The sequence below is a fragment of the Streptomyces sp. NPDC030799 genome, from assembly GCF_055572255.1.
In genome coordinates this window covers 154,230-210,353 of the sequence record NZ_JBVIDS010000017.1, presented here as the reverse complement: position 1 = coordinate 210,353, position 56,124 = coordinate 154,230, and the positions used below count along the sequence as shown (strand labels likewise).

At 68.9% G+C, this 56,124-nt stretch carries 53 protein-coding genes and 7 pseudogenes (2 of these 60 running past the window's edge); 37 read left to right on the top strand and 23 right to left on the bottom strand.

Annotation, left to right across the window (positions count from 1 at the left end; all coding sequences use genetic code 11):
* From ACZ41I_RS35970 to ACZ41I_RS35960, 3 genes are all read left to right on the top strand, one after another.
* A protein-coding gene (locus ACZ41I_RS35970) for a carbohydrate ABC transporter permease (protein ID WP_468327136.1) crosses the window boundary here: on the top strand, nt 1-16 show its 3' end. The gene continues 830 nt to the left of window position 1, outside the view; the window shows 16 of its 846 coding nt (coding positions 831-846); the start codon falls outside the window, past its left edge; it ends in the stop codon at nt 14-16.
* 52 nt (nt 17-68) lie between these two features.
* On the top strand, nt 69-2,291 hold the full coding sequence (locus tag ACZ41I_RS35965; protein WP_468516080.1) for a beta-glucosidase: 2,223 nt from the start codon (nt 69-71) through the stop codon (nt 2,289-2,291).
* Between the two features lie 64 nt (nt 2,292-2,355).
* On the top strand, nt 2,356-3,441 hold the full coding sequence (locus ACZ41I_RS35960; RefSeq protein ID WP_468516079.1) for an endo-1,4-beta-xylanase: 1,086 nt from the start codon (nt 2,356-2,358) through the stop codon (nt 3,439-3,441).
* A gap of 1,353 nt (nt 3,442-4,794) precedes the next feature.
* Here ACZ41I_RS35960 and ACZ41I_RS35955 read toward each other — a convergent pair.
* Nucleotides 4,795-5,934: pseudogene (locus tag ACZ41I_RS35955) on the bottom strand (glycoside hydrolase family 27 protein); the annotation flags it as partial.
* 121 nt (nt 5,935-6,055) lie between these two features.
* On the opposite strand from ACZ41I_RS35955, the gene ACZ41I_RS35950 reads away from it, so the two are divergent.
* Both ACZ41I_RS35950 and ACZ41I_RS35945 read left to right on the top strand, forming a co-directional pair.
* A complete protein-coding gene (locus tag ACZ41I_RS35950) occupies nt 6,056-6,907 on the top strand; it encodes a hypothetical protein (protein WP_468516078.1) in 852 nt (283 codons plus the stop codon).
* 540 nt (nt 6,908-7,447) lie between these two features.
* Entirely contained in the window at nt 7,448-8,143 is a 696-nt protein-coding gene (locus ACZ41I_RS35945; protein ID WP_468516077.1) for a DUF4190 domain-containing protein, read from the top strand.
* 202 nt (nt 8,144-8,345) lie between these two features.
* On the opposite strand, the gene ACZ41I_RS35940 is transcribed toward ACZ41I_RS35945, so the two are convergent.
* Complete coding sequence (locus ACZ41I_RS35940) at nt 8,346-9,221, bottom strand: hypothetical protein (RefSeq protein ID WP_468516076.1); 876 nt, start codon at nt 9,219-9,221, stop codon at nt 8,346-8,348.
* A 303-nt stretch (nt 9,222-9,524) separates the two neighbouring features.
* On the opposite strand from ACZ41I_RS35940, the gene ACZ41I_RS35935 reads away from it, so the two are divergent.
* Entirely contained in the window at nt 9,525-10,388 is an 864-nt protein-coding gene (locus ACZ41I_RS35935; RefSeq protein WP_468516109.1) for an RHS repeat-associated core domain-containing protein, read from the top strand.
* 268 nt (nt 10,389-10,656) lie between these two features.
* Here ACZ41I_RS35935 and ACZ41I_RS35930 read toward each other — a convergent pair whose 3' ends face one another.
* The gene (locus ACZ41I_RS35930) at nt 10,657-11,154 is read right to left on the bottom strand and encodes a hypothetical protein (RefSeq protein ID WP_468516075.1); all 498 of its coding nucleotides are present in this window, start codon (nt 11,152-11,154) and stop codon (nt 10,657-10,659) included.
* Nucleotides 11,155-11,207: 53 nt separating this feature from the next.
* Between ACZ41I_RS35930 and ACZ41I_RS35925 the strand changes: the two genes are divergently transcribed.
* Complete coding sequence (locus tag ACZ41I_RS35925) at nt 11,208-11,408, top strand: hypothetical protein (RefSeq protein ID WP_468516074.1); 201 nt, start codon at nt 11,208-11,210, stop codon at nt 11,406-11,408.
* A gap of 191 nt (nt 11,409-11,599) precedes the next feature.
* On the top strand, nt 11,600-12,022 hold the full coding sequence (locus ACZ41I_RS35920; RefSeq protein ID WP_468516073.1) for a hypothetical protein: 423 nt from the start codon (nt 11,600-11,602) through the stop codon (nt 12,020-12,022).
* A 120-nt stretch (nt 12,023-12,142) separates the two neighbouring features.
* Here the strand turns inward: ACZ41I_RS35920 and tpg are convergent.
* From tpg to ACZ41I_RS35905, 3 genes and pseudogenes are all read right to left on the bottom strand, one after another.
* Nucleotides 12,143-12,493: pseudogene (gene tpg, locus ACZ41I_RS35915) on the bottom strand (telomere-protecting terminal protein Tpg); the annotation flags it as partial.
* A 341-nt stretch (nt 12,494-12,834) separates the two neighbouring features.
* Complete coding sequence (locus ACZ41I_RS35910; RefSeq protein WP_468516072.1) at nt 12,835-14,292, bottom strand: hypothetical protein; 1,458 nt, start codon at nt 14,290-14,292, stop codon at nt 12,835-12,837.
* 252 nt (nt 14,293-14,544) lie between these two features.
* Nucleotides 14,545-15,138 carry a hypothetical protein gene (locus ACZ41I_RS35905; protein ID WP_468516071.1) on the bottom strand — a complete coding sequence of 198 codons (594 nt, stop codon included), beginning with the start codon at nt 15,136-15,138 and terminating at the stop codon, nt 14,545-14,547.
* 69 nt (nt 15,139-15,207) lie between these two features.
* Between ACZ41I_RS35905 and ACZ41I_RS35900 the strand changes: the two genes are divergently transcribed.
* The 3 genes from ACZ41I_RS35900 to ACZ41I_RS35890 all read left to right on the top strand — a co-directional run bounded on the left by ACZ41I_RS35900 (nt 15,208) and on the right by ACZ41I_RS35890 (nt 16,534).
* The gene (locus ACZ41I_RS35900; RefSeq protein WP_468516070.1) at nt 15,208-15,387 is read left to right on the top strand and encodes a hypothetical protein; all 180 of its coding nucleotides are present in this window, start codon (nt 15,208-15,210) and stop codon (nt 15,385-15,387) included.
* 389 nt (nt 15,388-15,776) lie between these two features.
* Nucleotides 15,777-16,040 carry a hypothetical protein gene (locus ACZ41I_RS35895; RefSeq protein WP_468516115.1) on the top strand — a complete coding sequence of 88 codons (264 nt, stop codon included), beginning with the start codon at nt 15,777-15,779 and terminating at the stop codon, nt 16,038-16,040.
* Nucleotides 15,944-16,534 carry a helicase associated domain-containing protein gene (locus tag ACZ41I_RS35890; protein ID WP_468516108.1) on the top strand — a complete coding sequence of 197 codons (591 nt, stop codon included), beginning with the start codon at nt 15,944-15,946 and terminating at the stop codon, nt 16,532-16,534. Before ACZ41I_RS35895 ends, ACZ41I_RS35890 begins: the two co-directional genes overlap by 97 nt.
* Nucleotides 16,535-16,763: 229 nt before the next feature.
* Here ACZ41I_RS35890 and ACZ41I_RS35885 read toward each other — a convergent pair whose 3' ends face one another.
* Both ACZ41I_RS35885 and ACZ41I_RS35880 read right to left on the bottom strand, forming a co-directional pair.
* Nucleotides 16,764-17,561 carry a hypothetical protein gene (locus tag ACZ41I_RS35885; protein ID WP_468516069.1) on the bottom strand — a complete coding sequence of 266 codons (798 nt, stop codon included), beginning with the start codon at nt 17,559-17,561 and terminating at the stop codon, nt 16,764-16,766.
* A gap of 131 nt (nt 17,562-17,692) precedes the next feature.
* Nucleotides 17,693-17,911 carry a hypothetical protein gene (locus ACZ41I_RS35880; RefSeq protein WP_468516068.1) on the bottom strand — a complete coding sequence of 73 codons (219 nt, stop codon included), beginning with the start codon at nt 17,909-17,911 and terminating at the stop codon, nt 17,693-17,695.
* A 268-nt stretch (nt 17,912-18,179) separates the two neighbouring features.
* Between ACZ41I_RS35880 and ACZ41I_RS35875 the strand changes: the two genes are divergently transcribed.
* From ACZ41I_RS35875 to ACZ41I_RS35865, 3 genes and pseudogenes are all read left to right on the top strand, one after another.
* Nucleotides 18,180-19,040 (top strand): hypothetical protein, encoded by an 861-nt coding sequence (locus ACZ41I_RS35875; RefSeq protein WP_468516067.1) that lies wholly within the window; start codon nt 18,180-18,182, stop codon nt 19,038-19,040.
* A gap of 90 nt (nt 19,041-19,130) precedes the next feature.
* Complete coding sequence (locus ACZ41I_RS35870) at nt 19,131-19,367, top strand: DUF2283 domain-containing protein (protein ID WP_468516066.1); 237 nt, start codon at nt 19,131-19,133, stop codon at nt 19,365-19,367.
* A 36-nt stretch (nt 19,368-19,403) separates the two neighbouring features.
* Nucleotides 19,404-19,871, top strand: a pseudogene (locus ACZ41I_RS35865) (IS5 family transposase); the annotation flags it as partial.
* A gap of 883 nt (nt 19,872-20,754) precedes the next feature.
* Here the strand turns inward: ACZ41I_RS35865 and ACZ41I_RS35860 are convergent.
* Entirely contained in the window at nt 20,755-21,567 is an 813-nt protein-coding gene (locus ACZ41I_RS35860) for a hypothetical protein (protein WP_468516065.1), read from the bottom strand.
* 571 nt (nt 21,568-22,138) lie between these two features.
* Between ACZ41I_RS35860 and ACZ41I_RS35855 the strand changes: the two genes are divergently transcribed.
* Complete coding sequence (locus ACZ41I_RS35855; protein WP_468516064.1) at nt 22,139-22,636, top strand: hypothetical protein; 498 nt, start codon at nt 22,139-22,141, stop codon at nt 22,634-22,636.
* Nucleotides 22,637-22,642: 6 nt separating this feature from the next.
* Nucleotides 22,643-23,329 carry a DUF932 domain-containing protein gene (locus ACZ41I_RS35850; protein ID WP_468516063.1) on the top strand — a complete coding sequence of 229 codons (687 nt, stop codon included), beginning with the start codon at nt 22,643-22,645 and terminating at the stop codon, nt 23,327-23,329.
* Between the two features lie 193 nt (nt 23,330-23,522).
* On the opposite strand, the gene ACZ41I_RS35845 is transcribed toward ACZ41I_RS35850, so the two are convergent.
* Nucleotides 23,523-23,768, bottom strand: a complete 246-nt coding sequence (locus ACZ41I_RS35845; protein WP_468516062.1) for a hypothetical protein — start codon at nt 23,766-23,768, stop codon at nt 23,523-23,525.
* A gap of 1,201 nt (nt 23,769-24,969) precedes the next feature.
* Here ACZ41I_RS35845 and ACZ41I_RS35840 point away from each other — a divergent pair.
* On the top strand, nt 24,970-25,191 hold the full coding sequence (locus ACZ41I_RS35840; RefSeq protein ID WP_468516061.1) for a hypothetical protein: 222 nt from the start codon (nt 24,970-24,972) through the stop codon (nt 25,189-25,191).
* A gap of 62 nt (nt 25,192-25,253) precedes the next feature.
* Nucleotides 25,254-26,201: a helix-turn-helix domain-containing protein gene (locus tag ACZ41I_RS35835; RefSeq protein WP_468516107.1), complete on the top strand. Its 948-nt coding sequence runs from the start codon at nt 25,254-25,256 to the stop codon at nt 26,199-26,201.
* A gap of 414 nt (nt 26,202-26,615) precedes the next feature.
* Here the strand turns inward: ACZ41I_RS35835 and ACZ41I_RS35830 are convergent, their stop codons facing one another.
* The 3 genes and pseudogenes from ACZ41I_RS35830 to ACZ41I_RS35820 form a co-directional block, all read right to left on the bottom strand.
* Nucleotides 26,616-27,113 (bottom strand): DinB family protein, encoded by a 498-nt coding sequence (locus ACZ41I_RS35830; protein ID WP_468516060.1) that lies wholly within the window; start codon nt 27,111-27,113, stop codon nt 26,616-26,618.
* A gap of 890 nt (nt 27,114-28,003) precedes the next feature.
* Complete coding sequence (locus ACZ41I_RS35825; RefSeq protein WP_468516059.1) at nt 28,004-28,324, bottom strand: hypothetical protein; 321 nt, start codon at nt 28,322-28,324, stop codon at nt 28,004-28,006.
* A 952-nt stretch (nt 28,325-29,276) separates the two neighbouring features.
* Nucleotides 29,277-29,916 (bottom strand): annotated as a pseudogene (locus ACZ41I_RS35820) (MoxR family ATPase); the annotation flags it as partial.
* A gap of 1,127 nt (nt 29,917-31,043) precedes the next feature.
* Between ACZ41I_RS35820 and ACZ41I_RS35815 the strand changes: the two are divergent.
* The 9 genes from ACZ41I_RS35815 (at nt 31,044) to ACZ41I_RS35775 (ending at nt 41,072) form a co-directional block, all read left to right on the top strand.
* Nucleotides 31,044-32,300, top strand: a complete 1,257-nt coding sequence (locus ACZ41I_RS35815; RefSeq protein ID WP_468516058.1) for a pyroglutamyl-peptidase I — start codon at nt 31,044-31,046, stop codon at nt 32,298-32,300.
* Nucleotides 32,301-32,353: 53 nt separating this feature from the next.
* Nucleotides 32,354-32,491 (top strand): hypothetical protein, encoded by a 138-nt coding sequence (locus tag ACZ41I_RS35810; RefSeq protein WP_468516057.1) that lies wholly within the window; start codon nt 32,354-32,356, stop codon nt 32,489-32,491.
* A 97-nt stretch (nt 32,492-32,588) separates the two neighbouring features.
* Entirely contained in the window at nt 32,589-33,257 is a 669-nt protein-coding gene (locus ACZ41I_RS35805; protein WP_468516056.1) for a hypothetical protein, read from the top strand.
* A 92-nt stretch (nt 33,258-33,349) separates the two neighbouring features.
* Complete coding sequence (locus ACZ41I_RS35800; protein WP_468516055.1) at nt 33,350-35,425, top strand: serine/threonine-protein kinase; 2,076 nt, start codon at nt 33,350-33,352, stop codon at nt 35,423-35,425.
* A 102-nt stretch (nt 35,426-35,527) separates the two neighbouring features.
* Nucleotides 35,528-36,196 carry a hypothetical protein gene (locus ACZ41I_RS35795; protein WP_468516054.1) on the top strand — a complete coding sequence of 223 codons (669 nt, stop codon included), beginning with the start codon at nt 35,528-35,530 and terminating at the stop codon, nt 36,194-36,196.
* A 162-nt stretch (nt 36,197-36,358) separates the two neighbouring features.
* The gene (locus ACZ41I_RS35790; RefSeq protein WP_468516106.1) at nt 36,359-37,372 is read left to right on the top strand and encodes a CRISPR-associated endonuclease Cas3''; all 1,014 of its coding nucleotides are present in this window, start codon (nt 36,359-36,361) and stop codon (nt 37,370-37,372) included.
* A 457-nt stretch (nt 37,373-37,829) separates the two neighbouring features.
* The gene (locus tag ACZ41I_RS35785) at nt 37,830-38,510 is read left to right on the top strand and encodes a hypothetical protein (protein WP_468516053.1); all 681 of its coding nucleotides are present in this window, start codon (nt 37,830-37,832) and stop codon (nt 38,508-38,510) included.
* Nucleotides 38,511-39,372: 862 nt separating this feature from the next.
* Nucleotides 39,373-39,786, top strand: a complete 414-nt coding sequence (locus ACZ41I_RS35780) for a pentapeptide repeat-containing protein (protein WP_468516052.1) — start codon at nt 39,373-39,375, stop codon at nt 39,784-39,786.
* Between the two features lie 263 nt (nt 39,787-40,049).
* Nucleotides 40,050-41,072 (top strand): DNA-directed RNA polymerase subunit alpha, encoded by a 1,023-nt coding sequence (locus tag ACZ41I_RS35775; protein WP_468516051.1) that lies wholly within the window; start codon nt 40,050-40,052, stop codon nt 41,070-41,072.
* A 271-nt stretch (nt 41,073-41,343) separates the two neighbouring features.
* Here the strand turns inward: ACZ41I_RS35775 and ACZ41I_RS35770 are convergent, their stop codons facing one another.
* The 3 genes from ACZ41I_RS35770 to ACZ41I_RS35760 form a co-directional block, all read right to left on the bottom strand.
* Complete coding sequence (locus tag ACZ41I_RS35770; protein WP_468516050.1) at nt 41,344-41,985, bottom strand: hypothetical protein; 642 nt, start codon at nt 41,983-41,985, stop codon at nt 41,344-41,346.
* Entirely contained in the window at nt 41,979-42,896 is a 918-nt protein-coding gene (locus tag ACZ41I_RS35765) for a hypothetical protein (RefSeq protein ID WP_468516049.1), read from the bottom strand. Before ACZ41I_RS35765 ends, ACZ41I_RS35770 begins: the two co-directional genes overlap by 7 nt.
* A 441-nt stretch (nt 42,897-43,337) precedes the next feature.
* The gene (locus ACZ41I_RS35760) at nt 43,338-43,925 is read right to left on the bottom strand and encodes a DUF6207 family protein (RefSeq protein WP_468516048.1); all 588 of its coding nucleotides are present in this window, start codon (nt 43,923-43,925) and stop codon (nt 43,338-43,340) included.
* Here ACZ41I_RS35760 and ACZ41I_RS35755 point away from each other — a divergent pair.
* From ACZ41I_RS35755 to ACZ41I_RS35745, 3 genes and pseudogenes are all read left to right on the top strand, one after another.
* A complete protein-coding gene (locus ACZ41I_RS35755) occupies nt 43,909-44,256 on the top strand; it encodes a DUF1036 domain-containing protein (RefSeq protein ID WP_468516047.1) in 348 nt (115 codons plus the stop codon). The genes ACZ41I_RS35760 and ACZ41I_RS35755 overlap by 17 nt on opposite strands.
* 159 nt (nt 44,257-44,415) lie before the next feature.
* Nucleotides 44,416-45,594, top strand: coding sequence for a CapA family protein (locus tag ACZ41I_RS35750; RefSeq protein WP_468516046.1), 1,179 nt, complete (start codon nt 44,416-44,418; stop codon nt 45,592-45,594).
* 325 nt (nt 45,595-45,919) lie between these two features.
* A pseudogene (locus ACZ41I_RS35745) lies at nt 45,920-46,422 on the top strand (SOS response-associated peptidase); the annotation flags it as partial.
* A 281-nt stretch (nt 46,423-46,703) separates the two neighbouring features.
* Here ACZ41I_RS35745 and ACZ41I_RS35740 read toward each other — a convergent pair.
* Both ACZ41I_RS35740 and ACZ41I_RS35735 read right to left on the bottom strand, forming a co-directional pair.
* The gene (locus ACZ41I_RS35740; RefSeq protein WP_468516045.1) at nt 46,704-47,063 is read right to left on the bottom strand and encodes a DoxX family protein; all 360 of its coding nucleotides are present in this window, start codon (nt 47,061-47,063) and stop codon (nt 46,704-46,706) included.
* A gap of 173 nt (nt 47,064-47,236) precedes the next feature.
* Complete coding sequence (locus ACZ41I_RS35735; protein ID WP_468516044.1) at nt 47,237-47,731, bottom strand: cupin domain-containing protein; 495 nt, start codon at nt 47,729-47,731, stop codon at nt 47,237-47,239.
* Nucleotides 47,732-47,827: 96 nt separating this feature from the next.
* Here ACZ41I_RS35735 and ACZ41I_RS35730 point away from each other — a divergent pair, with 96 nt between their 5' ends.
* Nucleotides 47,828-48,664 (top strand): LysR family transcriptional regulator, encoded by an 837-nt coding sequence (locus tag ACZ41I_RS35730; RefSeq protein ID WP_468516105.1) that lies wholly within the window; start codon nt 47,828-47,830, stop codon nt 48,662-48,664.
* A gap of 176 nt (nt 48,665-48,840) precedes the next feature.
* On the opposite strand, the gene ACZ41I_RS35725 is transcribed toward ACZ41I_RS35730, so the two are convergent.
* Nucleotides 48,841-48,990, bottom strand: coding sequence for a hypothetical protein (locus ACZ41I_RS35725; RefSeq protein ID WP_468516043.1), 150 nt, complete (start codon nt 48,988-48,990; stop codon nt 48,841-48,843).
* A gap of 14 nt (nt 48,991-49,004) precedes the next feature.
* On the opposite strand from ACZ41I_RS35725, the gene ACZ41I_RS35720 reads away from it, so the two are divergent.
* On the top strand, nt 49,005-49,313 hold the full coding sequence (locus ACZ41I_RS35720) for a hypothetical protein (protein WP_468516042.1): 309 nt from the start codon (nt 49,005-49,007) through the stop codon (nt 49,311-49,313).
* A 684-nt stretch (nt 49,314-49,997) separates the two neighbouring features.
* On the opposite strand, the gene ACZ41I_RS35715 is transcribed toward ACZ41I_RS35720, so the two are convergent.
* Nucleotides 49,998-51,179, bottom strand: a complete 1,182-nt coding sequence (locus ACZ41I_RS35715; protein WP_468516041.1) for a family 2 encapsulin nanocompartment cargo protein terpene cyclase — start codon at nt 51,177-51,179, stop codon at nt 49,998-50,000.
* 82 nt (nt 51,180-51,261) lie between these two features.
* Nucleotides 51,262-51,473 (bottom strand): annotated as a pseudogene (locus ACZ41I_RS35710) (Crp/Fnr family transcriptional regulator); the annotation flags it as partial.
* A 922-nt stretch (nt 51,474-52,395) separates the two neighbouring features.
* On the opposite strand from ACZ41I_RS35710, the gene ACZ41I_RS35705 reads away from it, so the two are divergent.
* A complete protein-coding gene (locus ACZ41I_RS35705; protein WP_468516040.1) occupies nt 52,396-53,343 on the top strand; it encodes a potassium channel family protein in 948 nt (315 codons plus the stop codon).
* Here the strand turns inward: ACZ41I_RS35705 and ACZ41I_RS35700 are convergent.
* On the bottom strand, nt 53,330-53,662 hold the full coding sequence (locus ACZ41I_RS35700; RefSeq protein WP_468516114.1) for a hypothetical protein: 333 nt from the start codon (nt 53,660-53,662) through the stop codon (nt 53,330-53,332). The genes ACZ41I_RS35705 and ACZ41I_RS35700 overlap by 14 nt on opposite strands.
* Here ACZ41I_RS35700 and ACZ41I_RS35695 point away from each other — a divergent pair.
* The 3 genes from ACZ41I_RS35695 to ACZ41I_RS35685 all read left to right on the top strand — a co-directional run bounded on the left by ACZ41I_RS35695 (nt 53,552) and on the right by ACZ41I_RS35685 (nt 55,799).
* Complete coding sequence (locus tag ACZ41I_RS35695) at nt 53,552-53,785, top strand: helix-turn-helix domain-containing protein (RefSeq protein ID WP_468516104.1); 234 nt, start codon at nt 53,552-53,554, stop codon at nt 53,783-53,785. The genes ACZ41I_RS35700 and ACZ41I_RS35695 overlap by 111 nt on opposite strands.
* A gap of 112 nt (nt 53,786-53,897) precedes the next feature.
* Nucleotides 53,898-54,530, top strand: coding sequence for a DUF6368 family protein (locus ACZ41I_RS35690; protein ID WP_468516039.1), 633 nt, complete (start codon nt 53,898-53,900; stop codon nt 54,528-54,530).
* Between the two features lie 378 nt (nt 54,531-54,908).
* Nucleotides 54,909-55,799: a sigma-70 family RNA polymerase sigma factor gene (locus ACZ41I_RS35685; protein ID WP_468516038.1), complete on the top strand. Its 891-nt coding sequence runs from the start codon at nt 54,909-54,911 to the stop codon at nt 55,797-55,799.
* 7 nt (nt 55,800-55,806) lie between these two features.
* On the opposite strand, the pseudogene ACZ41I_RS35680 reads toward ACZ41I_RS35685, so the two are convergent.
* Nucleotides 55,807-55,926 (bottom strand): annotated as a pseudogene (locus tag ACZ41I_RS35680) (IS5/IS1182 family transposase); the annotation flags it as partial.
* A gap of 66 nt (nt 55,927-55,992) precedes the next feature.
* Here ACZ41I_RS35680 and ACZ41I_RS35675 point away from each other — a divergent pair.
* Nucleotides 55,993-56,124, top strand: partial view of a carboxymuconolactone decarboxylase family protein gene (locus tag ACZ41I_RS35675; RefSeq protein WP_468516037.1) — the start only. It continues 339 nt past the right edge of the window; only the first 132 of its 471 coding nucleotides appear in the window; its start codon is at nt 55,993-55,995; its stop codon lies beyond the right edge, outside the window.

Genomic DNA, 56,124 nt, shown 5'->3' with positions numbered 1-56,124 from the left:
CGCAACCAAGGGCTGACAGCGCCGTCACCCATCAACCGGCCAACTTTCCACCGCACTTGAGGAGACCCATGGTCGAGCCATGGCAGGACACCACCCTGCCCGCGCACACCCGGGCGGCGGACCTGCTCGCCCGGATGACCACCGAGGAGAAGACCGCCCAGCTGTCCAGCGTATGGATCGGCGCCGACGCCGAAGGCGCCGACGTCGCCCCCGGCCAGCACACCTACGCCTCCCGCAGCGCCGCCCTCGACGCGCTGCTCCCGTACGGGCTTGGCCACCTCACCCGACCCTTCGGCACCGTGCCCGTCGAACCTGCCGAGGGCGCGGCCCGTCTCGCGGAGCTGCAGCGCACCATCCGCGCGGGCAACCGGTTCGCCCTGCCGGCCATCGCCCACGAGGAGTGCCTGACCGGCTTCACTGCCTGGCAGGCCACCATCTTCCCGACGCCGCTCGCCTGGGGCGCCACCTTCGACCCGGCGCTGATCATGGACATGGCCCAGGCCATCGGTACGTCGATGCGCTCGGTCGGCATCCACCAGGGACTCGCCCCGGTCCTCGACGTCGTGCGCGACGCCCGCTGGGGCCGCACCGAGGAGTCCATCGGTGAGGACCCGTACCTGGTCGGCACCATCGGCACCGCGTACGTAAGGGGACTTCAGGCCGCGGGCATCGTCGCCACGCTGAAGCACTTCGCCGCCTACTCGGCCTCGCGCGCCGCGCGCAACCACGCCCCCGCCTCGATCGGCCCGCGTGAGCTCGCCGACGTGATCCTGCCGCCGTTCGAGATGGCAGTGCGCGAGGGCGGTGCCCGCTCCGTGATGCCCGCCTACAACGACATCGACGGCCTGCCCGCCCACGCCCATGCCGGACTGCTCACCCAACTCCTCCGTGATCAGTGGGAGTTCGCCGGTACCGTGGTCTCGGACTACTACGGCATCTCGCTGCTCGACGAGGCCCATCGCATCGCCGACGGCGAAGGCGCGGCGGCGCGCATCGCGCTGGCGGCCGGCGTCGACGTGGAACTGCCGGCGGCCCGCTGCTTCAGCCCCAAGGATCCGCTGCCCGAGGAACTGCTCGACCGGGCCGTGCTGCGCGTCCTCACCCAGAAGTGCGAACTCGGGCTGCTCGACGCCGACTGGGAACCGGTCACCGGCGACCTGCCCGTCGACCTGAACCCCCCGCACATGCGGGAGCTGGCGCAGAAGGTGGCCGAGGAGTCGGTCGTCCTGCTCGCCAACGACTCCGGGGTACTGCCGCTGAGCGACGGGCTGCGTATCGCGCTCCTCGGTCCGCTCGCCGACGAGCAGGCGGCCATGCTCGGCTGCTACACCTTCCCCCGGCATGTGGGCGTCCACCACCCCGACCTGCCGACCGGCGTCGAGGTGCCCACGCTCGCCGACGCGCTCCGCGCCGAGCTGCCGGGCGCCGTCATCGGCGAGGACCCCTCTGCCGCCGATGTCTGCGTCGTCGTCGCCGGTGACCGGTCAGGTCTGTTCGGACGCGGCTCGTCGGGTGAGGGATGCGACGCCGAGGACCTGGAACTGCCGTACGGACAGGGAAAGTTGCTGGACGAGGCGATGGCCTACGGCGTGCCGGTCGTCATCGTCGTGCTCAGCGGCAGGCCCTATGCGCTCGGCCGCTGGGCCGACCGGGCCGCAGCGGTCGTCCAGGCGTTCTTCCCCGGGCAGGAGGGCGGCGCCGCCGTCGCGGGCGCCCTGTCCGGGCGTGTCGACCCGTCCGGGCGCCTGCCCATCGGGGTACCCCGCACGCCCGGCGGCCAGCCCGCCCCGTACCTGGCCCCGCCGCTCGGCCGGCACGGCTTCCCCAGCACCGTGGACCCCACCCCCCTGTACCCGTTCGGCCACGGCCTGTCCTACACGACGTTCGCCTGGGACGCGCCCCGGTGCGACACCGTCGAATTGCCCACCGACGGCGAGACCACACTGCGCCTCACCGTCCGCAACACCGGCAAGCGGCCCGGCACCGAGGTCGTCCAGCTCTACCTCCACGACCCCGTCGGCACCGTCGCCCGGCCCGAGGTCCGGCTGGTCGGCTACGCCCGCGTCACGCTCGACGCCGGAGCGTCAGCCGAGGTGCACGCCACGTTCCCAGCCGACCTGGCCGCGCACACCGGCGCCGACGGCCGCCGCGTCGTCGAACCCGGCGCCCTGGAGCTGCGCGTCGCCGCGTCCAGCGAACACGTCCACCACACCGTGCCGCTCACTCTCACGGGTCCGGTGCGCGAGGTCGGCCACCACCGCAGGATGCGCTGCGAGCTCCGCGTCAAGTGACCCCACGGACCAGCCCCGCGCAAGACAACCACACCAGCCCTCCCCACCGTTGAGGAGACGCACCATGAGCACACCCGCACGCCGTTCGCGCGTCGGATCCGCCGCGCTCGCCGCGTCGGCGGCCCTGCTGCTCGGCCTCGCCGTCGCCCCGGCCGCCCAGGCCGGCACCGACGGCTCGAAGAGGACGAAGACGCTGCACGAGCTCGCCCGCGAGACCGGGCGCTACTTCGGCTCCGCCGTCGACAACCCGGAGCTCGCCGACACCGAGTTCGCCGATCTGCTCGGCAAGGAGTTCGGCCAGACGACACCCGGCAACGGCATGAAGTGGTACGCCACCGAACCGCAGCGCGGCGTCTTCGACTACACCGCGGGCGACGAGATCGTGAACTACGCGAAGTCCGAGCACCTCAAGGTGCGCGGCCACACCCTGCTGTGGCACAACCAGCTGCCGAGCTGGCTCACCTCCGGCACCTGGACCAAGGACGAACTGCGTTCGATCCTCAAGAACCACATCACGAACGTCGTCAAGCACTACCGCGGCAAGGTCTTCGCCTGGGACGTCGCCAACGAGATCATGAACGAGGACGGCACCTACCGCCAGAACATCTTCTACAAGACCATCGGCCCGTCCTACATCGCCGACGCCCTGCGCTGGGCCCGCGCCGCCGACCCCCACGTCAAGCTCTACCTGAACGACTACAACGTCGAGGCCATCGGACCCAAGTCGGACGCCTACTACACGCTCATCAAGCAGCTCAAGGCCGACGGCGTCCCGATCGACGGCTTCGGCATGCAGGCACACCTCGCGCTGCAGTACGGATTCCCCGACCGGCTGCAGCAGAACATCCAGCGGTTCGCCGACCTCGGTGTCGATGTTGCCATCACCGAGCTCGACATCCGCATGATCCTTCCCTCCGACACGGCCAAGCTGGCCGAGCAGGCCGACTGGTACGGGAAGGTGACCGACGCCTGCCTTGCTGTGCGGCGCTGTGTCGGCATCACGGTGTGGGGCTACACCGACCGGCACTCGTGGATCCCGTCGGTCTTCCAGGGCGAGGGCGCCGCCCTGCCCTGGGACGAGAACCTGCAGCACAAGCCGGCGTACGACGCGATCCACGACGCCCTCGCCGCGGCCGCGCAGGAGGACTGAGAGGCGCCTCAGCACACCCCTGTCCACTGCCGCGACGGCCGACGGACAAGGGCGGCTCACCAGCACCTTCCAGTGGTCGTCCACGGGCCCGCTGATCGCCCCTCAGCCAGACGCCACGCACCCCGTCGTCTCCGTGAAGGACCCGTCGGTCGTCCGCTACAAGGGAACGTGGCACGTCTTCGCCACGACCGCCGACACGTCCGGCGGCTGGAGCCTCGTCCAGACAAGCTCGACGACTGGAGCGCTTGCGGGCGACGACATCGGTACCACTTCCTGGCGTCCGGCGGGGACGTTTGTGTGTCGCCACACCGTAGGAACATGCAGGTGAGAGGCGTATGTGGTGGGACACCATAGTTTTGGGCGTGGGAGTGCGTGCGCACACCATGGAGGCGGTGCCGGGCCCTCGGTGACGGCCGCAATAACGCAGCGAAGGGTGCTGTCTGAGTTGCCCTGTTCAGGCATGATGGGGAGGCGCCGTGCTGACTCCCGTGCTGGCTTGGCGCTGCGTAGAACTCATACATGAACCGCAGATTGGGCGTCCCACTGCGGCGATAGCCTCGGGAATGACAGTTCCCAGGCCGCGGTTCTTGCGAAGCTCGTTTGATGAAGACGCGGCTGCCCTGCTCCGGCGAGCGCCGTGAGGCCGGTCGGCGGGCAAGTGACCGTCGGTAGCCTGCCGGCAGAAAGCCGAGCCACGTCTGAACGAGATCTCCGTGCGAGAGACCAGACCGTCGTGCTCCATCGCGCGAAGCGTCGCCAGCAGGTTCTTCGTCTGCTGGTGGTACACAGCACTACCCGCTTCTGACCTGTCGGCAGCGGGTGGAACCGCCCTATGCGAAGCCGAGTTGGTCCGCACCTGGTCCGGATCTGCCCAAGCCGTCGGTCCCGGTGGATCCGCGGGTGGTGGCCAACCCGTACCAGGCGAGGGAGTTGCTGAGCGCCGTCTCCTCCGTGGGCGGCTACCGCCGGGCCCGTGGCCGTCGGCTACTCGGGTTCTTCGCGGGCATGTACTGCGCGGGTCTGCGGCCGAAAGAGACGGTTGCGGCGGCGCTGCCGGACTGCCACCTGCCCAAGTCCGGTTGGGATCGGCTGATCGCGCACTGCACGCTTCCCCAGGCGGTTAAACGGTGGACCGACGTGGGCCGGAACCATGACGAGCGCGGGCTGAAGAACCGGCTGCCGGGAGAAACACGGGTGGTGCCGCTGCCCGCGCATCTGTTGGCCTTGTGGCGAGAGAAGAGAGGGGCAGTCCCCGAGCTTGGCCTGCTGTCGTGGGACTGCCCTCTTCCGATCGGGTGTCTTCCTGCTCGGGCAGGGGGCGGGTTTACGGGAGCGTGGTCCACTTCTGGTTGTCCTGGCCGTTGCAGAGCCAAATGATGACCGGCGTGCCGTTGGGCCGCCGGTCATCTTGAACACCGCGACACCGTGCGCCGGGACGCTCGCCGAGATCTGGCCGGAAGTGCTCGACGTGCCGCCGGTCCACAGGTGGGTGAGGGTGAACGGTCCTCCGGTGAGGCCGACCTGCGCGGCCGTGGCGGTGATGGTCGCGGTGCCGCTGCCCCGGTTGAACAGGCCGACCGCGACCGAGCCGTCGGACAGGGGCTTGGCGAACACCTCGGTGTCGCCGTCGTCACGCACGCGGCGCCCGCCCGCGCCCAGCCGGTCCTGGTCCACCGCCAGCAGACGAGGGTTGCGCAGGATCGCGCTCACGTCGCTGGACATGGTCCGGATGTCGTTGCCCGCGAAGAGGGGGGGGCCGAAAGCAGCGCCCACAGGGCAAGTGGGAGCGGGACTCGGTCAGCGACAGACCGGGACGGCCGACGACCAGCATGTCGGGGTCGTTCCAGTGGCCCGGACCGGACTGAGCGGCCAGCGGCGCGTCGATGTCGAGGACCTTGCCCACGCCCATCGGGTAGCTGTTGGCGTTCTGCCAGATGTCGAGCAGGTCCTCGGCCGTCCGCCATTGGTCGGCGACCTCGCCCCAGTTGTAGGTGGCGCCGGTGATGGCGTGGAAGCTGTTGGGATTGATGCTGTAGACGATCGGCCGTCCGGTGGCGCGCAGTGCGGCGCGCATGACTGTGAACTGTGCGATCTGCTGGTCCAGGCTGCCGCTGGAGGAGCACCAGTCACCGGGATAGGTGCCCACCCCCTGCGCGCACGCGCGCTCGTTGGGCGCCTCGCAGACGCTGAACTTCAGGCCCTTGCTGTGGATGTAGTCCCCGAGCGCCTTCACCCCGCTGGGGAACTTGGTCGGGTTGGCCCGCGGGTTGCCCCCGCTGTCACGCTGCGGGTCGAACCAGCAGTCGTCGACGACGACGCACTGGTAGCCCGCGTCCTTCATGCCCGAGGACACCGCCGCGTCGGCGGCCTGGCGGCCTGGGTCTCGTCGACACCGCATCCGAAGCTGTTCCAGCTGTTCCAGCCCAGCGGCGGGGTCAGCGCGGGGCTGCCCGGTGCGGCCTCGGCGGTCGTGCTGGCGGAGGCGGTGAGCATCAGCGCGGTGGCTGCGAGGAGACGCAGCAGTCGTCTGTCCGAGCTTCCCGCCCAGTGCCCCGCCCACAGCCCGGGCCAGGTCGGTGAGGAGGCGTCGTCGGCAAGCTGCTTGGACTCCCTCGTGGCCGCCATGCGCCTGGCACGAACCCACAAGTACGCCGTCCTACTGCGCATGGTGCAACGCCTCCACCAGGCCGGACAGGCCGAAGGGTGGCCCGCGGGGGAGTCGCTGCCCGCCCGGCTGATGTGGGGGCCGCACACCCCAACCGACCGCGCCGCTGTCCTCGATGCAGTGGTCAAGGGCGTCGGTGCCGCAGTCCTCTCGGTGGAGACCGGCATACGGATGTTGATCGATGCCGGGTACCCCATCGACGACGCACAGGTGGAGGTCGAGCGCATCCAGTCTCGCGCCTTCGATGCTGCTGCCGCCAGCTCGTCAACACCATGGCACTTCTGGCCGAGTACATCTGTAAGGCCACTCCGGGACGGCGCGTCGTGGGTGGAGGTCTACGACGCAGACGCCTACCTCGGTGATGACGATGCCATGGCTGCTGCCCGCAGACAGGTGGTAGCCGGCAACGGCTACCACCTGTACCTGCGCAGCCTCCAGCCCGACATCGACGTCGAAATCAGCATCCGTATCTGGGACACCCCTCCCGCCCCACCCGCCGACGCCGAAGGCCAGATCGGCATCAGCCTCGAGTCCGAGACTGGCATCCTCGTCATCAATCAGGTCGGCCTCGGCCTCGCAGGCGAAATGCAGCTACCCCGCCCGGGCATTTACGAAGGCAACGCCTGGTGGACCAACCGCCAGGCGACAGCCGACTACTACGACACCACACTCGATCAGCTCAGGGACAACTCCGAGCAAACGCTCCTTGAAGCTTGGAACAGCAGCCCAGTCACCGAACGCTACGTCCTCGACCTCGCATACATCGGCGAACCGGAACCCATCGATGACGAGGAACTCTGACCGAACGGAGCGGCCAATGGCGGCACAAAGGCGCCTACAGCCCCGGCTAACGGCCGTTGCCCCAGATCCTCGATGCTGACGTCCCGGAGCTGGGCGGCGCGCGCACGAACGTCTGTGGCCTGTTCGGCCGCCTCGGGACGGCCGTCCTCGACGGCGATACATATGCCAATCCGTGAGGTCCCTGCCAGTCAAGGTCCAAAGGACCTCTGGAGGTTTCAACCTGCCTACGTCGTTGGACGCAGACGCATCCGGGCGCGGCCGGGGTCTCGTCGGCGGCCTGGGCGGTGTAGCCGGCCTGTAGCGCTGCGGTACCTCGGCTTCAGGCGCCATCGGCGTGCTGCGACCACGGGGGGCTGCCCGATCCCGCCGTCACCGCCGATGACCCTCCAGAACACCACAGCCGCGTGCCGCACACCAAAGTTTTCGCCTATGAGGAAAGTTCAATAACGAAGTAATCACTTTAGGTATCTGCGAGGCAACCACACAGGTCCTTCACCGGTCACCCACGCGCAAACACAGCAGAAACCCGTGGGGAGCACCATGAGCCAGCAGTACCCGCCCCAGCCCCAGCAGCCCGGCTACGGCGAGCCCCGGCAGCCCGGCAGCAACGGCCTGGCCACCACCGCACTCGTCCTCGGCATCATCGCCGTCGTAGTCAGCTTCATCCCTGTCCTCAACGTTGTCGTCTGGCCGCTCGCGATCCTTGGCATCATCTTCGGCGCCATCGGCCTCTCCAAGGCGGGCAAGGTCCGCAAGGGGAAGGGCGCCGGCATCACCGGCCTCGTCACGTCGGCCGTAGCGATCATCATGTTCTTCGCCATGAACGCCCTGTTCTTCTCAGCCGTCGACAAGGCCAGTAAGGAGCTGGACAAGTCGTACGACTCCACCACCGTGGGCGACGGCAAGTCCAAGACCGGCGGCGCCAAGAAGTCCGAGGTCATGAAGGACTTCAAGGTCACTAAGTGCGACGTGGTCACCGGCGACTTCGGCATCAAGGAGATGGCCATCCACGTCGACTACGCCAACAACGGCGACCGCCGATACTCGTACTTCATTGAGGGCGAGGTCCTGGCCGACGGCAAGAAGATCGACGACTTCATGTCCACCGCCGAGAACCTCGCCCCGGGCCAGAAGTTCACCGACAAGAACGCTGGTGCGCTGGTGACCGCGGACGAGATCAAGGACGCCAAGAAGCTCGAGTGCAAGACCATCAAAGCGTCCCGAACTGACTTCTGACCGCTGACGTCACGCGGCGCCGACCACCACCCCCAGGCCTCGCCGCGCACCCCGCAGCGGCGGGGCTCGCTGCATCACGGAGACCAAGGAGTCGCGGCGCGGCACGGGCGCCGGCCGGGCTGGAGCGGGGCGGAGACATGAGCGCAGGCCCGGCCGGGGGCCGGGCCGCGCGCGAGGAGCGGAGCGAGTCTCAATGACGGAGTCAAGCCGCTTGCGTGGCAGACGTGGATAGCACACGCAGACAGAAACAGATCAGGCAGGTGCTGCATCCAGTGCCTGCCTGATCTGCTGTTTCGGCTGCCGGGGTGGCGGGATTTGAACCCACGACCTCCTCGTCGGTTACGACCGCCCCAAGTAGCCGCACCGTCGGGTGTCTGCGCACTGAACAGATCAGTGCGCAGATCCTCGATTCCAGTCGTGCGGAGAAGAGTTCAGTGCCCAAGTCAGAGCCCTGGGCGCTGAACTGTTTCCTTTCGTCCGACACCCACGTAACCCTTGGACATGACCGGCCTTCGCGGTGTGTCGGACGCGGTGCGCCTGGCGGTGCCGAGGCGGTTGGATTGCCCATCAGGACCGCGATCAAGCCCGAGGTCAGGTGGAGGCGAAGTTCTTGTCGAAGACCAGGACGTAGTCGTAGTAGAGGGGGGTCACCTTCCTCGTCCACGGGGTATTCGAAGCTGCTGTTGTTCGCCAGCCGTACGGACAGGTCGGTGATCTCCTCGAATCCGTAGTCGCTCTCGACGACGTCGTGCCCGCGCTCCCGCAGGATCTCCGGCAGGTCGTCCGACGGTGTGCGGAAGACATCGATGCCCTCGAGGAGGAAGCGGATGTCGGCGTTCTCGTCGCGGAAGCGCCACACTTCGATGCCGGTCAGGACTTCCTTCTTCTCCGACTCGAAGAGAAGCACGAACTCGAAGGCGTACGTGTCGTTGACGACGACGTACTTGCCCGGCGGGCGCCCCCCTTCTGGGGAGTGCTCGACGCGCCCCCAGCCCTGGGCTTCGGTCATGGCTTCGTCGAACGGCATTCCGAGCCGGAACGAGGCGATACCGACATGCGGCAACAGCTCGACATCCATCCTTCGCTCTCCCTCTTACGTCTCTAGTGGCGTCGTCGGCATCACGCCAGCAGGGCGTTTTCGTCGATGGTTCAGCCGCGCTTCTTCAGCATGTCCTGGAGCGGCTTGTTGTGCTTCAGGCTGGCGACCATGTCCTTGATGTGCTGGTCGTACTCGTCGGGGAACTTCGACTTGATGTCGTCGATGTCCATGCGCATCGCCTCTGTGATGCGTCCCTGGTTGATCAGAGCGCGCTGCTTGGCGTGCCAGTTGGTGGCCGTTGTGCTGGAACCGATGCTGTTGAGCTGAGCCCACCGCGGTTACATCGGCGGCACGGACGACACCACCACGGGCCTGACACACCTCGGCGCACGGGAGTACGACCCGGAGACCGGACGCTTCTTGTCAGCCGACCCCCTCATCGACATCGCCGACCCACTGTCAATGAACGGCTACGCCTACAGCCGCAACAGCCCCGTCAGCAACTCCGACCCAAGCGGTCTGATGAACGTTCCCACTGACGGGGGCGGCGCCGGATGCGATCCGGTGATCTGCCCCTACCTGGACTGGGGCACCCCCGACGAAGCTCAGCAGCTTGTCGATGGCATCTACGGCAAGGGCACCGTCAAGATCACCGCACAGCCGACAACGACCCCGGCCAAGCCGCCGAGCTACTGCGACTGGAAGTGCAAGCTCGGCAACTGGTGGGACGCCAACAAGGTACAGGTACTCTCCTTCACCGCCGAGTTCGTCACCGGAGCACTCTGCTACGGCACTGCCGCTACGACAGGCACCGCGACCGGGGGCGTCGGCTACGCCCTGGCGGCCGGCTGCGGAGCCATCGCAGGCGCAGCGGGCGCAGCAGTCGGCAACGCTTTCGACTCCAACGCTGACCACAGTGCGCGAGGCACGCTGACAGCCGAGGCCGAGGGCTCGGCGTGGGGTGCAGCCTCAGGCGTAGCGGGCGAAGGCCTGGGCCGACTCATGCAGAAGGGGGCCAACTCGCTTGCGGCAAGGCTCCTGGAGTCGTGCAACAGTTTCGTTCCTGGAACTCTCGTCCAGATGGCCAACGGCAGTGCCAAGCCCATCGAGCAGCTCAAGCTCGGAGACAAGGTCCTGGCCACCGACCCGGACACACGGTTCGCTGGCAACTGCGCGAGGGCGGCACCGGTTCCCGCCCCTGCATGAGGCTGGCAGCGGCGGCGGCTGGAAGCTGAAGGCCGCTACCTCGCATCCCGGGCCCTGAGCAGCCGGGCGTCCGGCCCTCGAGAGGTGGAGGGGTCACGGCGACGCTGTCTGCTGGCGTTCTTCACCGCGTGGAGAGCCGCTGGGGGTGCCGACGGTGGGGAGGGGCCCGAAGGCCGGGCACGGTTCGGACCCCTCGTCCGCGTACGCGTCCACGGGGGGATGACGTCCCGTACGCGTTGTCGTGCCCAACGCCGACGGTGCAGGAAGGTTACGGCGCGGCTGCATGCCTGCCGGGGTGGGCCGTCCGGGTGCCTGCCGCCGCTGTCCGGCGCGCGTCGGGCAGGCAGCGGTGCGAGCGTGGAGACACATCAGGGCGTAACCAGCTGGTCTGGTCGGACGGACGGGACGGAGAGACGGTCATGGCGCGGGCGATCTGGACCGGTGTGATCACATTCGGGCTCGTCACCGTGCCCGTCGCGACCCGGCTGTCCATCTGCGCGCCGCGGCCGACGCTGCCACCGCCCTCCCGCCGGCCGGCGTCGCCGCGATCCGCGGGGCCCTCGCTTCCCTGGGCCCGGCCCGCGCTGCCGTCACCGCCCTGCTCGCCTTCTACGCCCTGCGCGTGAGCGAGATCCGCCGCTTCGCTCTCACCGAGGCCCGCGACCTTGCAGCAGGCTGCCTCGTCCTGCCAGGCCGCCTCGTCCTGCCTGGCACTGTCTTGCTCGCCGAACCGGTCGAGGCCCGCCTGGCCGCCTGCCTCGCCCACCGCGGCCGGCGCTGGCCGAAGACCGCATACTGCCAACCCCTACTTCTCACCCTGTGCGCCGCGCTGTCCACCGCGCCCGTCAGCCGCCCCTGGCTGTACCGGCACTACGCGCCTCCGCCCATGCCCTGCGCAGCGACCGCATCGTCGACGAGGTCCGAGTTGCGGGCGGCGATGCCCGGCGGCTGTGCGCCCTGTTCGGCCTCAGCGTCCAAGCCGCCACCCGCTACACCGCCGGCCGCTCATACGCGCTGTAGCGCCTCGCCGTCCTCAGCCTGCCGACGCGATGGGTCGACGCGTGCGACGACGTGACGGTCCAGACCGCCGACGCACAAAAGCCGCAACCCAGGGATGAGGTGGCAGGGCGCAGGTCTTCCTCAAATGCGGGTTGACTCCACAGGGCCGGGGAACGTCAGGGGCAGATGGCGGGTCGGCCCTTGGGGGAGGCATGGCACAGCAGAACAGCCGGGACCACGATGCCGAGATCATCGCACTGCTCATGCGGGAGTACGAGTCGTTGCGGGCGGAGATCGCCCAGCGTGTGACGTCGAGGATGCAGATACTCGGCTTCTCGGGAGTGATCGCTGCCCTCGTCGCGGGAACTGGCGGGATCTCCCTGCACAGGCCCTCGGCGTACATCGCCGTCGTCACGCTCTTGCTGGGGGTGCTGTGGCTCAGGGACTGCAACCAGGGGATTCAACGCATTGGCAAGCATCTGCGCGACGTGGAAGAAGAGGTGAACCGCTTGGCCACGCGTGCATACGGCGGCAGGGCGCTGTCGTGGGAGACGAAGCGGCACGTGAGCCGGCAGCACGAGCGGCCGGTGTGGCGTTTTTTGGGCAGGCTGGGCGGCTGGACCGGCCGCCACTGAGTCATTCCAGCTCAGTGGAGCCGTCGACGCCGCCCGCTCCGGTCGCCGACTCGCTTGCTCACTCGCCGACTGAAGCGCTCAGCCGCACAGGGGCGCTGTGCTCCCGGTCGCTGCCGGGGATCAGTAGTCGAGGTCGAGGTGGTCGATGTCGTTGAGGGTGACGTCGGTGAGTCCCATGGCGCTGGCGCATCTGCTGGTCGCTGGCTCCTGCGTCGCGGGCGTCGAAGAGGCGTTGTGCGTAGGTGGGGGGAGGTGGGCGGTGAGGCGGCGGAAGCGTCCGTCGTCGGTGGTGCCGATGGGTGCGGTGTAGCCGAACCTGGCTCTTGTCTCGACGGTGATGCCGCGTGTGGTGGCGGCCTGCTTGCGGCGGCGTTTGCGGACCTGTGGCTGCCAGCGGGCTCGTACGGCGGCATCGATCCGTTCGGCGATCGCCTTGGGCGGGTGCTTGCGTTCGCCTTTGCGGTATCGCTTCGACCCGGCGGCTATGTGCCGCCCGGTGGTCGCCGACCACCACAGGCCCGGCCCCCAGCGCCGCCCCCGGGATCACCGCGAACGCCGACACCGGCGGCAGGTCATCGAACGCCACGGTCATGGCGGCATCCGCCCACCGCTGCTGCACAGGGTGCCCCACCGGGTCGAGGAACACCGCCTCGATCCCGCCCACCTGGTCCACGCCCGCCCGCCCTGCCCGGCCCCGGGCTGCTCCTGTGCTGGTCACCCGCGCCAGAAAGCCGCTCCCGCCGGTGCACATCGCTGTTTTCAGTGTTTCTGCCACGAACGAGTGCCGTATCGGCTAACAGCCGACTCGGCCCTCAACGCATCGCGCTCAGCCGCCGTCCTCCTGCCCGCCCGCCGTCAGCATCTCCCGGAGTACCTCGACGGGCATGTCCACCCACCGGGCCACCTCCTGAAGGGGCACCCCGCCGTTCACCGCCGCCAGGGCGGTCCGTTTCCAGGCGTTCTCGATCAGGGCGGCACTGTGACCGAGGCCGCGCAGCAGCCGCCGGGCGACGTCGGCTGTCGGACCGGTCTGCACCCCACACAGTTGCAGCGTGCTGGTGATCAGCCTGCGCTGCTCGGCGGGTACCGCAGCCCGCCACATCGTCCCTGAACCGGGTGCTTGCTTCTCCTTGCCCAGTACCCGCAGCTGGCCGGCCATGGCCCGGGCGGCCCGCCAGCGCCGCGGCGAAGGCGGATGACGCCGCCCATCCACGCCAGAAGCGGGCCGCCGTGATCCGTCGCGGCCAACGGACCCAGCCACGCCCCAGCCGCTCACCGAGCCTGTGGCAGAACATCCCGTCGGCGGGCAGCGCCCGCGGCCGCCCGGCGCCGCTGTCGGCCCACACCAGCTCGGCCATGGCCTGGTCCAGCAGCGCGTCGGCCACCGCCACCACTTCCGGGAAGACGACCGCGTCCCGCCCCACGATCCGCCACCGCCCCAGATCACCGCCGGCATCCGCCCGCAACCTGGTGCAGGCGCCGGTGAGGCCGCCGACGTAGTAGCGGGCGAAGCCATACCCCTTGTGGCCCTTGAGCTGTACGGCAGGCAGCGGCGCCTGGGCGGCGACCAGCGGATCCAGGTAGGCCTCCAGGGCAGCCTGACCGGCCGGGGTGCTTGGGGTCGTCCGGCCAACCTCCGCCAGCCGTCGGGTCTCGGCGAATCCGGCGACCATGTCGTCGGCGAGGTCGTCGACCATACGCAGGGCCCAGACGAGCGGTGGCCCCATGGTCTCTTCGGCGATCGGCTCGCTGGCGTTCTCCCCACCGCCGGTGGAGGACGTGGCCGGCAGGTAGTCGTCGGCACCCAGTTCGTCCCACGGCGGCCGGGCGATACCGACAGGCTGGGCGGAGAGCTGGTCGAAAGCCCACAGACGGGTGAGGGTACCGAGGATGTCCAGCACGCGCTCCCGGCTGGAGCCGGATGCGGGCAGGTGCTGGTCGTAGGCAGTCCAGGCGGTGGTGGTGCACTGGGCGAGCGAGGTCAGCCCTCGCGCCTCGAGCCAGGCCGCCAAGTACATCCACTGCCTTACCGCCTCGGTCCAGGCGGTCAGCCGGAGTTGGTCCCGGAAGGCGGCGGGGCATTTGCGCCAGCGGATGCCGGCCTTGTTGCTGCTGGGGTTCTCGGTGAGCGCCGCCAGCGGCCACGTCCAGTCTGCGTAGCGACCGTTGACGTGCGCGTGCAGGGGCAGGACGCGGTGAGGCAGCACGACCGGCGTGTTCGCTGTAGGTAGGGGCAGGATGTAGGGATCGTGGTGGGCTACGGTGGTCACGCGTCGAGCACTCCGGTCAGCAGGCAGTCGATGAGATCACGGTCGGCGTCGGTAACGCGAGCCAGGGCGTGAGCCCAGGCCGGCTCTCCGAGGCGGCGTTTGAGGTTCTCTAGCCGGGCGTGGGCGTCGCCCCAATCGGCTTCCCAGGCAGTCGGCGGCTGGGCCGAGCGCAGGTGGGTCAACGCCGGTGCAGGTGGGTTAGGCGCGCGTGGTGGCCGGGGCGGATGCGGGCGTTCGTGCAGCCCAGGCACGTCAGGAACGAGGCGCGGCAGCGCTCGCCCGGCCCGGTGAAAGGCTGTGCGCGAAGTCGTGGCAGTCCGCTGTCGCGGTTTCCTGATCCTCGTGGCCCGGGCCTGCGCGGAGTTCGACGACCAAGACCGCCTGACGGGCGCGCCCGGCGGCGTCCTCGGTGCCGGCTGCGATGATATCCGCGGCATCCTGCTGCACGCGCCGGTTGGTCAGCACATACTCACGGTCGTGGGTGGCCTGGCTATTCTGGCCCGGCTCACGCCGGACCAGCGTGTTGACGGTGCGCCGTCCGCGGCGGAAGGGCGAGCCGTCCAGTCCTTCGGCCCGGGCCCAGTCGCTGCCAGCACCATCCGCCACGCCGAACCGAAAGAGTCCGACCGGCGGGTGATGGTCGGAGGCGGTGATGGCACGCCCGCCTTGTCCCCAGCGCCACACGATCAGCAGGTCGGTGCCTGGTGCGAGGTCCTCGACGACGGCCCGGGCGAAGCGAGTCGCCTTCAGGGCTTCGGTGATCAGCCTGCCGGGGGAGCTGGCGCCGTTGCCGGTGACGTTGCGGGTCTCGAAGTAGCGGCCGCCACCGCGGCGGTACTTCACCACGGGAATGCGGTAGGTTCCAGCCGAACTCCGCCATCAGCAGCACGCTCAGCGCTGCGGCCTCCCGAAGAGATGCTGGCCGAGCACATCGAGCACACCGTGGACCTGCTGATCGAACGCTCTCACGTCCTGTCCGAGCGGGTGGCCGCCGGCCGGACCGCCGTGGTGGGTCTGTGCTACCGGCTGGCCGACGGCAGCGCACAGCTCGTCGCCGCCCGCGGCCTTGATTCGGCGGTCCCCACCGCATCTTGACCGTCCCGGCTGTGGCCGCTCACTGAGAGGATCGGGGCCGCCGCAGCCCGGCGGAGCCGGTTGGCGATCGCGAGGCCCAGCCCCTCCTCGACGAGCAGCGGCCGACGGCAGTTAGAGATGTGATGAGAACACAACGCCAGGGACCTCCTGAGCCGCGTGGTGTCCGGGATGGCGGAGTGGGCGGGGGCGGGGCCAGAGGCCTGAAAATGACTATCCATTACGTCTTGCTTACGGTTACTCCTTACTGCGTGCAGGAATTGGCGTTGATCGAACAGGAGAGATGGCTCATGACACGTCTGCGTTCGACTGGGTTGGCCCTGGTGGGTGCCGCCGCATGCGTCGTCCTGTCCGCACCCCCGTCCCAGGCCGCCGCAGGTGACACTGCGAGCATGTGCGGCAGCCAGCTGACCCCGAGCGGCTGGGTCGACATCCAGTGGTGGAACAGCTGGTCCTGCGGCACGACCTTCAGCCCGAACATGAAGAAGATCGAGCAGGTCACCGGCTTTCCGATCGGCACAACCGTGAACGTCTGCGCCTCGACGTACCCGCCGGCAGGCTGGGTCCAGGTGAGCAGCTACTACAGCGGCGGCTGCCAGTATTCCGCGGTGCCCAGCTTCCAGCCCAACAGCTGGACGATCAAGAGAGTCTCCTGAGCCGCGGCCGGGGCGGGTGCGGCGCCGCCCAGTCCTACCGCGACCAGCACGGCCACCTTGACGTCCCCGCCGACTACACCGACCCCACCGGCTACCAGCTCGGCACCTTCATCACCACCTTGCGCGACGCCGCGAAAGCCGGCCGCCTCGAACCCGACTGGATCGCCGAACTCGACGCGCTCGGCATGATCTGGGACAAGCACGCCGCCGCCTGGCGCTCCCGCCTCGCCGCAGCCACCGACTACCACCGCACCCACGGCCACCTCGCCGCCCCGCCACCACCCCCGTCGGCGCCTGGCTCGCCGAACAACGCCACCTCGCCGCCAAGAACGAACTCGGCACCGCCCGCGCCGACGCCCTCACCGCCCTCGCCCCCGCCTGGAGCCTCCCGCACGGCGCGGACGGGCACCGCAAATACCACCTGCTGCGCGCCCACCTCGCATCCGGCGCCGATCATGCCGCCCTCACCCGCGACACTCAGTTCGCCGGGGTGAATGCGGCACGCGGTGGCGCCCAGCGACTGCTCGGCGGGAGAGGTCGGCACTGTCGCAGGCAGAAGGCGCTCGACCGCAGCGCCCCGTGGGGCTGTGCGCCCCAACTGCTGGACGGGCGTCAGACAGCCGGTGCCACTGCGGCGTGCAGCCCTCACCGCGGGGCGGGAGAGCGAGCCTGTCCCACCAGCCGCGACGCGGTCGTCGACCGGGCCGTCCGCACGCGGTTGCCTCAGAGCGTGAGCACTGGTCGCGTGGAGAAGTCTTCGTACATGTCCTCTCCGTCCGGTCCGTACACGAACTCGGCCATGCCGGGGTTACGGTGGGCGGTCGCCAGGGGGAGCCAGGCCAGCAGGTGGCCGTAGCCGCCGCACACTGACTCGCCCCCGTCGCCGCCGTGGATCGCGGTGACATCGCTGGTCAGCTCGGTGCGGTAGGTGTCGTAGGTGATGTGCAGGCCGAAGGCGTTCAGCTCGTTGTGGGGGCCGGTGTCGTCTCCGTAGGGGATGCGGTCGAGGGGACAGTCGTCGCCCCACCGGAACAGGGTGTCCGACCCGGCGCCGCAGGCATGTTCCCACTCGTCGGAGCTCGGCATCCGTAGACCACGGGCAAAGAGGGCAGCCGGCATGTCGGCCGGAGGTTCTGTCAGGTTCTCGTCCTCCACAGCCATGAGGATGGTGTCCAGGTGAACGCTGCGGCGGGCACTGAGGATCCGCGCGAGGTGGGCCTGCAGATCGGGTCCGTAACCGTAGCCCTGTTCCAGGCTCTCGGCGTAGTCGGCGGCCTGCTGCGCGGTCGGCTGCCAGGTGTTGAGGTCGAAGCCCAGGGACACCTGGCCTCCGGGTATCAGAGCGAACTCCTGCCCGTCCCGCTCAATCCGGACGCGGTGCAGCCGGGCATCGCAGTGTTCCGTGGCCTCGACGAGTGACACCCGGCCGCCCACGTGGTCAGCGGCTTTCTGGGCGATCCGCTGGGCGGTGACCTCGTCGAAGGTCCGCCACACGTCGAGAGTGAGATCAGCGAGCGACATGGCCGGCAGTTTGGCACGCGGCACTGACACAGCATGGAGAGACGGCCCAGTCGCGCCACCCGCCGCATGCGTTGCCGGCGACGCGGCTGTTCGCGACGCGAGCGGCCCGGGCACATCCGGACCGACCTGGATTAGATGGGCAGGGACCGCGCGCCGCTGATGCCATCGGCTGCCCCGGTGTTGTATGCAAGGCCGTTGAGGTCTGTTTGTTCCAGCCGGACCCTGGAACTGGTTGTTGCGACCGCCGGGCTCGGCGCGGTGATCTGCACGCCGGCCGCCGCTATTACGGCGGTCAGGACGCCCAGCGCCACCGGTTTCGTGTGTTTCGTCATTTCGGTGATGTCACGCACCCACCGACCGCGGGCCGGCGAGTGCGCGCGAAGTCCCGGGCTGGCAGACGGTACGTTGCGGGGCCTGACTGAACGGTCCGGCCCGCCCTCCCTGGCCCCTGTTGCGGAATGCCCGGCACCTGCGGGCGAAGTTGCCGTGATCGTGCTTAAGGGGGCCGGTCTGGTGGCGGGTCGGGGTAGCGGCGTCAGGGTGAGTTACGAGGCGGTCTGACCGCCTGGCCGGGGTTGCGCGCTGACATGACCGGGCCCCGTCGATCAGAGTCCGGGCATGGTGCAGAACGTTGTTGCGGTCTTCAGCCTGTTGATCGGTACTGCGGGGCTGATGTTGAGTTATGCGGGTCACCGGCAGAAGGTCCAGCAAGATGCACAGGAGCGCGTGCTTCGTGCGGAGGAACAGCGGAGGATCGAGCACGAGCGGCAACGACAGGAGCAAGAGGCCCGTGCCGAGGGGGAACGGCAAGCACGCCTTCAGCGGGAGCGAGAAGCACGCGCCCAGCGGTATCAGGCGTCCATGATCAGTGCGGATATCGGGCTGTCCACGTCTCCCCTCGCCGACAGCTGGCTGGTACCGCAGATCGAGATCTCCAACAGATCCAATCAGCCGATCCGGGATGTGCGCGCGTCCTTCCATGGTGAGGTGACCGATGTGATCCCTCTCGTCGGCACCGGTCACCATTTCTTCCCGCTGCCGTCCGCGCAAATCCTGGGCGCGAGCTACGCCCAGGATCAGGTCACCGTCGAGTTCACCGACATCGCCGGCATCCGCTGGCGCCGCGAGGGCCACGGTGCTCTGCAACGTGCCCAGCAAGGGGCCGACGGGCAGGAGACTTGGGGTGCCCCGGAGCCTCCCATCGTCAAACACATCCCAACCCTGGGCGAAGTGGGCGCGGCCAGGCGGCCACAGCGAAAGACCCGGGTGGCGCGCGCCGGGGTCGATGCGGCCGCTCCCACGCCGCCAGGGCGAGCGGACTCAACGCCCAGGGCCGCGCCCACGCCCGCGCCTGCAGGACCGGGCGGACCGCCCTCACCCACGTTGGCAAAGCGACGGATTGTCCTCCTTCGGCCAGTGGCCGTGCTGGTTTCTCTGGTGCTCATCGCAGGAGGCGCCTGGTTGCTCATGCACCACTAGGGACTGTCCTGGCGATCTTCGGCGTCAGTAGGCTTGCGGTAGACGTCGGCCCTGACGCCCCAGGTCGGCGAACGATGGGGAGGGCCAGCGATGCGGGTCGAATACGACGCCTCGGCGGACATGGCGTACATCTACCTCGTCGACAAGATTGGCCCGGGACAGGCCGTGCGGCAGGTACCCGTCGAGGACAACACGGCGATACTCGACTACGACTCGGACGGACGGCTGCTGGGCATCGAACTGTTCAGCGCCAGACGCCGGCTGCACCCCGATCTGCTGGGCGCTGCCGAGAGGATCGACCGTGAGCCGAATCCGCCGAGCACGTGAGTCGTTGACACGGCTACGGGGAGTAGGAGCGATCTCACGGATGCCCAGTGGGAGTGGCTCAAGCCGCTTCTGCCCGTGAGCAATCGTCGTTGCGGCAGGTGGCGGGACCATCGACAAGTGGTCAACGGGGTGTTGTACCGCATTCGGACCGGTGTGCAGTGGCGGGATCTGCCGGATCGGTACGGGTCGTGGAAGACGGTGCATGAGAGGCATCGCCGCTGGTCGGCGGACGGTACCTGGGAGCGGCTGCTGCAGCAGGTCCAGGCCGAGGCGGACGCGGCCGGCGACATCGACTGGGACATCTCCGTCGACTCCACGACCGTGCGCGCACACCACTATGCCGCCGGGGCTCGCAACGCGCCGCCGCCCGCCAAAAGGGGCTCAGCACAAACGGTCAGGACCGCTCGGATCTGGGCCGAGCTGATCGGCCTGCTGGCGGAGGTGGTGCAGGAGGTGAAGCGCTCGGCCGCTCGCGTGGCGGCTTCACCACCAAGCTCCATCTGAGCGCGGACGGCCGCTGCCGGGTGCTGTCGCTGGTCATCACACCTGGTCAGCGGGCCGACTGTACCCAGTTCGAGTTGGTCATGAAAGATCCGCGTTCCCCGGCCGACCATCGGCAGGCCTCGTACGAAGCCTGACAGCGTCAGTGCGGACAAGGGCTACAGCAACCGCCGAACCCGCCGCTACCTGCGGAAACGGTCGCTGGAGCACGTCCGCGCCAACCGTCGCGCAGACACTCTGCGCCGTGGCAGGCAGTCTCCCGACCAGCAGCGAACAAAGGCTCTACAGCGTCACGGACATCGACAAAGCTGTGTCCCCGACCACGCTACCTGGTGACCACCGACACCCAACTCGGCGCCGTCGTCGTCGCTCCGGCCTGCGCCGAGGTCGTCGACGACAAGGCGCGCGCCGCGATCGATGACGCGGGCTTTACCTGGATCCCGGCATTGAGGTGTACAGGAGGCCCGGTCAGAACCGGGCCGAAGCCGTCCGGATCGCCGGATTGCTGGTCACCCTCGACCACGCCGTCTGGACCCGCTGACCACAGTTCAGCGCCCCCAATTTCACCTGGTGGCGGGGGTGGCGCCCCCGTCACCAGGACGATTCGGAGACACGCGCGGTGTCGGGCTCAGTCGTGTCCGGGTGCCGGCGGCGGTGCAGGAGGGCTGCTTCGCATGTGCATGTACCAGCGCGCGGCTTCCAGTCGCTGGAGTTCCGCGTGTGCCGCGGTTTTGGCGTGGCTGGGCTTGGATGAGTCGGTCGCGCGCTTCGCGTACGCGCCCGAGACTGCGCGTGGTGTTCCTCATCGCGAGCAGGTTCACGATCGCTCTTATAGAGATACGTGCTGGCATGGTGTGTCCGTCCGCTCATGCCAGGGGACGGGCGCCTACCGCGGCGAGGGCGGCGGGCTCTGAAGGGCATCGGACGCCTCCCGGCTCAGTGCGCCGAGTCCGCTCAGTGCCTCGGCCACCTCCGATCCGGTCTCCAGCTGCCGCCACAGCTCCTGGAGGGCGGTGGAGACGTCCGAGCCGTTCTTGAACCGTCGCACCGCGATGTCCAGGTCCCGCAGCCAGCCGTCCATATATGGGTCGGCCGTCAGTCGGGCCACGTACTCGTTGATCTGGGCGGCCAGGTGCGCAGCGAGCCAGGCCCCGCCGGTTTCCAGCAGCCGACTGCGCACGGCCGTGTTCAAGAACGACCAGTGCGCCGAGACCTCGGCCACCGCCGGGACGGCCTGCTTCCCCGGCCGCACCGCGCTCCTGAAGCCTTCCAGAGCACGCTCCAGCTTTCCCTCTTCCAGCAGTTGTCGCAGATCGGTGAGGCCGGTGTCGTTCTGTCCCGACTCCCAGTTCCTGATCGCATTCTGAGCGGCGCTTTCCAATGCGAGCAGTCCAGTCGCCGCCTCATCCAGACCCTCCGCAGGGCCAGGGATCAGACGGGGCACAGAAGCGGCGAAGTCGCCGACCACTCGCACGGCCAGACGCCGCCCGGCGCGGGCTTGCACCGCCTCTGCCTGCGCCATCCCGACCCGGTTGAGCACGACCAGGGCCAACGGGACGCCGAAGGCCGCCGCCGTCACGGACGAGAAGACGTTGGTGACGAACGCCCTGTCCGTCCAGAATCCTTCGTGATCCCCCCACCAGCCCAGGGCCAGCAGCACCACACCGGTCGTCCACAGCACCGCACATCCGGCACGCAACCCGCGCGGGGTCTCCTCCCAGACTGACCGCACCTGCCCCGCCAACGCCACGTCCCTCCCCGAACGGCCGATCAACCAGCCCCAGACGCTACACCGCAGGCACACGCGCGCAGCCAGCGGCGGCGCTCGCGGTCCCAAGTGACGCCGCCCCACGGGGCCACCTCACATCGCCCGATCTTCACCAATCCCCTGCGAAATGGGGCAAATTGAAGTCACCTAGGCGGGGCCGCTGAACGCCGCCCTGGCCGCTCTTGTGCGCTGTGGTGTCGGGCGGTTGGTCGCGGTGTGCTCCGCGTCCTGGTCGTCGTGGTCCCTTGTTTCGTGCTGCCTGCGGCTTTGCCCTGGGTGTTTCGCGCCTGCGGGGTCGTCGGTCATCCCCCCGTCCTGCTGCGCCTCGCGCTCAAGGGTCTTCTGGGCTGCGGGATGTGGGCGACTGCCCTCCCGGAAGTGATCGAACTGCGGTGCATTTGTCTTGTTCGGGGCGGGGTTCGTGGCAGATCCTCCCCGGCGACCGAAGGCACATCCGTAACGAGGTTCAGGAGTGCACCGTGACCATCACTGACGCACCGACGTGAATACCGCGTTCGCCGACGAGAAGGCCCGCCGGATCGGCGTGGCGCGCAGCCGTGAGCGCGCCTTCCAGGCCCGCATCGACCGGGGCGAGGTCCGCCTGCTCGGCGGTGATCGGTACGAGGTCCTGACCGGCTGGGAGCGGGGCGAGACCTTCACCGTCTCCCGCAACGCCCGGGGCGAGATCGATGCGGTCCTCGCGAACCACGGCCTCGATGCCCGCGCCGATGGCACGATTGCCCTGTACGCGTCGTCCCCGGCCTGGCACGGACTCGGCCGGATCATCCCCGGCGGCACCACCGGCATCGACGAAGTGCTGAGCAAGGGCGGACTCGACTTCACCGTCACCACCGTCCCCGCTCTCTACCAGTGGGACGGCCACCTGCGCGAGCACGCCGACCAGTTCCACACTGTCCGCGATGACACCGGCGCGCCGCTTGGCGTTGTCGGCCGCCGATACCAGCCGATCCAGAACCGGGAGGGCTTTGAATTCCTGTAAGAGCTGGTGGGCCGGTTCGATGTCGTGTGGGAGTCGGCCGGGGTGATCCGGGGCGGGCGCCGGGTGTTCATCTCGATCCGCCTGCCGGAGACGGTGACCGTTGATGCCGACGGCGTCAACGACGCGATCGTCCCGTACGTCGCCGTGATGAACGACCACTCCGGCCAGGGGCAGTTCCAGTGCGTCGTCACCCCGTGGCGGCCTGTCTGCGCCGACACGGAGCGGTTCGCCGTCCGTGACGCCGTGACCCGCTGGGCTGTGCGCCACACCGCTGGTGCCACCAGTCAGATCAAGGAGGTCCGCCGCACGCTGGGCCTGTCCGTGCAGTACTTCGAGAGCTTCGCTGCCGAGGAGACCGCGCTGGCCCGCACAGACATCGCGGTCGCTGACTTCCACAGGGTCATCGCCGACCTGTGGCCCCTCAACGACGATGCCACCGACCAGAAGCGCAGGAACTTCGCCACCCGACTCGGCGCCATCGACGAGGTGTTCCGCACCGAGACCGACAGGGTCGGCCGCACTGCCTACGCTGCAGAGCGAGCTGTCACCGGTTACCTCGACCACGTTGCCCCCCGACGTCCCGGCCAGACGATGACCGAGGAGGTCGCGCGCGCCGCGGCCGCTCTTGAGGGGGCCGACGACGACATGAAGACCAAGGCCCACCGGCGGCTCCTCCTGCTCACCCGGGCCTGAGGCCCAGGGGCGGCCGGGCTCCATCGTGGCCCGGCTGCACCCGCAGGAGCCGCCCCTTCTGGCCGCCCCGGGTCCCGTCAGGGGCCCGGTTCTCGCCTGCAGGTCCCGGCCGGCTCTGTAGCGGGGGAGTCGGTGTTGCAGGGCGGTTGTTGGGCGTGGTGGTCGCCACGGCGTGGTGTGGTGTCCGGTTCTGTCAGCTTCCGGTCATGGCTGCGCCCAGTGCCAGTGCGAAGAACATGGGAAGGAGTACGCATCCGAGGCCGGCGCCGGCGGTCAGCATGCGGGGTGTGCGCAGGGAGCGGTGGTGCGGCGGGGCCCAGGAGAGGGCGAGCAGGCCGACCGACCAGTAGAACGCTCCTCCGAGGGCGCTGAGGCCGTCCTGGGACTGGAACCAGTTGTACTCCAGCACGAGGAACGGCAGGGCGAGCAAGGAGGCCACGAGAGGCGTCTTCCACCACGTTGGGTGGGCAGGGTGCGTTTGCGCGTCGTTCGGTTGCACGTGGTCGGGGAGCATGCGACCACCGCATCACAGCCTGCGGAGGGGGGCATCGAGGCTCATACTCACCTTCGCACGCGCATGTACTCAGGCTGCCCCGACAACGTCCTCGTCACTGTGTCCCATGGAGGGCTGGTGCAGAGGCCGGCCGGCGTAGCGGTGGCAGTGTTCCGGCCGCCACACGGCGTTGCTGACGGAGCTCGTGGGCGTCGGCCGGTGCCGACCGTCCTGGGCCCCCTCAGGGGCCCGGCCCACGCCGGTCCTTGTCCGCACCCGCCCCCTGCTGCGCGCCTTGCCCAGGGGCTAATGGCCGCCGCGCCCCGCACTTCGCCGGCCCTTCGCGCTGGGGGTGTCGGCGCCTCCGGCGTTTGTTGGGCGTGGCGGCCGCCGCGCCGTGGTGACCCGGGGGGTGCTGCGCCCTACCGGGGCCGGTCGGCCCCGGTCCCGCACCTGGCGTCCCGGGACCCGTCGGGGGTCCGGTCCCGCTGGAGCCGGCGTCGTATGGCGTCTGTGGGCGTGGCGGCCGCCGCGCCGACCACGACGACCCACCCTGGTAAGCCGGCAGCAGACCGGGACGTCCAGAGCCGCCACGCCAAAGCTGATCGGCGGAGCAACTCTGGGTGAGCAGGGCGCGCAGCTGCTAGTCGGCTTTGGTGGGTCGGGCGTGTTGGGGGTGGCATGGCAAGGGGGCCGGTGGTGGTTTGACCGGCCCCTCGGCGCAGTGTCGGGCACGTGGGTGCCTGACGGTTGCGGGGGCCCTCGCGGCAACGCGGCCACCCGCTGCAATGTCCCGGGAACGCGGGGGAGCCCACAGATCGACGGGATGCCCCACTGCTTTGGCACGTGAGGTGTCAACCAGAATCGGCAGTGCGTGCACGCGTGCACAAGCACGATTGAGACGGAATCGGTGCAACCCGCGGAGGGCTCAGGCGCTGACCTGCGGAATCTGTGCGTGTGAAGGTCTGGATTCGTTGTGCCCAGTGTGAGACAGGGATGGGTCTGTACCCCGCTGTAGGCCTCGGATGGGTCGGGAGGCCTCGCCGGTGCGCCAACATCGTGGAAGGTCACTCGCGTGGGCGACGGCAACCGTCCGTGTGCAGTGGCCAGTTGGGGAGCCCGAACAGACATCGAACGGGAGAAACCTATGTCTCACTCCGCCCGCGCCGCTTGCGTGGTGCCCGACGACCGGCCGCTGACCGGTCCCGAGGCGACGGTCGTCGTGGTCGTCCTGGTCCTGGCCGTGCTGCTTGCCCTCACGGGGATGCCGGCCTTGTCCGTCCTGGTGCTGCTCGCCGAGGCGACGGACACGGGCATCCGTCTGGTCCGCAGAGCACGCTGCGGCAAGCGTGCGGCGGCGGAGGGCTGAGGGATGGGACGACGGGAGAACCCCATCACCCCGTGCGACCGGGAACTGGAGAAGCTCGCCCGCTGTCTGCGGGACCAGCGTACCGGGCAGGCCTGAGCTACAAGCAGCTCGCTGCGCGAAGCGGGTGCAGCGCCTCGACGCTGATCCGGGCGGCATCCGGCGGGCTGGTGCCGAAGCTGAAGACGGTCCGGGCCTACGCAGTGGCCTGCGGTGCAGACCCCGGTGAGGCCGAGCGGTTGTGGAAGGGCGCCCGCTACCGTGCCGTCCGTGATTGTCAGGCCCCGGTTCCGCACCCCCGGTACGTGCAGAACTTCGCGGAACTGCGCGCGGCACTTGCCGACCTCTACCGGAAGGACGGTGCCAGGCCATACCGGGAATTGGAGGCTGCCAGCAAGGGCGTCCTGGCCCATGCCACTGTCGGGCGGTTCCTTCGCCAGGAAGGCGGGCGGCCCACCCGCCAGTTCATCCGCGCGTTTGTCCAGACGTGCGGGGTGAAGGGAATGGCGCTGCGGGAGTGGGAGCAGGCATGGGACCGGGCCGAGGAACAGCGGCTGGGCCGTACCCGATCGGTTGCCGCACGGCCTGGCCTCGTGGCGATCTTCGGTCCGGACGGCCGCCCCATGTGGTTCCACTCCGATCCCCAGCGCACCCTCGACGGACAGGAGGTCCGGCGGCTCACCTACGCCATGAGGCAGACCGGTACCCTCCCCGCGATTTCCTTCCCTGCGACGTCCTGCTCCGCCGGCGTCGATGCCTCCGGCACCCTGTCATCCGGCTCCGCATTGCCTCCGGATGAGCTGGAAGCTGCCCGGAGCCTGCTCCGCATGCGGCCGCCGACACAGCACAAGCGGACCGCCGGGCGGGACACCAAGGAGGAGTTGACGGCCCATTCCTCTGGGGCTGAGGTCGCTCCAAGAGCCGGGAAGGCGCCGTTGCACCCGGCGTGGACTGGCGCAGGCATTGGTCGCCGCAGCCGCGGCAGAGCTCGGGCCGCCACACGGCGTTCCTGACGAAGCTCCCTTGTCCTGGGACCCGGCAGGGGTCCGGGACACGGTCCGTAGGAAGCCTTCCTCCACAGGACCGCGGCCGGGCAGACAGCTTCCCCTACTCGACCAAAGGGGCACCCCGGCCCTGGGCCTGCTCCCCTGGGCCGGTACCCCGGTCGTCCCGGGTCCCGTCAGGGCCCCGGCCCCAGCCGCGCACGGAGCCCCCGTCAGGGGGACTTCCCTGTGCCGGCCAACGGCCGGCCCCGCTGGAGCCCGTGCCGTACGGCGCCTGTTGGGCGTGGCGACCTCTGCGCTGTGGGGCCCTGCGGCGCCGCGGGTGCCCGGGGACCCCACCGCTCGGCCCACACCCGGCCGCTCCAGCCACCGTCCGCACCTGACGTCCCGGGTCCCGTCAGGGGCCCGGCCCCCGGCCGTCCGCTACTGTTCGGCGTTTTGGTTGATGCGTTCGCGGAGGAGGTCGGCGTGGCCGTTGTGCCGGGCGTATTCCTCGATCATGTGGGTGAGGATGTAGCGGAGAGAGAAGACGTCGTCTCCGTATCGCCCGGTGATGTCGGGGGAGTGGGCGGCATCCACGATGTCGCGGGATCGGGCGCATTCCTCGTGCCAGATCGCGAATGCCTCTAACGGGTCTGCGGTGTCGACGGCGAAAGCGCCGCCGTCGCTTCGGGGCCAGTGCACATCGCTGTGTTCGCCGTTCAACACGTTCCGGAACCAGGTCCGCTCGACGTCAGCCATGTGTCGGACGAGGCCGAGCAGCGACAGACCCGAGGGCCGCACGGCCTTTTTTCTGAGCTGCTCGGCTGTGAGTCCCGCACATGCCATGGCCAGCGTGTCACGCTGGCGCTGCAGGAAGCCGGTCAGCGTGGCGTGCTCATCGGCCACCCGCGGAGGTTCGGTCCTCTCCCGGTTGTCCATCGGGCCATCATGACAGCGAGGGGCGCACGGCAGTCGGATCTTGCGGCTGACCCGCGCCGCCGATGACCGGCTGCCGCTCGGCGGTTTGGCTCCTTCGGAGTGTGGGAGCCGGCCTGGCACGCGTCCGTTGGTGACTCCCCCCACCCCGCCGCCGGCCGACACCGTGGTGCACGCCCCCGGGGCGGCTCCCCCCTTTTGCGTCCGGCAGACGCGGCACGGGGCCGTGGCGCGCCGCATCCTCGCCCCACCCCTCCCCGGGCCGACAGGCCCCGGGCCCGCACCCGACGATCCCGGACCCCCGTCAGGGGCCCGGCCCCGACTTCGCACGAAGCCCCCGACAGGGGGCTTCCCCATGTCGGCCAACGGTCGGCCCCGGGCCTGTCCCCGGGGGTGCTGTCTGTTGTCCGTCCAGGGACCGGGGGCGTGGGTGGAGATGAGTGTGGCCACGTTGGCCGTGTTGCTGGCCCCTGTGGTGCTTGCCGGAGTGGTGGTCGTGGCGATCGTGGTGCAGGGCTGTATCGCGCGGCGGGGGGAGTGGTACCCCGCGCCGCCCGGTGGGTGTCGGTGCGGATCCGTTTTGCGGTTTTACCCCGCGAGTAGCGGTTCGCGTCCGTGATCGCGAGTACCGGTTTCATCGGGTCGTTCGGTGCCGCGTCCGGTTTGAAGTGGATCTGCTGTTGCCGGGCTGGAGAAGATGGAGCAGGGGATCGGGTCCGGGGCGAAGAGAACGCAGGCCTGGAGCAGGTGGAGAGCTGTGTGGTGGTTCTCGGGCAGCCGGTTCGGGGGAGACGTTCCTGGCGGCTGCGGCTGCGGCTGCGGCTGCGGCTGCGGCTGCGGCGGTGGTCCGGTGGCGGGGCCACCTTGAGTAGTTCTATGTACTTGTTCTCGGATCAGTTGCGGGTACTCGGGGGCGGCATCCCGGTCTCCGCCTGCCAGGCGGCCGGTTGTTCCGGGGCTGGGGGCAGGTCGCCGAGCGCCTCGGCCTGGTCGTCTCTCAGGGGCGGCCTGCAGCGGTGCAGTGGTTCCGTGCTCTGCTCGCGGGTGAACACGTCGACCTCGGGGAATCCGCCTGCATCTGGTCTCGGCGCCGGTTGCGGCGGACCTGTTCGGCCGGCGTTGTCGCAGATGAGCAGCCAGCGGGAGTGCGGCCGTCCCTCGGGCAGCGCCTGGCGGAGCGCGGGACCGGCGATGGTGGCCTGGGTCCTGGTCACCGGACCGAGCCGCTGGGCGGGTTCGACGAGGGTCGGGTCCGGCCGCTGGGTGGGGATCCACCACGCGGCTGATGGTGGTAGGCGTACTCGATGGCGAGCTGCGTCTTGCCGACGCCGCTCATGCCGTGGATGGCCTCCGGCAACAGGTGGTGGTGTCTTCCCGCGGTCGCTCGTCGAGAGCTCCAGCAGCGCGGTGCGCCCGGTGAAGTTCGGGTTTCGTGGTGGCACTTTCCCCTGAAGACCGCGAGCGACGGCGGCCGTGCGTGGTGCTGTGCACGGCCGCCGAGGGTCTCGTCAGGGGTCTTCGCCGGGTGCGGCGGTCCGGGTCAGGGGCGGTGGTGGTCGAGGGCGCGGCGGCCGAGGTCGTAAGCGGCGCCGAGTGCGGCGAGGGCGACGGAGGGCCATACGTAGCCGTGGGGGATGTCACCGCGGGCGATTTCGATGAGGACTGCGCTGCTGGAGAGGGCTGTGATTCCGCTGACGCGGGGGATGGGAATGGTGAAGTTGATGCGGCGCGGGGGTTCGTCGCTGCCGTTGCGCGTGTGGGTCGGGGGGGTTGTGGTCGGGCGGGCCGGTGCGACGCGGTGCCGTGCGGGGGCGCTGTCGGTGGGGGCGTGTAGCGTCGTTGGGGGTCACGGTGTCCTCTGCTGGTTGCTCGGTGGTGGCTCTGGTGGCTGCGTGAAGGGGCCTCTGGGCGCGTCCGGGCCGGCAAGCATGGAGCGTCCGGGGCCTCTTCGTTGCGTGAAGTGCGAAGCGGTCCGCTGTCCGACTCTATGGGCAGAGCCTGGCAACGGGACGTTCGTCACCGGCAGCTGACAGGGAGTCGGAGCATCGCGCGGGTGCGCACATGCATAGCGTGCATCCTGGGTCGGTGTGCTTTGTCTTGAGGGACCTGTAGTGCCGTTGAGCAGGCCTGATGGGGGCCTTGAGGCTTTGGTGGTGCTGGTCCGGGCGCGGACGGGCCCTGCCGTTCGCCGTTGCTGGTGATGACCACGAACGGGAAGGCCCGGCACCGGACCCGGCCGTCGAAACCGTGACCGTGGCGTTCGGGTCGTCGGTGAACACCCTGCGTGGCCCTCGAGATGGCGGGGGCGGACCAGTTCCGGGATGTCGTACGAGCCGTTCTCCAGGACATGGAGCAGGTCGTTGGGCAGGTCGATGTCGCTCTTGTCCAGCTCGTCGATGAGCAGGACGCGGGGCAGCTCGTAGGGCAGCAGGGAGGTGCCCAGCGGGTCGAACCGCACGAAGTCCCCGATGCGTGCCGCGGTACAGCCTTCCGGCGCCGCTGACGGGGTGTCCGCCTCCGGGGCGGCGTCGGCGGCCGGGGCGGCCCGGCCCCGTCCCAGGTGCACCTGGGCGCGGCCGACGGCGTCGTACTCGCACAGTCCGGAGCGCAGGGTGCTGTGCGAGGTGATCCTCCAGCGCAGGACGCGACCCACGCCCAGTTCGCGGGCGATGCGGTAGGCCAGCGTGGACTTCCCGATGCCGGGCCGGCCGGTCACCAGCAGCGGCCCGCGCAGCATCAGGCCGTCGTTGAAGGCCCGCCAGCCGGGCGGCGAGGGCGGGACGTCGGCGACGCGGATGTCGGGCAACGGCTGGCCGGTGCCCCGGTAGATCCACTAGCTGCGGCTGACGGGCCCGCCGTTGCGGCTGTTGTCCACCGGGTGCGGGACACGGTTCATGAGGTCCCCTCGTCCCGGGGCCCGTCAGGGGCCCGGCCCCGGCCCCGTACGAAGCCCCCGCCAGGGGGCTTCCCCCGTGCCGGCCACGGCCGGCCCCGGGCCGGGGCAGGTTGCTGTTCCTCATGAGCGATGCCGCTGACGTGGGCTGGTGATAGAGGGATGGTTAGAGCTTTCTCGTAGCGGGTTGTCGTGCGTGGGTAGGGGAGGGGCAGGGCGGTGATTCGGGCTGGGCGTGTGGGGTTGGTGTGGGGGGTGGCTGATCTGGCGGTGGCGTTGGAGGTGTCGGTGAAGACGTTGCGGAACACGAGGCCGTACGCCGCACCCGGCTTTCCCGCGCCCGTGAGCTCCCCGGAAGCGTAAGCTTGCCGGGATCATCCCCTGGTGGGCGGCCGGTTCCTGGCAGTGGTAGCCAGGAACCGACACACCGCATGACGCAAGGGGCCCTCACAGCTTGCCGGCAGGGGGCCCTTTCGCGTACGACGCCGCAGGTCGCCTGAAGGTGAGTCTCACTGGCGTGGTAGACCCCATCAGGCCAATACCCGCCCGTACCCCACCACGGGGCAGGGGCAGGAATCCGGGACGACCGGTCCGGCGGTGGGGTTGAACCGTGCCGGGACACGCGAAGATGATCGCCGCCCTTATGAGGGGCTGTCTTGAGCGAGAGGCGCTCAGGCGGGCGACTGAGCGGTGGGGGCACCGCCTGTTCACCGGACAGCTGGTGACCCGTGCAGCGCCTCCCAGATCGCGATGCGGGCGGGTGCGCCGGGGCGGGATGTTCCTGCTCAGGTCGTCGGCTACTCAGGGGTGAGCACGATCTTCTTACCGCTGGCCCGTCCGGTAACCACCCGGGCTGGCGCAGCCGATCCCTCGCTCAGCGGCAGGGGGTTCCGGTGCGAGTTTCAAGGTTTCCGCGGCGGGGGTTGCATGCGGAGGCCGGGAAGATCGCCCGACCCGTGGCGTAGATCACTTGTGCCACGGGATACTTCCGGTGCCCGCCGCACAACGTGTCCCACGGAGATGGAAGGACTCGAACCGCCTTGAAATGCATACGTGTTCGACTTGGCATCCTTGGGCTTGCCCTGGTCACCGGCCTGTCCGTGCCCACGGCGGCCACTGCCGTTCCGACGACATCTTCGCCCACCGTCGAGGAACTGCGGCTCGACGGGGCCGTACCGCAGGAGATCCTCCGGCGCTCCGGATTGGACGACGCGGCACCGGAGTTCGCAAGTGAGCTGGCCAGCACCCACTCTTTCACACAAGCCCGGCGGATCGTCGTACGAGACGGGTCCGCGCTGTGGCGGCGGGCCGTGACGCGGGCGCAGGGGCAGGGGCCGGCGGGCGGTGATCTCAGCCGGGACGACGACCGGCCCTTGTACTGGGCCCGGTTGGGGATGACACGGGAGTTGCGCACCTGGGAGCCGGAGTTTGCGATCACGGACGCCCAGCGGGACACCTTGCTGGATCAGTTGGAGCGGACCTCGCGCGGGCAGACCGACATCCGGTATCCCGGGCATGCGCACGTGAAGCGCATCCTGCTCACCGGGTTCGATCCCTTCACCCTCGACCGGGACATCCGTATCTCCAACCCGTCCGGGGCGACCGCGCTCGCGCTCGACGGTACGGTCGTCGAGACCGCGGCGGGGCCCGCGCGGATCGAGACGGTCGTGTTTCCTGTGCGCTGGCAGGACTTTGCCGATGGCAGGGTGGAGCGGACGCTGCGGCCGTACCTGCCGAAGGTGGACCTGTTCACGACCGTGAGCCAGGGCCGGGCCGGCCGGTTCGACATCGAGCGCACCAACGGGGCCTGGCGAGGCGGCTTCCCGGACAACGACAACGTCTCTCGGACGGAGGCTGTCCCGGTCACGGATCCGGCCAGCCAACCGCAGTGGACGACCACGACACTGCCCTACACCGCCATCGTGGCCGCACACACGGGCCGGTTCCCGGTGTACGACCACACGGAGGTGACCGAGATCCCGGCGGGCGGCACCGATCCCGTCGTACGACCGGACGGCCCAACCCCCGGCTCCACGGCCCGCGCCGGGGGCGGCGGCAACTACCTTTCCAACGAGATCGCCTACCGGGCCACGCTGCTCCGGGACCGGCTGGGCCTGCATGACACGCTTCCCGGCGGCCATGTGCACACCCCAATCCTGCAGTTCGGCGCCGGCAACACCGACCCCGCGACCGGAACGGTCACCGACCCGGAGTTCGTGCGCAACCGGCTGGACATCATCGACCAGGTGCGAGCCATCGTGATGGTGGCGGCGGACGCCACACTCGTCAGAAAGTGATCTCCTTTGCGAGAGCGGGCGATCGTTGTCCGGCTGTCCGTACGGTGATCGTCGTGACGACCCGCCGCACTCTTGGCGCCTGTCCTCAGGCCGCGATCCGCGCCGCCCAGGCCGACCTCCTCGACGCCCTCCCCGGGGTCCGCCTGGTCGGCTTCGGGCACCTGAACCTCGGCTACGCCCCGTGGGGGTAGGCATGAGCGGCTGCGAGATGTCCAGCGCAGACCTGGCCCGGGTCGCGCCGCGGGTTGCGATGGGGCAGGCCGGAGAACGGACGGTGGCGGCCGCACGGTGAAGTGCAGCGGCGCTCCGTTCACGGCGCTGCGGGTACGGCTGTTGTGGTCTGGAACGCTAATTGTGCTGGTGGCCGGAGGAGTTGGGGCGAAGGGCGGGGATTTCTCGCAGGGCGACAGGCGGCAGATTCAGACGGCGGTGCTGGGCAGTGCGGACTCGGAGGTGCCGCTGATGCTGCCGTTGGAGGCGATCGAGCTGGACGCTTTCCGTCGTCTTCATACGGACGACACCTTCTGGTGCGGTCTGCTGCTGGGCGGCTGCGGCGGCCAGTTGACCACGAAGCTCTCCACCGATCGGGCCTGCCACTCTGCCCACCACCCGGACCCGGACGGCCAGCCGCACATCTGCCGGCGCCGTGCCCGAGGTGTGGCCAGCGCCGACCATCTGTACATGAAGTCCGCAGCCGCCACTTGGATCCGTGAGCGGGGCGAGCAGGACCGCTTCGACTTCGCTCGACCCGGCGGTGCGCCAGTCGGCTCCGTCGTGGACATCCCAGTTCAAGGGCCGGGGCTTCGGGTGCACCTGGACCAGGCGGTGGCCCCCGAGTGGTACGGCGAGAGCAGCCGGTGCCGCAGGCGGGGGCCCACGAACGCCCTGTTCGCACAAGGACGACTCCCGCCCCGGGTAATTGAACCAACGTCGGGACCGACGGTTGCAGAACCGTGAAATTTCTCGGTTTATTGGATCTCTTCTTGCTGGAAAAATTCCATCGGTGCCTCATTCGGGGGTATCGGTGCGACGGAACACCAGGGGGAAGTGTGACAGGGGCGACCAATCGGAACGGATGGAAAGCCAAACAGGGTGGCGATTCATGGACCGTTCCCGGCTACATCGACCTGAAGAAACTCGGTAAAGGCGGCAGTGGCCGGGTGGTGATCGCCCGTCATACCGCGACCGGCCGGAATGTCGCGATCAAGTACCTGAATGAGGAACTGTGTTCGAGGGAGGAATTCCGCACCGCCTTGCGCAGGGAGGCCCGGCTCCTCAGTGACCTGACATCGCCCCATGTGACCCGCTTGTACGAGTACGTCGAAGCCGAGCACGGCGCGGCCATCGTCATGGAACTGGTCTACGGGGCCGCGCTCCGCGCGCTGCTGAAGAAGGAGGGGCACACACACCCGGAGGCCGCCCTCGTCGTGCTGAAAGGATCCCTTCTCGGGCTGGCCGCCGCGCACGGCGTCGGTGTGGTGCACCGCGACTACAAGCCCGAAAACGTGCTGGTGAACTGGGACGGCCGGACCAAGCTGGTGGACTTCGGAATTTCTACGCGCACCGGCCGCCACCGGAACCTGAGTGGCACGTGTGCGTACATGCCCCCGGAGCAGTGGAAATCGGAGGCTGCCACCCCGGCCGGTGACGTGTACGCGGCGACCGCCACCCTCTACGAGTGCCTGACCGGCGTGCCCCCGTTCCCTGGTCCGGAAGTGTGGGACTTCCAGCGCCAGCACGTCGGGGACCCCGTGCCGGTGGACCAGGTGCCGGAAGAGGTACGCGGGCTGGTCCTGCGCGGCATGGCCAAGGACCCGGCGCTGCGGCCCCCGAGCGCCCTCGACTTCCTGCGGGAACTGGAGTGGGTGGCCGAGAGCGCGTACGGAGCCGACTGGGAGGAACGCGGCCAGAACCGACTGGCCGCGGTGGCGGCGGCCCTGGTGCCGCTGGCCGTCTCACGCCTGGACGCTCGTCTGGTCGGCTCCTCGGCCGAACTGGCGCAGACCGTGCTGACCGCACGGCGCCGCAGTCGGCTACGCGGACGGGGCGATGTGCTCACCGGGGCGGCCGCCGTGGCGGTGGCGGGACTGCTGAGCCTGGTGCCCAGCGGCTGGGCGGGCGGGGCCGAAGCGCACGCCGGTGCCAACACCCAGGCCGTCACCAGGCTCGACGCGCCGAAGGACACAGGTTCGGCGAAGGGGACGCGGGGCACCGGGCGGAGCCACCCGGCCGCGTCGGCCTCGGACTCCGACAGGGCTGCTTCTTCCGGCGCCCAGGACGGCGACGGCCGCACAGACAGCGGCGCCGGCATCGCGCCCGCCGATGGCGACACCGGTTCCGGCGCGGGTTCCGGCGGTGCGGCCGGGGACGGCGGCACGGACTCCAGGACACACACGGGTGTTACCGGCTCCGGCACGGACAAGGACAAGGACAGCGGGCACGGCGACACCGGGACGAAGACCGACGGCGGCACCGGCCCACAGGACGGGACCCGCAGCGGCGACACCGACACTCAAGGCCACAAGGACACCGGCACCCGGACCGACACCGACCACACTCACGAGAACACCACCACGGAGAAGGGGACCGACCACAGCGACACGGACTCCCACGACGACGGGAACGGTGGCGACGGGAACACCGACGTGGGGAACACCGACGTGGGGAACACCGGTGACGGGCACACTGGCGAGGGGAACGGCGGGACGGACACCACGGGCACCGGCCACACCGGCGGTGGCGGGGGCGTGGACTCCCGCACAGGGACCACAGGCCACGCCGGATCCGAGGAGGGTGGCACCACCGAAGGAAACGCGGCCAGGGGCACAGGTCACGGCCACTCAGGCGTGGGGACCGGCGGCCATCCCGGGTCGGCGGGAGGCACCGGGTCCGGCAAGGACGGGGGCACCGGCAGTGGCACCAGCGCCGGTGCCGGTTCGCCCGGCGGCTCGGGCCTCGTCTCCGGAACGCTGTCGCTCAGCACCAGCACCCAGAACGGCACCACCACCCAGAGCGGCACCGGCTCCGGCGACTCCACCGGAGGCACCGGCACCGGTTCGACCTCGCCGTCGGCTGTGACCCCGCGGCAAGGGGTTCCGGTGGTCGTGAAGGGCGAGCCCCTGTGATGCCGGTCCACCGGGGTCTGTGAGAGCGAGCCGAACGGAGGGGCGAGGATGACGGACCGGGGCGAGCGCCCGGTGAGGCCATGGAAGTTACCGGATCCCGACGTGAAGCCGACCCTGCAGGACCCGGACGTGCAACAGACCATCAGGGACGTCGACGACGCCACCTACGTTCCGACCGTCCTCGACGCCCACTGGAGCAGCGCCGAGCCCGAGCCCGAGCCCGAGTTCGAGTCCGCTCCCGAGCCCAAGCCCAAGCCCGCGCCCGAGTCCGACGTCCTGCACTTCGGACCGGGCGTCCCGCCCCTGGGACTGACGGACACCGCCGTCGACGTCTGGCACCGCCCGGCGAAGCACAGGAGCCCGCAGGAGGCCCGCGGCCTCCTGCACAGGCTCCGCAGATACCGCCTGGCGGCGGCCGTCCTGGCCATCGTGCTGGCCTGGTTGTTCTGGCAACGGCACACGGCGGACCTGCGGATCACCCAGGTGACGGCGCGGACGGGCAGTGTTCTCGGATGCGGTGGAACAGCCGAGGTGGTGGCGGTGGTGAGAACCAACGGGGCGGCCGGCACGTTCACCTACGAGTGGAACCGCAGCGACGGCACCTCCTCGGGCCCACGCGAGGAACGGCTGGCCAGGGGGGAGGACGAGGCGAGCCTCCGCCTGCTGTGGACCTTCCACGGCAGGGGAACCGGCAAGGCGACCGCGCGGCTGGTCATCGAGTCCCCCGGCCGGCACACGGCGTCCGCGTCCTTCGCCTACACCTGCCGCTGATCCCACACGGCCGGCAGTCGCAGCGCCGGACGGCGCGGGCCGGCCCCGCCGGCCGCGCGGGTGGTACTCCCCGGAGCACGCGCTGGGGGCGCCCTTCGTAGGCGCCGATGTCACCCGCCCAGATGGGATCATCCCCGCAGGCGCGGGGACGACGTGGTGGTGATGGAGTCCCAGGCCCGAAGGTTCGAGCAACCCCCGCGGGCGCGGGGACGACAAATCAGCGGTGGCCGGGGCTGGCTGTGGTTCATGTGGGTATGTGGCATCCACGACTGCGGGAAGGCATGCCCGGCGTTCCAGGCCGCGGACGCTCTTGAGGCGGCGCCGGTTCTGGCGGCGGGGCTGGCGGCGGGGCGGCTACCGACGGGCCGGTACAAGCGGTGGCGTCATGACGTGGCCGGCGCCGTGCTGCTGTTGCCGCGGCTGGTTGCGGAGTGGGGTGGCCAGGAGGCCGCCGGGTGGGTGTGGCCGCTGGTCGCCGGACACCACGGCACATTCCCGTCGGCTGCTGCGCTCAGCCCGCCGCGAGGAGCCCAGGGGCGGGGCGCTGCATGGGAGGAGGCCCAGCGGGCGGTCGTGGATGTCTTCACACGTGCGGTCGGTTTTCAGGATCTGGCGGACGTGCGGCCGGTGGGCTCGCTGCGTAAGGGCGAGCAGCTGGCGCTGTCGGGCCTGATCGTGATGGCGGACTGGATCTCCAGCGACCACAGCCAGTTACAGTCCGCCGTGGTGGAGAACGCCATCGGCGACGACCTGCCCCTGCCGGTGAAAGCCCTGCTCGCTCAGGACGACTGGCTGCGTGAAGCCCTGCTGGAGTGCGTGGCACAGGCGGACCAGGTCGCCCGTGCCCTGGACGGTCTCAACAACGATCTGCGGATCGCTGCCGGCGGCGATCCGCTGCCCCGCGAAAAAGGCAGCCGGCCGTCCGCTCAGTTCGTGCACTGCCTTGATGCAACCATGCGCCGCCTGCTGGCCGGGCTGCGAACCGTCGACGAGGACGACGAGGAACTCCTGGAGCGCGCCCAGCTCGCGTGGGAGCAGTCCGTGCAGATCGCCGCCGACCGGGAGGCAGGCCTCCTGCTCGCGGCAGCCCCGCCGCGGGCCGTGGTGGGCCGCACGGTGAAGAACGGTGACAAGGAGTTCGTCTACGACCTCGGGACTGGTAAGGCCGCATGTTGAGGTGTCGCGTGTTCCTTCGTGCCGATGGGTGCCCTGTCACCGTGTGTGGTCTCCGGGGGAGTATCGGCTCCAGGTACCGTCGGCCTCGATGACCACCGAGTGGCGATGCAGTCGCTCTCCCCGTGGGGAAGGGCCAGTTTCTCCAGGCCGTCCTCGCGCATCGTCCACCGCCGATGCGGTGCCAGGCGGGAACCAGATGATGGTCGCCGAGCGCGTATCGGGCACAGATATGTGCGCGCTGGTGGGGCCCTACGATCTCAGACAGGCTGGCACGCACTGCACGACACCATGGGGGAACCGGATGTTGACCGAGGTGATGGAGGTACTGGCCGTGGCAGAAGGCAGCGCGGTGGTGCAAGCGGCGCACGGACGCGTGGCCGTGCGGTGAAGGGCTTCGACCTTCAGCTACCCACGGGTTCACCTATGCCGACTGAAAATCATCTCTAGCCTGCTGTCCATGGCTGAGGACCCACCGAACAGCAACCCACCGGACTCCGTCCCGACCACCGGTGACGGCAGCACTCCGTCGCCGACCACCGGTGACGGCAGCACCCCGTCCAGTGGGACACAGGCAATCCCCCCGCCCCTCCTCGCCGCCGGCCGGGCACTCGTAGCCCTTCTCACGCTGATCATTGCTGGCGCCACCCTGTACCTGACGTTCCGGAGTGATGACAGGGATACCGCAGAAGAGCAGGACCGGGTGCAGGACCGGGAGCGTCTTTACGCGAACGAAGTCGGCTTCTATCGGACAGGGGACCAGGCGGCGGTCGCGAACGGCAGCACGCACTTCATGCCCATGCGTCTTGTGCTCCCCTCGAAGCACGTGTGGTGGGATCTGCAAGGCCCGGAGCCTTGCAAGCAAGTCTGGATTCCCTTTCGTTTTCTGATTGACGGGATGCACGAGAAACTTCCCAACCTGTCCCTTTCCGGCGACGACCTAGCTGACCTCCAACTCAGGTTCCAAGACCCTGCAGGGCGTGCCTGGTCCATCGACCGTACAGGCGCCTTATCGGCTACCACGCGGACGGCATCCACGAGAGAGGAAGGTACGCAGCTTGATCGCTCCGACCTGCTTCTCTATCCGAACGAGCCCTGGATGACGAAAGCCCAGATCTCGGCCGGATGCGGTCCTTCGTGACACCCGGTCAAGAACGTCAGGAATCTCGGCGCAACGTCGAAGTCTCCAGGCGATCGAGTGAACCCCCGCTCACCAGTGCCGCAGGTCAGAAGATGGTGGGTCGAGCAGAAGGAACTCACGGGAGTCCCGACAGAGGGCCGGGGCACCATATTCACGCCCAGGACGCCAGCGCCCGGCGACCCTGCGTCCGAGCCGGCCGACGGGACAGCCTTGAGCGCCGTGCCAGCCCCGCTCTCCGGGGAGCCCGCGCCCGCGTAGGCCGATCCGGGCCGGCCGTTGCACCACCGGTCCCCGCCCCGGGAACGAGAACGGGCGCGAGGCGTGGTGCACCACCGGAGCTGAGGCAGGGGAGGGGAGGGGGGCCCACGGACCCGCCGTGTAACCCGCCTCCGGTGCTATCGAGCGGCTCGAATCCCCCGCAGGCGCCTCGGCGGTTATCTGGGGTTGCCGAAACTTTCGTGCAGGCCGGAGGTGAAATGAATGCTTCTGGCACGTGAGGCACGTTGACGGGGCGCTCTCACAGTCCCGCCGTCAGGATGCAGATGCCTGGACCGCCTACCAGGCCGGTCACCACCGCGGGGAAACCGACGAGAACCCCCTACACGGCGTGCAGCGTCTTCCGCTCGGGCAAGGGCTGACGCAGTCCCAGCTCGCAGTTCTCGCTCTGCCTCTGACCGCCCGCTGCCAGACACTCCCATGGAGCCGCCCCGTGAGCACATCCCCACCGCCGCACTGGCCGCACTGCGGGCATGGCGCAAATCCGGCCACCGATCCGGTCGGCTGCCGCGGCCTTCACGCCCCCGGCCATACCGTGTGCCTGGCCCACCTCAGCGACTCGGATCGCAACGCCTACCTGGCGAGCTTGACCCCTGGCGTCGACATCGACCACCGTGGCACCCCCTTCACCGAAGGACTACTCGCCGCCCTCCTCGCCGCCCTCAGCGATCCCGCCACCCACACCGCCCACTTTCGGGACGCCCGGTTCGACAAGGCGCGGTTCTCCGGCAACGCTGACTTCGCCGGGGCGCGGTTCTCCGGTGACGCCGAGTTCGACGAGGCGCGGTTCTCCGGTGACGCTGACTTCGTCGGGGCGCAGTTCTCCAACTACGCCGGGTTCGCCGAGGCGCAGTTCGCCAGCACCGCCCTGTTCAACGAGGCGCGGCTTGAGGGTGTGCCGGTGCTGGGGCCGCTAGTGTGCGCGGCGCGTGGAGGTGTCCGGGGCTGTGTTCGGGCTGCCGGTGACGGTAGAGATTGCGGCGCGGGAGGTGGTGTGTGAGCGGACGCGGTGGGAATCGACGGCAACCGTGCGACTTCGGTACGCGGCCGTGAACCTCAGCCACGCTCGACTACTGGGACGGGCGATGACCGACAACGTGCTCCCTGCACCCGCGGGGATGGTCCGTTCCCTTTTGTGTCTGCCGTCCGGCTGGCAGGCGCGCGAGGTCAGGCGGTTCGGCGTCCCAGGAGGGAGCAAGGCGCATATCCTCGGGGTGTCTATGGCGTCAGATAGCGGGCGCCGAATACTGGAGGTAATACCTCGTGCTGATTGCTCAGCGTCCTTCGTTGACCGAAGAGGTCGTCGACGAGTTCCGTTCCCGGTTCGTGATCGAGCCGCTGGAGCCGGGCTTCGGCTACACCCTCGGTAACTCCCTGCGCCGCACCCTCCTGTCGTCGATCCCCGGTGCCGCTGTCACCAGCATCCGCATCGACGGCGTCCTGCACGAGTTCACCACCGTGCCGGGCGTCAAGGAGGACGTCACCGACCTGATCCTCAACATCAAGCAGCTGGTCGTCTCCTCGGAGCACGACGAGCCGGTCGTGATGTACCTGCGCAAGCAGGGTCCGGGTCTGGTCACCGCCGCCGACATCGCGCCCCCGGCCGGTGTCGAGGTGCACAACCCCGACCTGGTCCTCGCCACGCTCAATGGCAAGGGCAAGCTGGAGATGGAGCTCACGGTCGAGCGCGGTCGCGGTTACGTCTCCGCCGTGCAGAACAAGCAGGTGGGCCAGGAGATCGGCCGTATCCCGGTCGACTCCATCTACTCGCCGGTGCTGAAGGTCACGTACAAGGTCGAGGCGACCCGTGTCGAGCAGCGCACCGACTTCGACAAGCTGATCGTCGACGTCGAGACCAAGCAGGCGATGCGTCCGCGTGACGCCATGGCGTCGGCCGGTAAGACCCTGGTCGAGCTGTTCGGTCTCGCCCGCGAGCTGAACATCGACGCCGAGGGCATCGACATGGGCCCGTCCCCCACGGACGCCGCCCTGGCCGCCGACCTCGCGCTGCCGATCGAGGAGCTGGAGCTCACGGTCCGCTCCTACAACTGCCTCAAGCGTGAGGGCATCCACTCCGTGGGTGAGCTCGTCGCCCGTTCCGAGGCCGACCTGCTGGACATCCGCAACTTCGGTGCGAAGTCCATCGACGAGGTAAAGGCGAAGCTGGCCGGCATGGGCCTGGCCTTCAAGGACAGCCCGCCCGGATTCGACCCGACCGCTGCGGCGGGTGCCTTCGGCGCCGACGACGACGCGGACGCGGGTTTTATCGAGACCGAGCAGTACTGAATGCTGCACGGGTCGCGGTCGATCCGGCACCGGCTCGACCGCGACACCCGTCCTGTATGAGGGTGCTGGGGTTCCGCGGAAAGCAAGGGTGTTCTTACGAAGCGATTTCGGTTGGCTCGTCCCAATGAGTAGCAGTGACCTCCCGGGGGCGTCGGACGGCCAACCAGTCAAGCCGCGACCGCTGCATGAGTGCTTTCAGCCATACCCGGGCCCCTGGTCTACCGAGGGCACGAAGGACCGGCAACGACCTGCCAACACGGTATGGAGTACTTCAACTGGCCGATGGGTGCCCGAGCTGGAGGGTCTGAGCGTCTCCTTTGGCGGGGTAGTTGGTGGCCGCACGCCGCTGGCCGGCGATGTGGATGACCGCGCCGACTGCGACGGCCGAGACCGAGAAGACCATCAGGGCAATCTCCGAGACGACGGTCAGCGCGACATCGGCCTGGGCGGCACGCACTCGACTGTCGAATTCCGGATCGACCAGCCCTCCGGGGTCCCGCACTACCTGTACGCGGTCGCCGACCCGGTCGTCCGCACCGCATGGGATGGCATCGGCGGTCGGCTTGGCAGAACCGTCGTAGCGGACCGTGCAGTCATACGTGGTCGACTTCCCGTGGTGGACCTCGATCCGTGTGATGACGGCCGGCCGCGATACCCCTCGTGTCTGCAGGACAAGGGCCTGGGACGCCTGCATGGCGAACAGCGGCGTGGCGATCATCGGCGCGAACATCAGCGCTAGGGCCACCCCCCGCAGAACGGCGGAAGGAGACAGGGACATCACTGCAACCAGCAGCCAGACGACGCCAACCAGACACAACACGATCGAGGGCACCAGCATCCAGCGCAACGGTCCCAAGACCCCGCCAACGGCGGGCAGTAGCGCGGCGGCCGGGACCGACAATGCGGTCAGCACTGGGCGGCGGGGATATTCCAAATCGGCCGCCCGCTTCCTCCCGGCCCGCTTCGTACCCGTCGCCAACGCATCCCCCGTCCGACCCTCTTGGCCGTGTCACGATCATTGTCGGACAGGGACGGAACGTTGTCGTGCGCCGGGGCGCTCACCAGTCGCCGACCGCCTCTCGGGGCTGCGTGCGTACCCGGACGCAGGCAGCCGCGGCCGCTAATCGATCTCCAGACTCTCCAGCCCTGGGTCGCCAACGAGAACGAGTTGGCTGACGGCGTGACCGTCTCGGGTATGGAAGGCGACACGGTAAAGGCCCGGTACCTCTGAGGTGATTGTTGCTGTCGGGTGTTTGCAGTAAGTCCGTGGAACGAGTCGACGTTTTCGGCAATGGCGTGCCAAGTTTGGCCGGCCTCTACGAGGTCGGGCGTTGAGATGCCGCATCCGGGCTCGCCGAGGGGTGAGCCTTGTGGTTCCTCTTCGAGGAGGATGTCGATCACTGCGTTGAGGCTGGCTTCGGCGCGGGCCAGGTCGCCGTGTTGGATCGGTACGGTGGACAGGTGTTTGCTGCGTGCTGCGGAGTCGCGGTAGACGGTGCCGTCGCCCTGGACGGGGAAGTAGGTGATCTTGCCGTCGTTGTCCCGGATGAGGGAGCTGTCGCTGTTGTGCCGGGGACCGTCGAAGTGGGCTTTCGCCTTGCCGTTGGTCAGGGTCAGGCTCTGCCAGGTTGCCTGGCGGGTGCCGACCAGGCTGCTGTGGTCGGGGAGTGCGACGTTGTGCTGGCTATTGTGGAAGTCGAAGGACGCGCGTGCCAGGTCGGGGTTGCCGCCGAGGTCCTTGATGAGACCGGCGTCGAGGCGGATCACGTCGTTGTCCTTGCGTAGGCATCGGTAGAGGGGCAGCAGGTCGTGCAGGCCGGGCATCGTGTGGCACAGGCGCTGGAGATTACGGTGGGGCATGCGTACGGGTGCGCCGCGGCCGGTGTTGAGGATGACGGCGGCTTTGACCGAGCTCGGGACCGGGGGCGGCCGCCACGGCCAAGTCACGAGGATTCACCCGGCGCGGGAGGAGCGATCAACGCCGACCCTCTCCGTTTTCCAGCCGATGCCGCTCCAGCCGGATCGCGCACAGATGGCGCGCCTCGTACACGAGCGAGCGCCAGGCGCCAGCCGAGGAAGCGTCACGCGGGCCCTAGGTGTCCCAGAAAGCGGTCCGCTCGTCCTGCTTGGCGCCGGCCATGCGAATGGTCCAGTCAGCGGCCGGGTCACCGAAGAGCGTGCGGTCCCGCGCACGCCGTGGACGGGTGTGGCACCGTGGACGCAGGCGGGTCCGCCACTCCCCCCGTGGTGGCGGACAACGCCTTTCTACGTGGCCGTCGACTCCGGCTCCGTCGGCGCGCCCTCCTTGATGACCTGCCGCAGATCGGTGTACATCCGCAGCCGAACACCGGGCTGGCCGACGTCCCGGGTGGTGTGCTCGGCGGTCGAGGTGCCCCACAGGCGGGCGATCGCGGTCTGGAAGGCAAAGACGGTGGCATCGTCACGGCCCGCCACGTCGATGACGAGCAGGCCGGGCTCGGACAGGTGCGCTTCTCGAATACCGGGCGGCAGCAGGCTGGTTAGGCTGATCAGGTCCTGCGCCGACGCCCCGTACGGGGCACCTCCCCACCCGCTGCGGTACGCCGCGCCTTCTCCCGGGAACCTCTCCTGCGCACCTGACCGACGGAGATAGGAGGTCCCATGTCGCAGGAGGCTGCCGAGGCGGTCGATCCGAAAACCGATGCGGACGAAGAGGCACTGGAGCGTGCCATCGCAGCGGGCCGGTCCGGCGCTCAGCCCGGCGGGACGGACAATTCGAGCCCGAAGAACGCTCTGACCCGGTCCGACGGAAGCCCGGCTGCCCGCAGGCAGCCGAGCGGGGAGTAGGAGGCGCGGCGTGGCGCTGAGGTTCAAGAACAACTACGAGCGCGAAATCTGGACGATGGTCGAGCGGTACCAGCCCAACTGTTCGGCCAGCAGCAACTGGCTGAAGGAGGGCTGGTGGAAGATCGGCCCCGGGGGGACCGCCGTCGTCTACGGCGGTGACGCAAAAGCCGTCAACCCGATCTGGTACTGCTACGCCTACGCGGGCGACGGCACCGAGTGGCGGGACAAATACCAGGAGACGGTCCCGAACACGGTCTTCGAGTGGTGTTCGAACGTCTCGGACTCGAACTCACGGACGATCCTCATGCTGGAGTTCACCGTGACCACCTCGGACTTCACGTTCAACTTCAACCCGTAGTCGGCAGACCCGGGCGACCGACCGACCCGGGCCACCCGCCCCGCCCCAGGCGGGGCGGACGGTCTGGCCGGGCTCGAGTGCGAAGGGGAAACGCCGTCGGGAACACGTAAGCCGATGACCGTCCGTGGTGGAAGGGTGTCCGTTTCGTAGCATGAGCAAATGATCAGGTCCGTTGAACAGTGCCCCCAGCAGCGGCGCGAGCGGCAGAAGCCCGTGCGCCGTCACCGCCTGTCCGCCCTCGGTCTGGTCGGGACCGGCGTGGCGGTTGTCGCGGTGTTCGCATTCCGCGCCGGCTCCGAGGACGCAGCCTCCAGCGGCTCCGCCCAAGCCCACGTGCGGAAGCCCGGGACCACGACGTCCGGTGCGCCGGCGCCGCCGCGCCCTGTCGGCAACGTGCGGATCGCCGCCGTGGGAGACATCGTGATGGGCTCGCTGCCGGACGACCTGCCGCCGGATGGCGGCGCCTCGTTCTTTGACCCCGTCGACGACCTGCTCGCCGGCGATGTGGTGCTGGGGAACCTGGAGGGCACACTCACCACCGGCGGGTCCAGCAAGTGCGACGACAACGACAGCCCGAACTGCTTCGCGTTCCACGCCCCGCCGTCCTACGCCCGCTGGTTCAAGAAGGCCGGGTTCACGGTCCTGAACACGGCGAACAATCACATCGACGACTTCGGGGCCGACGGGCGGCGCGAGACGTTCGCCGCCCTGCGCTCCGTGAACCTGCCGTTCACCGGCCGCCTGGGCCAGATCACCGTCCAGCGGCCACACGGCATCCGGGTCGCGGTGATCGGGTTCGCTCCCGACCAAGGGGCGAACGACCTCACGGACATCCCCGCCGCAAAGCGGCTCACCGCCCGCGCCGCAACGATGGCGGACATCGTGATCGTCATGATGCACGCCGGCGCGGAAGGCTCCGACCGCACCCACGTGGAACCCGGCACCGAGTACTTCCTTGGGGAGGACCGCGGCGACAGCTACCGCTTCAGCCGTGCGGTGATCGACGCCGGCGCCGACCTCGTCGTGGGCAGCGGCCCGCACGTGATGCGGGGAATGGAGTTCTACAAGGGCCGACTGATCGCCTACAGCCTGGGGAACTTCTCCGGCTACAAGGTGCTCGGCCTCGGCGGCACACTCTCCACCAGCGGCGTGCTGCAACTGACCCTCCGCTCCGACGGCACCTATGTGTCCGGGCGCCTGCGCCCGACCCGGATCGTGGAGCCCGGCACACCGGAGCCGGGCGGTGAGGCGATCGATCTCGTCTCCAGCGTGTCGGAGGAGGACTTCGGCTCCCAGGCCGCCCACATCTCGGCCGATGGGACGATCCAGCGCCCATAACCGGGCGCCGGCGCCGGCCCGGCCGTTCCCGGACCAGGGTATTGGCCGTGTGTTGTTGGCCGTACACCTCTGTGGGGTGCCGCCTATCCGGCGTTTCACCGGGCAGGCCGAGGGAGCGGGTTTCGGCCGGTGTCCGGTTGTGGATCACCTGGTGTGGTGGTGATGGGGAGGGCAGATCGTTTCTACGCTTTCATAGAGTTACATTCCGTGATCGTACGGTGGCTGCCGGAGCCGCCGGTGACGACGGAGGTACCGAGATGAAGAAGGCGTTGACGGGCTTGGCGGCGGCCGGTCTCATCCAAACGGCTGCTGCGGCTTGGGGCTCACCGATCCGGACGCTCAAGTTCTAGAGCGCACCCCGCGCGAGTGCGACGACGCCGGGGAGGCGGGCAGGGAACTGCGGCCGCTGCGCTGGGCCTGGTGCCGTCGTGGGCCAAGGACCTCAAGATCGGCGCTCGGATGATCAACGCCCGCGTGGAGACCGTGCACGAAAAACCCGCCTTCCGTCGCGCGTTCCTCAAGCGCCGCTGCCTGCTGCCGGCCGACGGCTTCTACGAGTGGCAGCAGGCCAAGGACCCCGCAACAGGCAAGACCCGCAAGCAGCCGTTCTTCATCCACCCCGAGGACGACCAGGTGATGGCGCTCGCCGGGCTGTACGAGTACTGGCGCAACCCAGAGGTCAAACAGGACGACGACCCCACAGCCTGGCTGATGACCTGCACCATCATCACCACCGAGGCCACCGACGCCGCCGGCCGCGTGCACCCCCGCATGCCGCTCGCACTCACCCCCGACCACTACGACACCTGGCTCGACCCCGGCCACCAGGTCCTGCCCCGCCGACCTGACGGCAGGTGCCGACGGCTCACGCCCAACGGCTTGTGGCCCGCCCGGGACGACGTGCGATGGGTCCCGGACAGGCTCCGCTCCTACTCTGCAGGGAAAAGCGTCTCGGGGCTCGGAGGTGCGTTCATGTGGCGTAGCGGAGAAGCTCAGCCGTCACTCGGCGTGGCCGCGTCACAGAAGTTTGAGCCAGAACCTGAGAAAGGCCAGCGGCCGTAGGGCGACCGGTCCTGTAGTCGCATCCACCAGTCGAGGACTGGGCTCGATCACAGCCGGGTGGTCAGCCAGATGGCCACGGCCGCAGTAACGGTGAGCCCGGCGCTGAGTGCGATCCGGCGGTCTTCGCCAGTCAGGTGGACGGCGATCGCGCCGGTCTGCAGGAGTACGAAGCCGATGGCCGCGGCCGTCGCCAGCGAGGGAGCGATACCGGTCAGCGGCGGCAGGATCAGGCCGGTCGCGCCAAGTATTTCGACCGCCCCCAGCGCCCTGAGGGCAGGCAGGGGTATGCGGTCGACCCAGGCCATCATCGGTCGGAGTTGATCGCGGCTGCGGATCACCTTCAGCGTGCCGGCGTAGACGTAGAAGACGGCGAGCAGTCCCGCGACGATCCAATAGGTGATGTCCATGATTCCCGTTCATGGGCCACCGGCTCACGGAGACCCGTTGATTGCGTCGCTTACCAGAAGAGCCACTGGTCATGGCCCGGGCCGTCATCCGAGGGACCGGATACCGAAAGGTGGCAACACCACTGTCCTGCCGGTCGTAAGGAAGGTGGCCGTGCCGTGCTGTGCCGTCGGCTTCAGGCGAGGTCTGTGGCGGGCTCGGTCGCGTAGCGGCTCATCGCGTCGATGTTGGCCTGTGGCGTCAGCGGCCGGCCGTCGGCGAGTGCTTCCTGGAGGTCCCGGAAATACTGCACGTACAGATCGGGGGTGAATGTGCTGAGCATGACGGCGGGTTGGTCGGTCAGGTTGGCGAAGGTGTGCGGGGTACCGGGCGGAACCATCACGAGCGTGCCCGTGGCGGCGTCGTGATCCTCGTCCCCCACGGTGAACCGCACGGTGCCGGACAGGACGTAGAAGCCCTCGTCGTGTCGGGCGTGGCGGTGCTGCGGCGGTCCCTGGGTGTGCGGGGCGAGGACGGACTCGGCGATCGCGAGGCGGTGCCCGGTGTGGCTGCCGTCCTCCAGAACCCGCATGCGCGTAGTACCCAGAACGATCAACTCGCCATCGCCGGGACCCATCACCGATACAGCGGGATGGGCCTGCGGCTCGCTGGTCTTCGCTTCTTCGGTCATGCTCACGAGTTCACCGCCGGGTCCCCAGGGCTGTCCAAGACCTGTCCCGCATCGCCGATACCTCGTGGGTATCGTTGCAGCGTGGAGCTACGTACCCTGCGCTACTTCGTAGCGGTCGCCGAGGAACTCCACTTCGGCCGGGCCGCCTCCCGGCTGCACATGAGTCAGCCGCCGCTGAGCCGGGCGATCAAGCAGTTGGAGGTCGATGTCGGAGCCTTGCTCTTCGCCCGCTCGCCTGCCGGCGTCACGCTCACTCCGGTGGGCACAGTGCTGCTCGACGAGGCGCGGGCCCTACTCGACCGTGCCGACCGCGTCCGGGTACGCGTGAGCGCGGCGGCTGGCGTCGCGACCATCACCATCGGCATCCTGGGCGACGGCACCGACCCGGGAGTGGCCAGGCTGGCCGCCGCCTACCGCCGACACCACCCCGGCATCGACATCCGCATCCGCGACACCGATTTGACCGACCCAACCTGCGGGCTGCGCGCCGGACTGGTTGACGTCGCGCTGACTCGGGCGCCGTTCGACGTGACTGCCCTGACGGTGCGTGCGCTGCGGACCGATCCGATCGGCGTGGTGCTGCGCGCCGACGATCCGCTGGCCCGACGCGACGAGCTGCGGCTGGCCGAACTGAGCGACCGCCGCTGGTTCCAGTTCCCGCAGGGCACCGACCCCATCTGGCAGTCGTACTGGAACGGTGGCAGACCGCGCCAGGGACCAGTGGTGCGCGCCGTCCAGGAATGCCTGCAGGCCGTGCTGTGGAACGGCACGGTCGGCCTGGCCCCGCTCGGACACGACCTGCCTGCGGAGCTGGCCGTGGTGCCGCTGATCGACATGCCGCCGAGCCGAGTGGTGGCGGTGTGGAACGAGGGTGACACCAACCCGTTGCTCCGATCCTTCATCGAGATCGCGACAACCGCGTACCGCCACTGAGCACCGGCAACCAGTGCTGCCGCAACTCGTGAACAATTCGAACGCCACAGCCCCAGGGACCACCTCCCCAAGTGGTGAACATCTGCTGTTCCTTCTCGCGTACGGAGCCAGTTCAGCAGAGACAGGCTTTCAAAACCCATCTCTGAACCTCAAACTGTTCACGTATTGCCGTCTGATCAGTCGTGCTCGGTCTCAGGCGGAGTGACCCACGTCGTAGCGTCCTGCTGTGTATCGAGGTCGATGAGCAACCCTTCTTCGGAGACGTTGCTGCCGAGGGCTTTGTTCATGAACATCGACCATTCACGGTCGTTCATCTGCATGCTCATGGCTCCATCCTTCTATGCTGCTCAGGTTCAGAGATGGGTTCTCGAGGTTCCTGGCCCTGGTGATCGTCGAAACCTGCGAGGACGACGTGACGGTCGATCACGCGGGCGGTGCCGTAGGCGGAGGCGTTGAGGTAGCTGCCGGCTCGTACGAGGTAGCGGATGTCATGGCCCCGGGCGGCCCACAGGAGTATCTGAGCTGCTTCGACAGCCCGGTACGCGGCGTCGACGAGCGCCCTGGAGGCGGGTCCGGCCTACGCATCAGGGGGAGGAAGCGGGGGTCGGCCGCGCCGTCGACGAGGAGGAAGCCGGTGCGCACGTGCTGAGAACAGCGGTTCCCCGAGACGGCGGCCAGCGCTGCGGCATGAGGCTTCTAGATCTGCATCGGCACCGTTCGGCGCGGGGCGGGGCATGCCGCAACTCGGGGGCGCACACCTCGTGGAAAGCGGCCATATCGCCGTCCGGGACGGCGGCGGGACTGCCGGTCAGGGTGTACCAGTACATTGGACGGTGACCTGCGGGCGCTGCGCCCGTCGTCACCGGAAGTGGTGCGGACAGTGAGGTCGCTGGCGATGACGCCGACGTCGTCGGTCATAACCCCGCCGGGCCCGGCCGTGAAGTTGTCCTGGTACCAGGCAGTCTCGGGGCACGTACTTCACGTGGGTCCACGTAGGTACACCAGTAGGGCACAAGGGTGGGGCCCACTGGTCGGGGGACTGGTCGCCCTTGGACTGGTTGGATGCCGCGGACACCACCAGCTGGGGGTCGGTGAGGTCGTTGGCGAACTTCCGGCGCAGAGCGGTATCTCACTCGCTTGCGCCAGAACGCCATGCGTTGGCCTATGGGACGACGTGGATGACGTCGAGCTGGCGGGCGGAGGTGAAGACCTTGCCGTCACAGGGGCGGATTCACGTGCCGGAGAGGGTGCGGCACTGCTGATCCTGGACGAGGTCCTTGCGGGTGCACCGGCGGATGTGTCGCGCAGCCGGGGCCGGCAGGGGCGGAAGGGGTCACGTGTTGTTGTAGCGGGCAGTGCCCCTGTGCCACTCGCGGTTGCCGCCGAGCCATGACCACACTCCCGTGAGGAAGCGGCGCAGCTGAGGGGAGCCGGCGAGGGCCAGGGCGGTGGCTTCCGCTTCGAAGGTGCGTACCAGCTCGTTGTGGATCTCCACGCTCCGTTTGACTGCTTCGGGTGGGGAACACTGCTCGTGCGCGGCGATCACGACGGGCAGGTTGAACTCCACGCCCTGGTCGTGGTCTTCCTTGCCCATCGAGTACAGGTCGTTGACGAGCGTGCTGGCGTTGGCCGCCATCGTCACGGCGCGTCGCACTCGCGGGTCGGCGTACTCGGCTTCAGTGAGCCGATATTCTCCCACGACGTCGATCAGCGCGAGGCAGGGCAGGAAGCTGTTGAACTGCCGGTGCGCCAGGTACTCCCAGACGGCTGGCATGCGTTCCTGGACGCGCCAGGTGCCCTCGTGGGTGTAGGCCACGAACAAGGCGGCGACCTCCTGGCGCAGCCTCGCCACCCGGGAATGGTCCGCGATCTCGGCCAGGTACTCGAAGGCGGAGCGGAGCGCGACCCGGACGGGGTCCTTGCGCAGGACCTTCTCCTGTTCGGGCAGGTAGCGGAGCGGGGGGTGAGCGGGGTCGACGGCTGTGTAAGCGATCCCGAGGTGTGCACCGAGGGGTTCCGGCGCGGCCCCGTCGTCGCAGTAGTAATCGTCCGTGGCCCACTCTGCCAAGGCGCACTTCGCGGCCACCAGTAGCCGGTCCGGGTCGTCGCTGTCGGGGTGGGCCAGCATCATCATGCGCCCGATGTTCACCGCGCGGATGCGGTCGGTCTGTCCCGCGTAGAGCCCGATTTCCTCGGCCCACTGGACGAGGCGGTTGTTGACGTGTTCGCCGAGTTCCGGGTCGTCGCGGACCGGTGGCGGACAGTACAGCTCCGGGACGTCGCTGTCGGGCGAGCCGGAGGGCTCCGTCGGGGAGGTGCCGTGGGCTGCTCGGGCGGGTGCGATGCGAGCGGCGGAGGTGCCCAGCCCGGTCGGTCCGCTCAGCGCTGGGTGGGCTGCGCAGAGTCTGCCGGTGCCGGGCAGCGCACCTGGGGCAACGGCGCGGACGCCATGGCGGTGGGAGAGTAGCGTGGCCACAAGCCTGGCCACATCCGGGTCGGCTGTACGCGCGGTCATCCGGGAAAGCAGTGACACCGGTTCTCGTCTCCGTTCTCTGGGGGATGCTGAGTGCTGCGACCAGCGCTGGATACCGCCGGTGTTAGGACGACCTGCGGTAGACCTCGACGTTCTCCAGCCCCAGGACTTCCGGCGCCTCGGGGACGAGAACGGCCGCTGAGCAGTAGGTGCTGACCAGGTAGGAGATTGACCGCCTGGTCATTGATGCCCATGAACCCGTACGTTCCGGCCGGGCTCGTGCTCGTCGGAGATGCCGGTCCGACGCAAACCCGACTGCTTCTGCCCACCCGTCTGCGCGGGCTGTTCAGGAAGCTGCGGGGCTGCTGTGGCCGTCATCGCTCATCCACTCCGCCAGTGCGCCACGGGGCGAAGGGGCCTCAGGAACGGCCAGGCCGCTTGGAACCCGCTACGCAAGGTGAAACAACACAATTGCTTTGTGCAGTGAAATTGCTGTGCTCCGTTTGTTGGTTAGGAGTGCGGCACACTTGAGAAAAGTAGCGCAGCCGTAACGATTCATTGATTTTCTGGTATCTACTTTCATGCGATCAGGGGACTCGTACCCTTTAAACCGCACAGCAGGAAAGTTCAGGGGCACAACGGTGCTACCGAGGAGCGGATGGCCTCGCTGCCCAGTCGGCCGACAGTGGTTGAAGCCCCCACACCCCCGATGTGGACAGCACCATCCAGATCCTGACCGGCGTCAACGGAACCGCCGCGGACGAGCCTTTCCACATCACCCCTGACTCGTTGCCCCGTGCACCGAGCCGTCGAACGTGAAAGGTAAAAGCGGCCGGCGCATTGGCGATGGTGAGGGCGGCGAGCCGACGGACGGTCGCCTTAGCCCGAATCCAGGGGCGGTTCTCCTTGACTTCCGTCGGGAGGAGCTGTGGTTCATGTGTCACACCAGGCCGCCAGCGTTGGTTGCCAGCTGGCCTCTGCTTTAACGCGCTCCCCGAGTGCTTCCCGAGCCTGGTGGTGGAGGGTACAGCGCTGTCGTTGACTTGGCGTGCGGCACCAACGGCGGCGCCGGAACCGCTGGAGGGCGGAGGGGTGATCTTCTCCACGGCCTGCTCGGCGCGGGCGAGGCCGGTGAGCACCGGCAACGGCGCTGCTCATGAGCGTGCCCGGGCAACGGGCTCGGCAACAGGAATGTCAGGGGGCTGGCGTGGGGCGCGGCAGACTGCGGGAGCGGTTTCGGTACTGGTTCGACGGCACGATGGACCGTGGAACGCCGGCACTGATCAGTTGGCTCGCGCTGGCCTCGGTCGTGCTCATCGCGATGGTCACCGCCCTGGTGGTGGCGCTCACCAACACCGAGGCCGAACACAACGGCGGCTGGCGTGGCGTGGCCTGGATGAGTCTGCTGCGCGCCCTGGACCCGGGAACCATGGGCGCAGACACCGGCGGGCCGGTGTTCCTGGCCCTGATGCTGACGGTGACCATCGGCGGGATCTTCATCGTCAGTGCGCTCATCGGTGTCCTGACCACAGGCCTGGATCACCGGATCCAGGAGCTGCGCAAAGGCCGGTCCCGGCTGATCGAGCGCGGGCACACGATCGTGCTGGGCTGGTCGGACCAGGTCTTCACGGTGATCGCGGAGCTGGTCGAGGCGAACCAGAGCGAACGCCGCTCATGCGTGGTCGTCCTCGCCGATGAGGACAAGGTCGACATGGACGACGCGATTCGCTCCCGGATCCCCGACACCGGCCACACCCGCGTCATCTGCCGCTCGGGCAACCCTCTCGTGCGGACGGACCTGGAGCTGGTCAGCCCAGACACCGCCAAGTCGATCATGGTGCTGCCGCCGGTCGGTGACGACAACGACACCAATGTCATCAAAATCCTGCTGCTGCTGAACAGCCGGACATGGAGCGGCCCGAGCCCCACCGTCGTGGCCGCGGTGCAGGATTCGGAGAACGTCGCCGCCGCCCGGCTGGCCGCGGGTGAAAACGCCCTGGTCATCGACGCCGACCGGCCGGCTGCGGCGTGCCCGCTCGCTGTGACGGCGGCGTGTACCGCACCGGCGTGTGCCGCACCGGCGTGGGTGACCAGCGTCCACAGCTTCGCCAGCGCGTCGGTTCGCTCAGCATGCGAATCCAGGGTTGTGTCATTGCAGGTCAGCGATCGACCCTGTGAATCTTGGTGGTTGCTTAAAGGTCGTTGAGCTTCCGCTGCACGATGTACGCCGCGATGCGGTCGGCCGGCGTGTTCTTGAAGTACAGCTTGACGCTCGCGTTCAGCGGGACGCCGGCGGTGATGAAGTCGGTGCCCGAGGGGACGTGGGCGAAGGACACCGGCTGGGCGAACGCGTCAGTGATGCCGCGGCGCAGCTGTTCGAGCAGTGTGCCGTGGCCTGGGCCCGAGGTGCGGATGTGCCAGTGGGACGCACCCTGACCCCAGCCTGCCAAGCCGCCACCGGCCGCACTGCCAAAGAACTCATCGACGCCCGCGCCGCTCTGGAGGCGCAGCGCCTGCTCGTGCACACCGACCTGCCAGTCGCCGCGATCGGCCGGATGCTCGGATTCTCCGAACCCGCCAACTTCGGGAAGTTCTTCACCCGCGAGACCGGCGACACCCCAGGCGGTTTTCGTACCCGATGGCGCTAGTGCTCTGACCGCTTAGGTTCGCCGGGTTGGCGGCGTCGGTGCTCGGACCGGCTGGACTCGGTGTGGGGAGAATTTGAGCGGTCGCGGAGCCGATCAAACTAGGCTCCCTGGCATGTCTGGCCCGACGTTGGTGATCGAGTTGGCGGAGCCGCTCTCCGCGGCTGCGCTGCGGGAGTTCCGCGCGTTGATGGTGGGGCTTTCCTCCCACTTCGCCGAGAAGCGGCCCGGGTTCTTCGACGTCAACGTGCCCGCAGAGCGACTGGGCGTCGAGGACAGGCGAGAGAAGGACTGGCGAAAGCCGTTCCCGCTTCCACTCCTCGGCAACACCATCGCGGACGAGGAGCTCACAGCCCTGGTGGGATTCAATCCGCAGCGCGAGGACTGGCGTCGGCCCTTCTTGGTCTACTTGATGGGGCCGGGTGTCGGCGACGAGAGCACCTTCGAGGCTGAGCACGCGGACGAGCCCGAGGTGGAGGCCATCCTCGGCTTCAGACCGACCCATGCCGTCAATGTCAGCGCCTGCTGCAATCGCGAGATCGACCACGTCACCACGGCTCTGCTGACCGCCGCTGTCATGGACGTCATCGGAGGCGTGGCCAAAGCCGAACTGCTGGACGGACAGGCGTCGGTCGTCGCTGGCCTTCCGGGGGTGTTGGGGATCGCGGACGACGACTGGATGGCGCTGGGAACGGCGGAGTTCCTGCGGGCCTGGGTTGGACACCCCGCTTTCCGGCTGGTCAAGTAGCCGAGACAGATGCGTGGGCGGAGGTCGTGCTGTGACCTGGAACGTTCGCCAGGTTGCCTGATCATGCGGCGAGAGCGGGTCGGCCGTCCCAGCGGATACCTTTCTCGCTGCGGATACGGGCGCGTTCCTTGCGTTCGGCGGCTAGTACTCCAGTGTGACTTCGTGATCTATCCAGTTGAGGAGGCGGCACGTCGTCGTCGGTAGTGGCTTCGGCGGGCAATGTCTTGATGGTGTCCGCGCCCTTTTGACCTGCGGGCGGGTCGGTTCGGCTGTGCAGTTCTCGTTGGCGGCGAGCGCGGCCAGTAAGGCCATCGGTTACCTCGGAACTTCCGGGATCGTCATCACCGATGACGGAGTTCGCGCGAGGAAGGTAACAACATGTCCGGATCAGGTTCGGAAACGGCCGTGGCAGAAGCCTTCGAGGAGCAGCGCGGGCGCCTTGTGGCGGTGGCCTACCGGATGCTCGGATCGCGGGCGGACGCCGAGGACGCGGTGCAGGAGGCATGGCTGCGGTTGGCGCGCCACGACGCGGGCACGATCGACAACCTCACGGGCTGGCTGACCACCGTCTTGGGCCGGGTCTGCATCGACGTGCTGCGCTCGCGCAAGACCCGGCCGACGACATCGTACGACGACCAGCTGCCCGAGCTGGTGGTCATCGAGGACGACGGCGCAGCGCCCGAGGATGACGCAATGGTCGCCGAATCGGTAGGGCTGGCACTGCTGGTGGTGCTCGACACCCTCCGTCCCGCCGAGCGGCTGGCGTTCGTGCTGCACGACATGTTCGCGGTGCCGTTCGATGAGATCGGACAGATGATCGGCAGGTCCGCGGACGCGACCAAGATGCTCGCGAGCCGGGCCCGTCGGAAGGTACAGGGCAGGGCTCATCCGACTCATCCGACCGGCGAACGGCGGCAGCAGCGCGCAGTGGTCGATGGGTTTCTCGCGGCAGCGCGGAGCGGAGACTTCGACGGGCTGCTGCGGATCCTTGACCCGGACGTGACGTGGCGCTCCTGTACAGCACGCGGCGTGGTCGTCAAGCAGGGGGCGGCCGAGGTGGCCGTCCGGGTCCAGCAGGGGGCCCGTGGCGTGGTGACTGCGCGTCCCGTCCTCGTCAATGGCGAGCCCGGGGTGGTGGTGTGGGGCGTGAACGGCAAGCTGATGGGCGTGATGGCGTGCACCGTGGTCGATGGTCGGATCGTCGAGATGCTGTCGATGAGCGACCCGCAACGCCTCGCCTCCATGGACCTGCCGGCACGACCCGTCTGAAGCTTGTTGCTTCGGCGGGGTTGTGCATGTGGGCGACGGCCTGCACCGCGTGGTGCAGTCCGTCGCCTTGCTGCTGGCAGGCTCGGGGGCTCTTCATGCGGGCGAAGGTGTGCTCGACGCGGGCGCGCTGTTACGTACAGGAGGGCCGTCTCGTCACGTAGGTGGAACCCCACCGACAATGACGGAGATCCTCATGCAGGCTCGGCACAACTTCTACGGCACCGACTTCGGGCCGAAGTTCGCGAAATACATCGTCTCGGCGGCCAAGGTCGTGGATGCCTCGACGCTGCCGTCGGCGACACAGGAGCTGGTGAAGATCCGCGCA

What these genes read in the sequence shown, in the direction of transcription:
- ACZ41I_RS35965 (WP_468516080.1), top strand. Translation starts at nt 69, where the DNA reads ATGGTCGAGCCATGGCAGGACACCACCCTGCCCGCGCACACCCGGGCG.
- ACZ41I_RS35960 (WP_468516079.1), top strand. Translation starts at nt 2,356, where the DNA reads ATGAGCACACCCGCACGCCGTTCGCGCGTCGGATCCGCCGCGCTCGCC.
- ACZ41I_RS35945 (WP_468516077.1), top strand. Translation starts at nt 7,448, where the DNA reads ATGAGCCAGCAGTACCCGCCCCAGCCCCAGCAGCCCGGCTACGGCGAG.
- ACZ41I_RS35940 (WP_468516076.1), bottom strand. Translation starts at nt 9,221, where the DNA reads ATGGATGTCGAGCTGTTGCCGCATGTCGGTATCGCCTCGTTCCGGCTC.
- ACZ41I_RS35920 (WP_468516073.1), top strand. Translation starts at nt 11,600, where the DNA reads ATGGCACAGCAGAACAGCCGGGACCACGATGCCGAGATCATCGCACTG.
- ACZ41I_RS35900 (WP_468516070.1), top strand. Translation starts at nt 15,208, where the DNA reads ATGCTGGCCGAGCACATCGAGCACACCGTGGACCTGCTGATCGAACGC.
- ACZ41I_RS35895 (WP_468516115.1), top strand. Translation starts at nt 15,777, where the DNA reads ATGTGCGGCAGCCAGCTGACCCCGAGCGGCTGGGTCGACATCCAGTGG.
- ACZ41I_RS35885 (WP_468516069.1), bottom strand. Translation starts at nt 17,561, where the DNA reads ATGTCGCTCGCTGATCTCACTCTCGACGTGTGGCGGACCTTCGACGAG.
- ACZ41I_RS35875 (WP_468516067.1), top strand. Translation starts at nt 18,180, where the DNA reads ATGGTGCAGAACGTTGTTGCGGTCTTCAGCCTGTTGATCGGTACTGCG.
- ACZ41I_RS35870 (WP_468516066.1), top strand. Translation starts at nt 19,131, where the DNA reads ATGCGGGTCGAATACGACGCCTCGGCGGACATGGCGTACATCTACCTC.
- ACZ41I_RS35840 (WP_468516061.1), top strand. Translation starts at nt 24,970, where the DNA reads ATGTCTCACTCCGCCCGCGCCGCTTGCGTGGTGCCCGACGACCGGCCG.
- ACZ41I_RS35830 (WP_468516060.1), bottom strand. Translation starts at nt 27,113, where the DNA reads ATGGACAACCGGGAGAGGACCGAACCTCCGCGGGTGGCCGATGAGCAC.
- ACZ41I_RS35790 (WP_468516106.1), top strand. Translation starts at nt 36,359, where the DNA reads ATGGAGTCCCAGGCCCGAAGGTTCGAGCAACCCCCGCGGGCGCGGGGA.
- ACZ41I_RS35785 (WP_468516053.1), top strand. Translation starts at nt 37,830, where the DNA reads ATGGCTGAGGACCCACCGAACAGCAACCCACCGGACTCCGTCCCGACC.
- ACZ41I_RS35765 (WP_468516049.1), bottom strand. Translation starts at nt 42,896, where the DNA reads ATGCCCGGCCTGCACGACCTGCTGCCCCTCTACCGATGCCTACGCAAG.
- ACZ41I_RS35750 (WP_468516046.1), top strand. Translation starts at nt 44,416, where the DNA reads ATGATCAGGTCCGTTGAACAGTGCCCCCAGCAGCGGCGCGAGCGGCAG.
- ACZ41I_RS35740 (WP_468516045.1), bottom strand. Translation starts at nt 47,063, where the DNA reads ATGGACATCACCTATTGGATCGTCGCGGGACTGCTCGCCGTCTTCTAC.
- ACZ41I_RS35735 (WP_468516044.1), bottom strand. Translation starts at nt 47,731, where the DNA reads ATGACCGAAGAAGCGAAGACCAGCGAGCCGCAGGCCCATCCCGCTGTA.
- ACZ41I_RS35725 (WP_468516043.1), bottom strand. Translation starts at nt 48,990, where the DNA reads ATGAGCATGCAGATGAACGACCGTGAATGGTCGATGTTCATGAACAAA.
- ACZ41I_RS35720 (WP_468516042.1), top strand. Translation starts at nt 49,005, where the DNA reads ATGCTGCTCAGGTTCAGAGATGGGTTCTCGAGGTTCCTGGCCCTGGTG.
- ACZ41I_RS35715 (WP_468516041.1), bottom strand. Translation starts at nt 51,179, where the DNA reads ATGACCGCGCGTACAGCCGACCCGGATGTGGCCAGGCTTGTGGCCACG.
- ACZ41I_RS35705 (WP_468516040.1), top strand. Translation starts at nt 52,396, where the DNA reads ATGGACCGTGGAACGCCGGCACTGATCAGTTGGCTCGCGCTGGCCTCG.
- ACZ41I_RS35690 (WP_468516039.1), top strand. Translation starts at nt 53,898, where the DNA reads ATGTCTGGCCCGACGTTGGTGATCGAGTTGGCGGAGCCGCTCTCCGCG.
- ACZ41I_RS35685 (WP_468516038.1), top strand. Translation starts at nt 54,909, where the DNA reads ATGTCCGGATCAGGTTCGGAAACGGCCGTGGCAGAAGCCTTCGAGGAG.